Genomic DNA, 57,113 nt, shown 5'->3' with positions numbered 1-57,113 from the left:
CCGAGCGGGTCACCATGCTGCTGCACAAGCCGGCCGGCGTCGCCGCCGAGACGCTGTGCGCGCTGGTCAGCAGCGCCACCCGCAGCGAGCTCGATGCCAGCGACATCCGCCCGCTGCAGCGTCATTTCCACGGGCTGCAGCTGGCGGCATCGCTGCCGGCCGCCGACAGTGGCCTGGTGGTGGTCAGCCAGGACCCGGCCACCCTCGCCCACCTGCAGCGCAACCTGGGCCGCACCGAGCAGGAGTACCTGGTGGAAGTGGCCGACGGTGGCCCGGAGCGCGGCCCCTGGCTGATGGCCCGGCTGCAGCACGAATCCGGCGGCGCCAAGGTCAGCTGGCAGAACGAGCAGCGCCTGCGTTTTGCCGGCAAGGGCCTGACCGCCAAGGGCCTGCGGACGGCGGTCGGCAACGCCGGCCTGCAGGTTGCCGCGGTTCGCCGCCTGCGTATCGGCCGCGTGGCCCTGGGGCCGCTGCCGCCGGCGCAGTGGCGTTACCTGGGCAGTGACGAGCGGTTCTGAGCCTGCGGGGTCAGAGCCCGTGCCGCAGGCACGGGCTCTGACCCCATCCAACATTCCGGGGTCAGAGCCCTTGCCTGCTGCAAGGGATCCGACCCCGCTTTGCCGGCAGAAGCCATCCACGCATGGCGTGGATCTACCATGGGGGCATGAACCTGACCCTGCCGCCCTGGCGACGCGTACTGCGTGTCGTCGCACTCATCATCGCCGCCCTGCTGGTGCTGGTGCTGTCCGGCCTGCTGCTGGCCGACCACCTGACGCCGCAGGCGCGGGGGCCTGTCTCGCACGTGCTGCCGCTGCAGCCGGCGCAGACCGCCATCGATCGCCAGCTGGTGCCCGAACAGGACGCGCGCCCCGGCCAATCGGGCGTGGCGTTCCTCAGCGATGGCATGGATGCATTCGCCGCGCGCGCGAAGATCACCGAACAGGCCGGGCGCAGCCTGGACCTGCAGTACTACATCTGGCACGACGACCTGGTGGGCCACCTGATGGCCAAGGCGCTGTACGACGCGGCCGAACGCGGCGTGCGCGTGCGCATCCTGCTGGATGACATGAATGCCAAGGACAAGGACGCGCTGATGATGGCGCTCGATGCGCACCCCAACATCGAGATCCGCCTGTACAACCCGTTCCGCAACCGCAGCGGCATCGCGCGTACGCTGGAAATGATCCAGCGCGCCTTCAGCGTCAACCACCGCATGCACAACAAGAGCTGGATCGCCGACGGCCGCGTGGCGATCGTCGGCGGCCGCAACATCGGCGAGGAATATTTCAGCGCGCGCAACGACGTGAACTTCCAGGACCTGGACCTGGTCGTGGCCGGGCCTGCGGTGGAACAGGCCAACCGCATCTTCGACGACTACTGGAACAGCGCGGCGGCCATTCCCATCGGCGCGCTGGCCAGCTACACCGATGCACAGCTGCGCGTCCTGCTGCGCCAGTCCGACCGCGATGCACTGCACGCCCGGGCGCAACCCTACCTGCAGCGCGTCAAGGCGTCGCGTGCGCAGCGCCAGCCGGGCCCGGACCCGCTGCACTGGAGCGCGAGCGTGCGCATCCTGTCCGACCCGCCGATGAAGCATCGCGACGATGCGCGCGATGGCTGGCTGGTCAGCGCACTGGTCGAGGAGCTGCAGTCCACCCGCCATGCCGCGCTGCTGGTATCGCCCTACTTCGTACCCGGTCGCGATGGCCTGCAGGGCCTGTCGGCAATGGCCGCGCGCGGTGCCCAGGTGGGCGTGGTGACCAATTCGCTGGCCGCCACCGACGTGGCGGCGGTACACGGCGGCTACATGGGCTATCGGGCACCGCTGCTGAAGGCCGGCGTGCAGCTGTACGAACTGAAGGCGCACGGCGAGCCGGGCGAATCCAGCCTGTTCGGCAGCAGTGGTGCCAGCCTGCACACCAAGGCCTTCGTCATCGACGACCGCCGCGGCTTCGTCGGTTCATTCAACCTCGACCCTCGTTCGGCCTACCTCAACACCGAAATGGGCGTGCTGTTCGATGACCCGGTGCTGGGTGCGCGGCTGCGCGAGGAATACCTGCGCCTGGCCGACCCGCTGCACAGCTGGTGGCTGGCGCTCGGGCCGGACGATGACCTGCGCTGGCTGGAGCGGCAGCCACCGCCGCACTGGGTGGGCCGCGAGCCCGGCAGCACCCTGGGCGCGCGCCTGACCGCCCGCGTGATCAGCTGGTTGCCGGTGGAATCGCAGCTGTAGCGCTCATGCCCCGGCCTCGCCGTGCGCGTCATGCATGGCCTCATCGAGGGTTTCCACGTTGCGTCCGTGCAGGCGCCGCCAGATCCAGCGCAGGGCGTGCGGCGGTGCCGAAGGCAGCTGCTCCAGCAGCGCCAGCATGCGCGCCTGGGGGCCGTGGCCGTGCCGGCACAGCAGGCTGGCGGCAGCCGCCGCGCTGCCCAGGCGCAGGCTGTCGGCCAGCGGGCCTTGGGCATCGGCCGCCAGCGCCTGGTGCACCGGTTCGGGCAGGTCCCAGGCCGCGGCCACGCGCTGGGCCAGCGGCAGCGACCAGCGCTGCAGCAGGTCCAGCACCACCGCCGGTGCAACCGTCTCGCCACGTGCCTGCGCTTCCTGCAGCAGCTGGCGCATCACCAGGGCCGCGCCCAGGCCCTGCACCAGCCCCAGCCACTGCGCTGCGAAGGCATCGCCGAAGGTGACCGTGCGCGCATGGTCGGCGGCCGCGCGCGAGGCCAGCAGCGCGTGCTCCCAGATGATCGCGCTGAACTGCGGGAACACCTCGCACTGCACCTGCATGACTGGCTGCACCAGCACGGCACTGATGATCTGCCGCACGCCCTCGGTGCCGACCAGGGTCACCGCCCGTTGCAGGCTGTCCACCGGCCGTTCGTGCACTTTGTAGGCCGGGCTGTTGGCGATGCGCAGCAGGTTGCCGGTCAGCACCGGGTCCTGGCCGATGATCGCCGCCATCACCCGGGCCGAGGCCACCTCGTCGTTGACGGTCTGGATCAGCTGCGGCAACAGCTGCGGGCGCCGCGGCAGCTGCCGGGTCGCCCAGTCGCGGTCCTGCAGGGCACGGTCCACCGCGTCGGCCAGCGCCGAGGGCTGCCCTTCAGGCAGCTCGCCCACCAGGTGCGGGTACAGCGCCAGCGCATGCAGGCCGCGCTGCAGGTGGGCGGCAATCTCCGCCGGCTGCAGCGCCTCACCCTGCAGGCTTGCCGCGGCGGCGGCCACGGCCTGCCGTGGTGCCGTGGCCAGCCGCACCGGGTCCGTGCCAGCCCGCCGGGACACCCATTCCACCAGCGTTTGCCACCAGGCCGGCCTCATCCGGGTCGGCCCTGTCGTTGCACTGCTGCTGCCACTGACTGCCCCTGCGCGTTCTTCACATCGGCCACCTGCCGTCGACGCTGCATCGGCCGCACTTTCATCTTCTTTAACCCGGACCGCTCGGATCTGCACGGCAGATGCCGGGGGAATGGACTAGAATGGCGCCGCGCGACCCGTCCCCCAGCCATGACGACGTCGCTTTTTTTGTTTTGGGACCCTACCGTTCATTGGCAGTTCGCTGCAGTTCGCCGCTGATCGCGCCATCGGAGACGCCATGCTATTCGAAACCCTCGCCACCACCGGCCACGAACAGGTTGTGTTCTGCCACAACCAGGATGCCGGCCTGAAGGCGATCATCGCCATCCACAACACCACCCTGGGCCCGGCCCTGGGCGGCGTGCGCATGCGCCCCTACGCCAGCACCGACGAGGCGCTGGCCGACGTGCTGCGGCTGAGCCGGACGATGACCTACAAGAATGCACTGGCCGGCCTCAACGTCGGTGGCGGCAAGGCCGTCATCATCGGTGACCCGAAGGTGGACAAGACCGAGGTGCTGTTCCGCGCCTTCGGCCGCTACGTCGATTCGCTGGGCGGTCGCTACATCACCGCCGAGGACGTTGGCACCGACGTCAACGACATGGAGAACATCTACCTGGAAAGCCAGTTCGTGACCGGCGTGCACCAGGTCCACGGCGGCTCGGGCGACCCCGCCCCGTTCACCGCCTATGGCGCGCTGCAGGCGCTGATGGCGTCACTGCGCTTCAAGTTCGGCCACGAGGAAGTGGGCAAGACCAGCATCGCCGTGCAGGGCCTGGGCCACATCGGCATGGAACTGGTGAAGCTGCTGCGCGACCGCGGTGCCAAGCTGTACGTGACCGACCTGGACAGCAGCCTGGTCGATCGCGCGGTCAGCGATTTCGGCGCCGAGGCGGTCAAGCCGGACGAGATCCACGAGGTCAACGCCGACGTGTTCGCACCGTGCGCGCTGGAAAGCGCCATCAACGCCGACACCTTGCCGCGCATCAAGGCCAAGATCATCTGCGGCACCGCCAACAACCAGCTCTCCAGCCTGGAGATCGGCGATGAACTGCATGCGCGCGGCATCCTCTACGCGCCGGACTATGCGGTCAATGCCGGCGGCGTGATGAACGTTTCGCTGGAGATCGACGGTTACAACCGCGAACGCGCGATGCGCCTGATCCGCAGCATCTACCACAACCTCACCCGCATCTTCGAGCTGTCGCAGCGCGAGAACATCGCACCGCAGCGCGCCGCCGACCGCATCGCCGAAGCGCGCATCCTGTCGATCGGCAAGCTGAAGATGCCGCTGGGCCGCAGCACTCCGCGCCTGGGCAACCTGCGCGGCGGTTGATACGCCCGGTGACAGGAACAGGGAATGCCGGCCAGCGGCCGGCACTACCTGCATTTCCTGATCAGAAAGCGGCGCTGTAGCGCAGCGCCACCTGGCGCAGATCGCCGCGCGGACCGAAGCGCTGGTCGTAGCCGAACGCCAGCCGCGTGTTGCGGCTCAACCACGATTCCACCGACACGCCGAACAGGCCACCGGAACGGGTCGGCTGCAGGCCGGCCATCGGTGCCCACGCATCGACGCCGACAAAGCTCGCGTCCGCATCCAGGCCCTGGCTGGACAGCAGCTGCTGCCACTCGGCATAACCGCGCAGCGACCAGCCACGCCATTGCCGTTCGGCGCGCACGCCGGCCAGTGCCTGGCTGCGGCTGCTGATACCGCCCTGCGTGCGCAGGCCGAAGCCCAGCCCGCCCTGTTCGCTGAAGCGATCGTTGTCCACGCGCGCGTAGTCGGCGCCCACGTAGGGTGTCAGCGCGGCGCGGGCCGAGCCGAAGCGGTAACCGGTCTCCACGCTGGCCATGCTGAAGCTGCCGCCATAGCGCGCATTGACGCCGTACTGGCCGGCCCCCAGCAGCAGCTGGCGGTCGATCTGGCGGGTGAACTGGCCGGCGCCGACCTGCCCCAGTGCGTAGGCGCCGCCACTGCTCCAGCCGGCGTACAGCTGCGCCTGCGATTGCCGGTCACGCCCGCGATCACCGCCCCAGCTGCTGTTGCTGTAGCTGCGCAGTTCACCGAAGGCAAAGCCCAGCACGCCGTTGCCGCCCATCGCCACGTCCTGGCCCATCATCCAGCCACGGGTGTCGGTGCCACTGGCCGAGAAGCTGCCCTGGCCGGCATCGCCCAGCGCGTTCTGCCACGAACCGCCCAGCCGCGGCGCAGCCTGCACCTGGCCGAAGCGGGCTGACAACGCGCGACGGCCCAGGTCGATGCTGTCGAAGGTGGCCGCCGCGGCCAGCGCATGCGCCTTGCCGGACAGGCTGTCCAGGCTGGCCTGCAGGGCCTGGTTGCCTTCCACGCGCTGCAGCGCGGCGGCACCGTCGGCGAAGGAGGACGAGCCGGCGCCGAGATCAAGGCGTTCGAACGCCGACTCCACGCGCAGTGCCGACGCCAGCGCCGCATCCGACGCGCGCGCCAGGCTGGCGGCCTGGGTCACATTGATGCGGTCGGTGACCAGCACCACGTTGTCGCTGCCGTAATTCAGCGAGCTCTGCAGCAGGGTGCCCTGCGGCAGGCTGTTGCTGACCCCGTCGAACCTGCCGGTGACGCCCTGGCCGGCATGCAGCACGGTCTGGGTGCGGCCATCGGCGGCCACGTAGCCGCTGATGATGCTGGCCACGTGCACGTCACCGCCCTGCAGGGTGGCCGTGCCGGTGATCTCCAGCGGGTTGGAACCCAGCGAGATGCTCAGCCGCGCGCCCGCGCGATGCAGGTAATTGCCCTCGATGGTGGCCGTGGTGTTGGCGTTGCGCAGGATGACGGTGGCGCCGTTGTCGACGTTGCCCTTGATCCGGCTGGTGCCGGTCATGAACTGCAGCGCGGCGGCCTCGGGAACCCCGGCCTGCGGCACCACGACCACGTTGGAGGTGATCGACGCACCGTCGCGCAGCGCCAGCGTGCCCTGCTCGATGCGGGTATCGCCGGTGTAGGTATTGGTGCCCGACAGGCCCAGCGCGCCGACGCCCTGCTTGACCAGCCCGCCGCTGCCGCTGATGTCGTTGCTCCAGACCGAATCAAGGCCGGTCTGCGAGACGTTGACCGTGGCATTGCCCCAGTCGAACTTCGCCGGGCCGTTGATGGCCTTGGCGATGTTCAGCAGGCCATAGCCGAAGACGCTGTCCACGCCGGGCGCACCGAGGTCGGTGGCGGTACCCAGCAGGGTCTGCCGCACCAGGTCGTTGCTGAAGTACGGGTATTTCTGCCACACCAGCGCTGCCGCACCGGATACCAGCGGCGCGGCGAACGAAGTGCCGTAGTTCCACAGCAGCGTGGAGCCGGTCGGGTACTCCGGATTGACGAAGATCGCCGCGCCCGGTGCGGCCAGGCAGTAGCTGGCGGCCACGCCGCAGGCATTGGCATAGCTGGCGCGCTTGCTGGGATCGGTGGAATCGACGGCGGTCACCGCCAGCCAGCCGCGCTCCAGGTCGGCCGCCGGGCGCGAGTTGCCCGGGCCCGCCTGGCTGGGCAGCGCCGCCATGTCGGACGGATCAGCCTTGGCTTCATTGCCGGTGGCAAACACCACCAGGCCGTTGTTGTTGATGATGAAGGGACGGTACTCGGCGGCGATGGGGGCGGTGGCGGCGGCATTGGTCCAGTACAACCCGCCCCACGAATTGTTCATGACCTTCACGCCCTGGTTGATCAGGTCCTGGTGGACCCCGGCCAGTCCAAGCGCACCATCAACCTCGTTGCCATTGCCCGTGCCATCGTCGGTGGGACGCGTGTCGGAAATGATCCGGGCCGAGACGATCTGCGCATTCGGCGCGATGCCACCGGGCCACGAACCGAACGCCTTGCCCGCCGCCAGCTCGGCAACCGCCGTACCGTGGCCGACCACGTCATCGTTGTTGAGGTTGTTGCTGCGCGGGTCGACGTAGCTGTAGTTGGCCAGCACCCGTCCGCTCAGGGTGGGATGGTTGCGCTGCACGCCCGAATCGACGATGCCGATGCGCACGCCGCTGCCGTCCAGCCCCGCGCTGCGGGCCGCGTCGGCCTGGGTGATGGACAGGTGCGCGTTGATGGCCGGTTCGGCCGGCGTGGCCGGTGGCGGTGTCGTCGGCGGTGTCGTCGGTGGCGTGGTGGGGGGCGTGGTCGGTGGAGGATCGACGCGCACGTTGCCGCCGCCACCTCCGCCGCCACATGCCGTCAACGCCACCACCAGTGCCGATCCCAGGATCGACCTTGCCATCGTCGTGCGTTCCATCGATTCCATCCCATGAACGTTGGCCTGCTACCGTCCCTGCAGGCATCAAGGGCTGCCCAGCGGCAGCCATCGCCGACCCTCTATACTTGGGCCGACCCCCACGCAGTCTGCCGGGAAACAGCGCTGCATCCAACAGCCGCCGTCTCCTTTCCGAACATTGCTCACGCATCAACGAGATTGCCATGTCCAACATCGTCATCGCCGCCGCCAAGCGCACCGCCATCGGCTCCTTCCTCGGCCAGTTCAACGGCGTGCCCACCCCGACCCTCGGCGCGGCTGCCATCGCCGCCGCCCTTGAGCAGTCCGGGGTTCCGGCCAGCGACGTTTCCGAAGTCCTGATGGGCTGCGTGCTGCCGGCCAACCTCGGCCAGGCGCCGGCCCGCCAGGCCGCCATCGCTGCGGGCATCCCGCTGTCGGCCGGTGCCACCACGCTGAACAAGGTCTGCGGCTCGGGCATGAAGACCATCATGCTCGGCCATGACCTGATCAAGGCCGGGTCGGCCAAGGTGGTGGTGGCAGGCGGCATGGAGTCGATGTCCAACGCCCCGCACATGCTGCCCAATTCACGCACCGGCAACCGCTTCGGCAACTTCCAGGCGGTGGACCACATGGCCCACGATGGCCTGGTCAACGCCTACGACGGCAAGGCCATGGGTGAGTTCGCCGAATGCGCAGTGGACAAGTACCAGTTCACCCGCGAGGAACAGGACGCCTACGCCATCGAATCGGTGCGCCGTGCCCAGGCCGCACAGGCCAATGGTGCCTTCGCCGGCGAGATCGTCGCGGTGAAGGTCGCCACCCGCAAGGGTGAGGTCGAGTTCGCCACCGACGAGCAGCCGGGCCGTTCGGACATCGCCAAGATCCCGACCCTGCGCCCCGCATTCAAGAAGGACGGCAGCGTCACCGCCGCCAGCTCCTCCAGCATTTCCGACGGCGCCGCCGCCGTGGTCCTGCTGGCCGAGGAAGACGCCGCTGCGCGCGGCATCACCCCGCTGGCGCGCATCGTCGGCCATGCCACCCATTCGCAGGAACCGGAGTGGTTCACCACCGCCCCGATCGGCGCGATCCACAGCCTGCTGCAGAAGACCGGCTGGACGCTCGACCAGGTGGACCTGTTCGAGATCAACGAAGCCTTCGCCGTTGTCGCCATGGCGCCGATGCGTGAACTGGGCATCCCGCATGCGAAGATCAACGTGAATGGCGGTGCCTGCGCACTGGGCCATCCGATCGGTGCCTCCGGTGCGCGTCTGGTGGTGACCCTGGTCAACGCCTTGCGCACGCACGGCGGCAAGCGCGGCATTGCCACGCTCTGCATCGGTGGCGGCGAAGCAACGGCTATCGCCATCGAATTGATCTGAAAGGGATTAACGCTGATTTCGCAAAAATGAATGCGGGATCGCTTGACAGCCAAACGTGGCTTGTCATCATGTTGTCGGCGCGCAGTTGCGCGTTGCCTAATTCAACGACGAGGATTCACACAATGAGCATCAACAAGCTGCTGGTCGCTATGTCCCTGGCCCTGGCCCTGGCCGCCTGCTCGAAGCAGGAAGCTGCCCAGGACGCCGCTGCTTCGGCCAACGAAGCCGCCACCGAAGCCCAGGCTGCTGCCGACCAGGCCGCCGCTGCTGGCGCCCAGACCGCCGACGCTGCCCAGCAGGCCGCTGACACCGCCGCCACCGCTGCCGACGCTTCGACCGACGCTGCTGCCCAGGCTGGCGCTGCTGCCACCGACGCTGCTGCCGGCGCTGCTGCCGACGCTGCCAAGGCTGCCGAAGGCACCGCCGAGCAGGCCAAGGACGCTGCTGAAGAAGCCAAGAAGTAATAACTTCTTTCTTCACGCTGTTCTGGAAAAGCCGCTGGTTCGCCAGCGGCTTTTTCTTTGCCTGCTGCAGTGCTGCACGCACCACCACCGGGCCTTCACGAAGGCATGAATAGGCTGGCGTCCCCATCCATTGCAGCACTGGAGCCCGCCATGAAGACCCGTCCGCTGACCACCACCCTGCTGGCCGCCTCCCTGCTGCTGGCACTGGCCGCCTGCAAGGGCCCCGAGGCCGAGCAGGCCAGGCAGGACGCCGCACAGGCTGCCGACAGCGCCGGCGCCGCCGCACGCGAAGCCGTGGACAAGGCCGCCGCCGCGACCCGCGACGCCGCCGACAAGACGGCCGAAGCGTCCGAGCACGCCGCCGCCGACACCCAACAGGCGCTGGACAATGCCGCCGACGCCACCGCCAACGCTGCCGACCAGGCCAAGGCCGCTGCCACCGATGCCGCCGCCCACGCCAGCGATGCCACCGCCACGGCCGCGCAGAAGGTCGCCGACAAGGCCAGCGACGTCGCCGCCGACGCCCGGGCCAACGCCGCCAAGGAAGAAGCCAAGCACTGACGTGCCGCAGCGCTCGCCGGGCATGGCCCGGCGCTACCGAGCGCTACCGCCAGCCGAGCATGGGCTCGGCTCTACAGGAAAAGCCGCGGCACTGCCGCGGCTTTTCTGCTTTCTGCTTTTCAGTCGATTCCGTGGTGGACGCGCGCGCGATGTGTCAGCGGGCGGGGCGTGTGGGTTCGCGGGACCGCAGGCGCCATGGATGGCGCCTACGAGCCCCCATGGATGGGTTCACGGCGTGTCCCGCGAACCCACACGCCCCGCCCGCCCCCACGAACCCCGCCGCACGTCCACCGCGAGGGGCTCCGCCGTTGGCCACCTACTGCGGCAATGCCCGCGCCATCATCGCGCCCACATCCACCCCGCCCGGCAGCGTCCCGAACACCAGCCCATGCTCGCCCTGCAGCCGGCTGCGCACGAACACCCCGGCCATCGGGCTGCGCGCCCGCAGCAGCAGCGCCGCCTGCAGCAGCAGCACCGTGCGCTCGCAGAACAGCCGCGCCTGCGATTCATCCGGCGCCGGTGCCGACGCCCAGCGCTGCAGCGCGGCCGCATAACCTGTGTCGCGATCGGCCACCGCTTCCAGCTCCGCGCGCAGCGCCCGCATCGCGTCCGGCTCGCGCCCCAGCGCGCGCAGCACGTCCAGGCACTGCACGTTGCCGCTGCCTTCCCAGATCGAATTCAGCGGCGCCTGCCGGTACAGCCGTGGCAGCATCGACTCTTCCACATAGCCGGCACCGCCCAGGCATTCCTGCGCCTCGTTGACGAACGCAGCCGCGCGCTTGCACACCCAGTATTTGCCGAGCGCCGTGCCCAGCCGGGCCAGCGCGGCCTCCTGCGGATCGCTGCCAGCACGATCGACTGCGCGTGCGATACGCATCGCCAGCACCGTGGCCGCCTCCGATTCCAGCGCCAGGTCGGCCAGTACGTTGCCCATCAGCGCGTGCTCCACCAGCGGCTTGCCGAAGGTGCGCCGGTGGCGTGCATGGTGCAGGGCCTGCGCCAACGCCATGCGCATTTCCGCGGCTGCGCCCAGCATGCAGTCCAGCCGGGTCATCATCACCATGCCGATGATGGTGGCCACGCCCCTGCCCTCCTCGCCCACGCGCCAGGCCTGCGCGCCACAGAACTCCACCTCGCTGGACGCATTGGACCAGTCACCCAGCTTGTCCTTCAGGCGCATCAGGTGGAAGGCGTTGCGATCACCATCGGCCAACCGCCGCGGCATCAGCAGGCAGGTCAGCCCACCCGGCGCCTGCGCCAGCACCAGGAAGCCATCGGACATCGGCGCCGAGAAGAACCACTTGTGGCCGACCAGGCGGTAGCGCTCACCGTCGATGGGCTCGGCGCGCGTGCTGTTGGCGCGCACGTCCGAGCCGCCCTGTTTCTCGGTCATGCCCATGCCCAGGGTGATGCCGGCCTTGTCGGCCACCGGGACGTCGCGCGCGTCGTAGACCGGTGAGGCCGCCTTGCGCGCCCATTCGGCCAGGTGCGGCTGCGACTGCAGTACCGCCACCGCGGCGTGGGTCATGGTCAGCGGGCAGCTGGTGCCCGCTTCGGCCTGGTGGTGCAGGTAGCTCAACGCCGCCCGCGCGACGTGCGCGCCGGGCTGCGGCTCGTGCCATGACAGTCCGGCCACGCCATGCTGCTTGGCGGCGTGCATCAGCTGGTGGTACGCCGGGTGGAACTCCACCGTGTCGATGCGATGGCCCTGCGCATCGTGCGTGCGCAGCCGTGGCCGGTCACGGTTGGCATCAAAGCCCAGCTGGTAGAGCTGGTTGCCCGCCAGCGCGCCGTATACACCCAGACGTGGCACGAACGCGGCACCGCCTTCGCGCTGCACCGCCTCGGCCAGGGCCACGTCGTCGGTCCATAGATGGCGGCCCGCAAACGGCGGCGGCTGGTTGAGCACCATATGGGTTTCAAAGGGCGCGCTGCTGCTGAAGCTCGGTCCGTTCATCGGTTCCATCCTGCCGGCGAGAGGGCTGCGCGCCGATTGTGCAGCATCGCCCGGCAACCCCGCGTTCAGGCCGGTTCTCGCCCCGTGCACGAGCATCGCGCGACAGTGCAGGCATGGCAGTCAACGACGATCTGGTGGTGCTTCGCCCCGAAGGGCTTTACTGCGCCGCGGGCGATTTCCACATCGACCCGTGGCGGCCGGTGCCGCGCGCGGTCATCACCCACGGCCATGGCGACCACGCGCGGCCCGGCATGGGCGAGTACCACTGCAGCCCGGGCAGTGCGCCGATCCTGCGCTGGCGGCTGGGCGACGTGCCGCTGCAGGTGCACGCCGAAGGCCAGCCGTTCACGCTGGGCCAGGTGCAGGTCTCGCTGCATCCGGCCGGCCACGTGCTGGGTTCTTCGCAGGTGCGCATCGACGATGGCCGCCAGGTCTGGGTCGCATCGGGTGACTACAAGCGCCAGCCCGACCCCACCTGTGCGCCGTTCGAGGTGGTGCCCTGCGATACGTTCATCACCGAAGCGACCTTCGCCCTGCCGATCTACCGCTGGCCCGATACCACCGAGGTGGCCGCCGAGATCGTGGCGTGGCGCCGCGAATGCGGGCAACGCGGTGAAGCCGCCGTGCTGCTCTGCTATTCGCTGGGCAAGGCGCAGCGGGTGCTGGGCGAACTGCTCGCGCTGGATGACACGCCCGCCTGGCTGCACGGTGCGGTTGCCAATGGCGTGGCGGTGTACCGCGAGGCGGGCATCCCCATGCTGGAAACACTGACGGTGGCCGAGCAGGGCCGCCAGCCGGATGCCGCCGGCAAACTGATCATCGCCCCGCCGTCGGCCGCCGGCACGCCCTGGCTGCGCCGCTTCGGCCGCCACCAGCTCGGTTTCGCCTCGGGCTGGATGCAGCTGCGCGGCAACCGCCGGCGGCGCAACGTCGATCGCGGTTTCGTGGTGTCCGACCACGCCGACTGGCCCGCCCTGCTGCAGACCATCGAACAGACCGGCGCGACCCGCGTGATCGCCACCCATGGCAACACCGATGCGCTGATTCCCTTCCTGCGCGAACGCGGCGTGGCCGCCGAGGCCTTCCGTACCGATTTCGGGAGCGAGGAATGAAGGCCTTCGCCGCGCTCTACCAGCGGCTGGACCGCAGCACGGCCACGCTGGACAAGCGTGCGGCGCTGGTCGACTACTTCGCCCACGCCAACGCGCACGATGCGGCCTGGGCGCTGTACCTGCTCAGTGGCGGCAAGGTCGGTGGCGCACGCAGGAAGATCGCTGCCAGTGGCGAACTGCGCGCGTGGGTGAGCGAGGAATCGGGGCTGCCGCCATGGCTGGTCGAGGACAGCTACGCGCAGGTGGGCGACCTCGCCGAAACGCTGACCCTGCTGCTGGATGATCCCGCGCAGCGCGCCCCCGACCGTCCGCTGGCCGACTGGATCGAACAGCATCTGTTGGCCGTGGCCAACCAGCCCGAGGACGTGCGTCGCGCCGCCGTGGTGGCCGGCTGGCGGCAGCTGCCCGCCCGCGAGCGCCTGGTGTTCAACAAGCTGCTGACCGGCGCGCTGCGCGTGGGCGTATCGCAGCGGCTGGTGCAGCAGGCCCTGGCCGAATGGTCGGGGCTGGACATCGCCCGCATCGCCCAGCGCATGCTCGGTGAGTGGGTGCCCTCGCCCGGCCTGCTGGCGCAGCTGCTGTCGCCGGATGAGTTGCCGCTGGACCGCCAGCAGCCCTATCCGTTCTTCCTGGCGTCACCGCTGGAAGGCGAACCGGGCGAACGCCTGGGCGCGATCGAGGACTGGCTGCTGGAATGGAAGTGGGATGGCATCCGCCTGCAGCTGCTGCGCCGCCAGGGCGAAGTGGCGCTGTGGTCGCGCGGCGAGGAGCGGCTGGATGGGCGCTTCCCCGAGATCGAACAGGCTGCAGCGGCGCTCCCCGATGGCTGCGTGATCGATGGTGAGCTGCTGGCGTGGGATGAGGCCGACGATGCGCCGCGCGCATTCACCGCGCTGCAGACGCGCATCCAGCGCCGCAAGCCCGGTGCGGCAACGCTGCGCAACACGCCGGTGCGCGTGCTCGCCTACGACCTGCTGGAACGCGATGGCCAGGATCTGCGCGAACAGCCGCTACAGCAGCGGCGCGCACAGCTGGCCGAACTGGTTGGCGCGCTCGGCGATGCACGCATCCAGCTGTCGCCCGACGTGCACGCCGACGACTGGACGCACGCCGCGCAGCTGCGCGAAGCATCGCGCGAACGCGGTGTCGAAGGGCTGATGCTCAAGCGCCGGGATTCGATCTACCAGGCCGGGCGCCGCCGCGGCGACTGGTGGAAGTGGAAGGTCGAGCCGCTGACCATCGATGCCGTGCTGCTGTACGCGCAGGCCGGCCACGGGCGGCGCAGCACGCTGTATACCGATTACACCTTCGGCGTCTGGGACGGCGACACCCTGGTACCAGTGGCCAAGGCTTACTCCGGGCTGGACGACAAGGAGATCCTGGCGCTGGACCGCTGGATCCGTGCCAATACCCGCGAGCGCTTCGGGCCGGTGCGCAGCGTGCGCGGTGAGCAGGTATTCGAGCTTGGCTTCGAGGCGGTCAACCGCAGCACGCGGCACAAGTCCGGCATTGCCGTGCGCTTCCCGCGCATCCTGCGCTGGCGCCACGACAAGCCGGCCAGCGAAGCCGACCAGCTGGCGACCCTGCAGGCACTGGCGCGATGAAGCGTGGTGACGCGCTGCAGCGGCTGCAGGCCTGGTTCGAACACCGTGGCTGGAAGCCGCTGCCGTTCCAGCGCGCGATGTGGCGCCATTACCTGGCGGGCAGCTCGGGCCTGCTGCACACCCCCACCGGCAGCGGCAAGACCCTGGCGATGTTCGGTGGCCCGCTGCTGCAGGCCATGATCGATCCGCCGCCTGCGCCGCCGCGGGCAAACGCCGTGCGCCCGCTGCAGGTGCTGTGGGTGACGCCGCTGCGGGCGCTGGCCAGCGACACCGCCCGCGCCCTGCAGGCGCCCATCGAGGGCCTCGGGCTGGGCTGGAAGGTCGGCCTGCGCAGTGGCGATGCCAGCAGCCGCGACCGCCGCCTCGCCCGCGAAGGCCGCATCGACGTGCTGGTCACCACGCCCGAATCGCTGGCCCTGCTGCTCAGTTACCCCGACACCCTGGAACGCATGCGCCAGCTGCGCTGCGTGGTGGTGGACGAGTGGCACGAACTGATGGGCAACAAGCGCGGCGTGCTGCTGCAGTTGAACCTGGCGCTGCTGCGCGAGACCGCGCCGGCACTGCAGCTGTGGGGCCTGTCGGCAACGCTGGGCAACCTGCAGCAGGCACGCGATGTGCTGCTGCCGGGGATGCCCGACGCGGTGCAGGTGGAAGGTGCACGGCAGCGACCGGTGGCGATCAGCAGCCTGCTGCCTTCCAGCGGCGAACGCTTCCCGTGGGCCGGGCACCTCGGCCTGGGCCAGTTGTCGCGCGTGCTCGATGCGCTGATGACCGCGCGCAGCAGCCTGCTGTTCACCAACACGCGCGCACAGGCCGAGCTGTGGCACCAGGCGCTTGCCGCGGTATGGCCGGAAGATGCGCAGACACTGGCCCTGCACCACGGCTCGCTCGATCCCACCCTGCGCCAGCAGGTGGAAGACGGCCTGCGTGCCGGCACCCTGCGCTGCGTGGTGGCCACGTCCAGCCTGGACCTGGGCGTGGATTTCCCCGAAGTGGACCAGGTGCTGCAGCTGGGCAGCCCCAAGGGCGTGGCCCGCCTGCGCCAGCGCGCAGGACGCGCACGGCATCGGCCCGGCGCGAGCGGCAGCGTGCTGTGCGTACCCACCCACGCGCTGGAGCTGGCCGAATACGCAGCCGTGCGCCGGGCACTGCGCGAGGGCATCACCGAACCGCGCACGCCGCCCAGGCTGTCGCTGGATGTGCTGGCCCAACACGCGGTCAGCCGCGCACTGGCGGGCGGCTTCCAGGCCGATGCCCTGCTCGCGCAGGTGCGCCGCACGGATGCCTTCGCCACGCTGCAGGACGCGCAGTGGCAGGCCGTGCTCGAGTTCATCGTGCAGGGCGGGCGCGCCCTCGCGCAGTACCCCGAGTACCGCAAGGTGGTGCTCGACGACGATGGCCGGTACCGCATGCATGATCGCCGCCAGGCACTGCGCCACCGCCTGTCGATCGGCACCATCAGCAGCGATGGCAGCGTGCGCGTGCAGTTCCTGCGTGGCGGCGGGCTCGGCGCGGTGGAAGAGCAGTTCGCCAGCCGCTTGCGCCGCGGCGACCGCTTCCAGTTTGCCGGACGCCTGCTGGAGCTGGTTCAACTGCGCGACATGACCGCGTACGTGCGCCTGGCGCGTGGCAGCGGCAGTGGCGTAGTGCCGCGCTGGCAGGGCGGCCAGCTGCCACTGTCGATGGCGCTGGGCCGCGAGCTGGAGGCAGTGTTGTCCGGTGCCGACAACAGTGCCGAGGCGCGCTGGCTGGCGCCGCTGCTTGGCCTGCAGGATGACCTGTCGGAACGACCGGCGCCGTGGCGGCTGCTGCTGGAAGATGTGCGCCGTCGCGAAGGCCAGTTCCTGTTCGTCTACCCCTTCGCCGGCCGCCACGTGCACGAGGCGCTGGCGGCGTTGCTGTCGCTGCGCTGCACGCGCCGGCAACGCAACAGCATCGGCTATGCCGTCAACGACCATGGCCTGGTGCTGGCACCGGCGGAAACCATCGACCTCGATGCAGCGGCATGGCAGGCGCTGTTCGATCCGGCCGACCTGCTCGACGATCTGCGCGCAGCAGTGAACCTGGGCGAGCTGGCACGACGGCAGTTCCGCGGCATCGCCCGCGTGGCCGGCCTGCTGGTGCCGAGCCTGCCCGGCGGCGTGCCGCGTTCGCTGCGCCAGCTGCAGGCCTCGGCGGGCCTGCTCTACGACGTGCTGCGCGAACATGACCCCGGCCACCTGCTGCTGGCCCAGGCCGAACAGGAAGTCCTCACCGATGCACTCGACCTGCCCGGCCTGCAGCAGGCGTTGCAGCGCATTGCCACGCAGGCAGTGTCACTGCAGCGGCCGCCCACGCTGACACCGCTGGGCTTTCCGCTGTGGGCCGAGCGCCTGCGCGGGCAGTTCAGCAACGAGGACTGGCGCACGCGCGTGCAGCGCGCGGCACAGCAGCTGGAGCGCCGCCATGGCCACTGAACTGCCGGTGCAGCTGGGCGGTGAGCCGATGTGCCTGCTCGGCCCGCGCGCGTTGTGGTGGCCGGCACGGCAGGCGTTGCTGATCGCCGACCTGCACCTGGGCAAGGCCGACGTGTTCCGGCGCGCCGGCATTGCCCTGCCCAGCGGCGGCACCGAAGACGACCTGCAGCGCCTGCAGGCCCTGGTACAGCAGCAGGCGTGCCGCGAACTGTGGATCCTCGGCGACATCCTGCACGGGCCGGCGCACCGCGCGGCATGGCACCGGCAATGGCTGGGCTGGCGCGAGCAGCACGCCACGCTGGAGGTACACGTGGTGCGCGGCAACCATGACCGCCAACTGCCACACGCGGCGCTGCAGGTGCAGATCCACGATGACCTGCGGCTGGGACCGTTCCTGCTCTGTCACGAGCCGCGGCAGGATGCGCAGGCCCACGTGATTGCCGGCCACGTGCATCCACAGGTGGCCCTGCCCGCGCTGCGGCGGCGCTTTCCTGCCTTCTGGCTGCGGCAGGCACAGACGGTGCTGCCGGCGTTCTCGGCATTCACCGCCGGCGTGGTGCCAGCGCGGCAACGCGGCGAACAGTGGATCGCCTGCGTGGAAGACCAACTGGTCCCGCTGCCCGTGCGTTGATGACGGGCGGGTGCAACGGCGCTCCGGTCAGGCCGGTCGCGCGAGCAGTTCCGGCATCACCCGGAAATCGGCGCTGCGCTCGCTGCTGCGGCGTGGCAAGGCCTGGATGGCGAGCAGCATTTCCCGCGCGCAGGTACGGATGCGCGCGTGGTGCGCCGGTGCCGAATGGCTGATCAGGCTGCCCACATGGAACTCGAACACATCTTCCAGGACGTCGGGCTGGTCCTCGTGCAGCATCTGCAGCAGGCCCCTCAGCTTGCAGATTTCCGATTCCAGCTCATCGACCGCGAACAACATGGCATCCTCCTCGAATACTGCGGCGCATCCGGGCCGCAACAGGCCGCGACGGCGGTGCCGCCCGGCCACGCGCGATGTTCGATCACGGAAAGGAAAACGGGCGACGCGCCAATGGCGTGCTCCCCTCTTCTCGCATATCCGGGGTGAGGTGTTCGTTAAATGCCGTGACGGCGCGGTTCACGCACGCAGCGGAATCGCGCCCACCGGCGGGCTCGCCGGCGCCTGTGAAAGCGCCTCGATGAAGGCCGGATCCAGCGCCATCGCACCAAACCAGCCGTGCTGGGTGCCGCTGAGCACGCGCAGCATGTGGCCGCGTCCACCGGGCATGCGACCCATCGGCCCGAGCAGCACGTCGCGCGCCCTGGCCCATGCATCGCGCTCGGACTGGAACAACGGCGTCAGCCAGCGGCTCCAGCGCTGGTAGACCGCCACGTGCGCGCGGCGCTGCGCCTGGTAGGCCTGCAGCGCGGACGCGCCGCTACCGTGCGTGCGCAGCGCATCGCGCAGGGCCAGCGCATCCAGCAGCGCCATGTTCACGCCCTGCCCCAGCTGCGGGCTCATGGCATGCGCGGCATCGCCGGCCAGCACCAGCCGGTCCTGGTGCCAGCGCTTCATCACCGCATCGCGGTAGACCGCCCGCGCCAGCTGGCCCGGCTCCTGCAGGTGGGCGAAGCGCGCACTGGCCTGCGGCCACAGCGCATGCAGTTCCTCCAGCCAAGGGGCCATGCCATCGGCCTGCCAGCGCTCGAAGTCAGCTCGCGGCAGGCTCCAGAAGAAACTCAGGCGCGGCGTGCCGTCACCCGGGCGGGTGCCAACCGGCAGCAGGCCGATCATCTTGCGCGCGGCCACGTAGCGCTGGCGAAGCTCGTTCGCATGCGGCCAATCTTCCGCGGGCAGCAGGCACCACAGCGCGCCCCACGGGTAGACCCGGTCCAGGCCGATGCCTTCCTCGACGCCGCCGCGCAGCGTGGACGCAGCACCATCGGCGGCCACCACCAGATCGAACGGCCCGTGCTGGCGCCCCTCGCTGTCACGCAGCCGCCCCTGCACGGCATCCACCGAAACAATGGTGGTGCCGACATGCAGCTGGCCTTCGCCGGCGCGGGCCTGGTCCAGCAGCGAGAACAGCGCCCCGCGCTGCATGCCCAGGCCATGCAGGCGCGCATCCAGCCCGGCATAGCCCATGTCCATCACCGCGCGCTCGCACGGCGTATCGCCATACAGCCGGTGCACCGGTGCCGCATGCGCGCGCACCTCGTCCAGCAGGCCCATCTGCCACAGCACCTGCAGGCCGCTGGGTTGCAGCAGGAAGCCGGCCCCCACCGGGCCGGGCGTCGGCACCCGTTCGAAGATCTCCACCTCGTGGCCATCGCGGGTGAGCAGGATGGCCAATGCCTGGCCGGCGGTGCCGTAGCCGATCACGGCGATGCGCAGTCGTTCCGTCATGCCCGCATTGTGCCCGCCAGCCGATGCCGTGCGCAAAAAAAAACCCCGCCGTAGCGGGGTTTTCAACGCACTGTCGAGTGGATCACTCGGCCGGCGTGATGTTCGAAGCCTGGGCACCCTTCGGGCCCTGGGTCACGTCATAGGTGACACGCTGGCCTTCCTGCAGGCTGCGGAAGCCCTTGGAGTTGATGGCGGAGAAGTGCGCGAACACGTCGGCGCTGCCATCCTCCGGCGAGATGAAGCCAAATCCCTTGGCGTCGTTGAACCACTTGACGGTACCGTTCGGCATGTTAATGCGAGACCTTTGCAATGAATGGGTGGTGTACGCTGAACCCGCGTACCGGCTGAGTATGCAAAGCTTGCCCGAGGATGACAATCACCCCCGCGCCAATTCGCCGACCAGTTCCGGAAGTCCGTTGCTGGCGGCCTGCACGTTGGCCAGCACTTCGGCCATGGTGATCTCCTCGCCGTCGCCACAGCCTGCGGCCCAGTTCGCCACGATCGCCAGGCAGGCGTAATCCAGCCCCAGCTCCCGTGCCAGCGCGGCTTCCGGCATGCCGGTCATGCCCACCAGGTCGCAGCCGTCGCGGCGCATGCGGGCGATTTCGGCGATGGTTTCCAGCCGCGGGCCCTGGGTGGCGCCATAGCAGCCGCCGTCGTGCACCTTCACGCCGGTCACCTTCGCCGCCGCCAGGATCTTGCTGCGCAGCATCGGCGTGTAGGGGTGGCCGAAGTCCACATGCACCACGTCGGTGCCCTCTTCCTCGCAGATGGTGCTGATCCGGCCCCAGGTGTAGTCGATGATCTGGTCCGGGCAGGCCAGCACGCGCGGGCCGAAATCGTCACCGATGCCGCCGACCGTGTTCAGCGCCAGCACCCGCTGCGCACCGATCTGCTGCAGCGCGGCCAGGTTGGCGCGGTAGTTGATCTTGTGCGGCGGCAGCGAATGGCCCTCGCCATGGCGCGCCAGGAAGGCCACGCGGTTGCCCAGCAGCGTGCCCACGCGCACCGGGCCGGACGGACGGCCGAAACGGGTTTCGACCTCGTGCGTCTGCACGTCGTCGAGCTTGGCCAGGTTGTACACACCGGTGCCGCCAATCACGGCCAGGGCGATCTGTTGCATGCAATGCACTCCAGGAAAAGACAAACGCCGGCACCCGAAGATGCCGGCGCGGGACAGGACAGGACAAGGACAGGCCGCGAACGGCCAGCCCTTATTCCTTCATCGCGTAGATGGCCGGCACGCAGCGCAGGGTTTCGTTGACGTCCATGCCGAAGCCGAAGACATAACGGTCCGGCAGTTCGATGCCCGCGTAGTCAGCGGTGACGTCCGGCAGGCCACGGTCGTGCTTCTTCACCGTCATCGCGGCGATGCGCACGTCGGTGGCGCCCTGTTCCAGGCACCAGGTGCGCACGCCCTGCAGGGTGTAGCCCTCGTCGAGGATGTCATCGACCAGCAGCACGCGGCGGCCGAACAGCGCGGTGGCCGGCTTGTGCTTCCAGACCAGGTCGCCGCCGGTGGTTTCACCGCGGTAGCGGGTGGCATGCAGGTAATCAAACTGCACGTCCTGGCCGCGCGCGCCCAGTTCCAGCGCCAGCTGGCCGGCGAACGGCAGCGCACCGTGCATGATGGACAGGAACAGCGGGACCTCGCCCTCGTAGTCGCGTGCGATCGCGTCGGCGATGCTGGCGATGGCCTTGTCGATGGTGGGACGGTCGACCAGCAGGTCGGCCTGGGCCAGGGCCTGGGAAATGGTGAGGTTCGGCATCAGACGGTTCTTCCAAGGGTGTGGAGCAAACGGGATTGGGTGTCGCCATGGCGGGCATCGGCCAGCAGGCCATCCCAGCCAAGCGCGCCGCGGCCCAGCAGGCCCAGCAGCGCGGCGGTATTGAGTGAACGCCCCTGCACGGCCTGCAGGGCTTCGTCGACCAGCTCGGGGTGGCAGACCAGCACCACATCGCAGCCAGCATCCAGGTGCGCGTGCACGCGCGCCGGCACGCCACCGGCGCTGTGCGAAGCGGCCATGCCGATGTCGTCGGAGAACACCACGCCACGGAAGCCGAGCTCGCCGCGCAGGATGTCCTGGATCCAGCGCGGCGAATAGCCGGCCGGTTCTGCTGCGACCTGCGGGTAGATCACGTGCGCCATCATCACCGCGTCGGCACCGGCGGCAATGCCGGCACTGAACGGGACCAGGTCCTGCGCGCGCAGCTCATCCAGCCCGCGCGGGTCGATGGCGGTATCGACGTGGGTGTCTTCCAGCACGGTGCCGTGGCCGGGGAAATGCTTGAGGGTGGCGCCCATGCCGGCCGCGTGCATGCCACGCACGTAGGCCGCGGTGAACGCGGCCACCACCTGCGGGTCTTCGCTGAAGGCGCGGTTGCCGATGGCACGGTTGCCACGGCCGAGGTCGACCACCGGGGCGAAACTGAGGTCCAGGCCGCTGGCGCGCACTTCGCTGGCCATCAGCCAGCCGTGCTGTTCGGCCAGGGCCAGCGCCTGCTGCGGATCGCTGGCGTACTGCGCGCCGATGTCCTGCAGCGGCGGCAGGTCGCTGTAACCCTCGCGGAAGCGCTGTACGCGGCCGCCTTCCTGGTCCACGCAGATCAGCTGCGGGCGCGGGGCGGCCGCGCGGATGGCCGCGCTCAGATCGGTCACCTGCTGGCGCGAGGCGAAGTTGCGCTTGAACAGCACCACCCCGGCCACCGCATCGTGCTGCAGCCACTCGCGTTCCTGGGCGGTCAGTTCAGTGCCGGCAACGCCGATCAGCAGCATGGTCGATCTCCACTACGGGCGCCCGCATGGCGCAGTGCCGCATTGTCGCAGAACCAGCCGACAGGCGCAGTGTTCAGACGGAAACGCAGCATGGGGTCAGAGCCCCTTTGGGGATCTGACCCCGGGGTCGTGACCCCGGGGTCGGATCCCCGCAGGGGCTCCGACCCCAGTCCGCTCAGACGGCGCAGCCGTCCGGGCCGCAGGCTTCGTCACCGGCCGCGGCAGCGGGCGCACCCTGCTCGGCGGCGATCTGGCGCAGCGCGTTGGCGAACGCTTCGGGCGGCTGCGCACCGGAAATGGCCCAGCGGCCGTCGATGACGAAGGTCGGCACCGAGGAAATGCCCAGTGCGTGCGCCTGGGCCAGCTTGGCCTCGACCTCGGCCAGGCCACGGTCGGAGGCCAGCATCTCGGCGATTTCGGCGCCGTCGAGGCCGCCGGCTACGCCGGCCTTCACCAGCACGGCGGTGTCGGCCAGGTTCTGGCCATGTTCGAAGTGTGCGCGGAACAGGGCCTCGCCCACCGCGTCCTGCACGCCCTGTTCGCCGGCCAGCCACAGCACCCGGTGCGCCGGCAGCGTGGTCACCCGCACCTGGCCCTGGCTGAAGTCCATTGGCAGGCCTTCGGCGCGCGCGGTGGTCTGGGTCTGGCCCAGGATCTGCTCGGTGCGCTCGGCACCGCCGAACTTGGCGGCGTAGGCCTGGCGCAGCGGCACCGGGGTGTCCCCGGCATCCGGATCCAGCTGGAACGGCTGCCACTGGATGTCGAGTTCAGGCGCATCGGCGCCCAGCAACTGCACACCCTGCTCGAATCGATGCTTGCCGATCCAGCACCAGGGGCAGACCACGTCGGAGTAGATATCGATCTTCATGCAGGTGACATGGGGACCGCTGCGGACGAAAAAAGGGGGTTCACCACTGTGAATAGGGGTGACTGGCCAAGGCGACGTTGTAGTAGCGGGTGTCGTCGGTCACTTCGGCACCGGCCCAGTCCGGCAGGTCGATGGCCTGGTCGGCGCTGTCCAGCTCGACTTCGGCCACCACCAGCCCGGCGTTGTCGCCGAGGAACTCGTCCACTTCCCAGGTCAGGCCGGCGTGCTCGACCAGGTGCCGGCGCTTGTCGACCAGCCCGCCCACGCACAGCGCCAGCAGCGCCCGCGCATCCTCCACCGGAATCGGATAATCGAACTCCTGGCGGGTGTGGCCGACCGTGCGCGACTTCAGGTTCAGCGCGGCGTGGTCGCCTTCGATGCGCACCCGCACCGAGGCGTTCTGGGTGCCGCGGTCAAGCGAGCCCATGTCGTTGATGTAACCCTGCGCCATCGGGATCACCCGGTGCGCGGCGGCACGCCAACCGTCGTGGGTGACGAGGAATTTGCGTTCGATTTCAATGCCCATGCGGCCATTATGCGCGATGCCTGTGACCAGGCCGGTACCGGCCGCGGTGCGGCCACCTACAATGGCACTCCCTCCTGCATGGATGCCGGTCGATGCGCCGTCTGTTGCTGCTGCTGTTGTGCTGCCCACCCGCGCTGGTTCTGGCCGCCTCCGCGCCCGACCTGCAACAGGTGCAGGCCGCATTGGCTTCGGAGATGGAAGCCGGACTGCAGGGCCGGAGCACGGGCAGCCAGATCGCCGCCGCGATGTTCGCACCGCGCTTGAACGCGCTGCCCTGGTGCGTCCCGGCCGGGGACGGCGCAGTCGACTGCAGCGTGGGCTACGAGCGTGGCATGGACCAGCGCCATCGGATGATGCGGCTGTCGCCGCAGGGCGATGGCTGGCGGCTGCAGTCAACGCGCCTGCAGGCACCGCAGCCGCCGCTGGCAGAACTGGCCCCGCAGCTGCAGGCCCGCATCGAGGAAGCGATCGCGACCGGGGCCGATGCCTCGGAACGCGAAGCGCTGCGCGCCGATTTCGATGGCATGCGCCTGGCCGGCGTGGACGGCTGCGACCTGGCCCAGGCCAGCGGCCAGCTGCAGTGCGACCTGCTGCTGGCCTTCGACAGTGGCCATGATGGGCAGATGACGCTGGGCCTGCAGCGGATCGGCGACCAGTGGCGCCTGGACCCGCTGCCGGCCGGGTGACTCAGCGCTTCTCGAACACCGCAATGCTTTCCACGTGCGCGGTGTGCGGGAACATGTCCATGGCACCAGCGCTGACCAGGGTGAAGCCCTGTTCGTTGACCAGGTAGCCGGCATCGCGGGCCAGCGAACCCGGGTGGCAGCTGACGTAGACGATGCGCTTGAACTGCTTCAACGGCAGCTGCTGCAGCACTTCAATCGCACCCGAACGCGGCGGGTCCAGCAGCAGCTTGTCGAAGCCCTGGCGCATCCACGCGGTGCTGCGCTGATCCTGGGTCAGGTCGGCGCTGAAGAACTGGGCGTTGGCCAGGCCGTTGCGCTCCGCGTTTTCACGGGCACGCGCGACCAGGCCGGCATCGCCTTCCACGCCCACCACTTCGCGCACGCGGCGGGCCAGCGGCAGGGTGAAGTTGCCCAGGCCGCAGAACAGGTCCAGTACGCGCTCGTCCTCGCCCGGCTCCAGCAGGTCCAGGGCGTGGGCGATCATCTTCTCGTTGAGCTTGGCGTTGACCTGGATGAAGTCCAGCGGGCGGAACGCCAGCTCGACATTCCACGGCGCCAGCCGGAACGACAGCGGCACGCCCTGCCCGTCCAGCGGCTGCACGGTGTCCACGCCGCCGGACTGCAGGTAGATCACGAAACCATGCTGCTGGCCGAAGGCGGCCCAGGCCTCACGGTCGGCCTCGCTGAGCGGCTGCAGGTGACGCACGGTCAGGACCACGGCCTGGTCGCCAGCGATGAACTCGATCTGCGGGATGTCGCGTTTGCCGTCCAGCGACTCGATGAAGGTCGACAGCGCCTCGACCTTGGTGCCGATTTCCGGGATCACGGTCAGGCACTGGCTGAGATCGGCCACGAAGCGCGGATCCTGCTCGCGGAAGCCGACCAGGGTCTTGTCCTTCTTTTCCACGCGGCGCACCGAGAACCGGCCCTTGCGGCGGTAGCCCCAGCTTTCGCCGACCAGCGGCGGCAGCACGGCGCCCGGCTTCACGTGGCCGATGCGCTCGAGGTTGTCCATCAGCACGCGCTGCTTTGCGACGATCTGCTGGTCTTCGTCCAGATGCTGCAGCACGCAGCCGGCGCAGGTGCCGAAGTGCGGGCACTTGGGGGTTACCCGCTGCGGCGAGGGCTGCAGCACCTCGACGGTGCGCGCCTCGTCGAAATGACGGCTGCGGGCGGTCTGTTCAGCCATCACCACTTCGCCCGGCAGGGCGCCACTGACGAAGGTGACCTTGCCGCCCTCGCCTTCACGGCGGGCGACGCCACGACCATCATGGCTGAGGTCGAGGATCTCGGTCTGGAACGGAGTACGGTCGATGCGGGAGCGGGATCGGGCCACGTGGCAACAGGCTGCGGGCAAAAATGGGTGCGTATTGTCGCAGATCCGGGACGCGGGGGCCCGATGGCCGCTTGCGCCCGCCGCTCCCGTGATTGATGATGGACGCAGCTGACATGGAGGCAGCCCTGATGCAGATGACCCCGCGGGCCAGTCGGCCACGCTTCCTGCTTGTCGAGGATGACATCATCAGCCGCGGTTTTTTCAAGGCGGCGTTGGAAACGTTACCAGCGGATGTGGACACCGCTGACTCACTTGCAAGTGCATTGGCGCGCGCCGAACCCGGTGCCCATGACCTGTGGCTGATCGACGTCAACCTGCCCGACGGCAATGGTGCGCAGCTGCTGCATGAACTGCGCCGCTCGCATCCGGACACGCCTGCCCTGGCCCACACCGCCGACGGCGATGTGAGCATCCACGCGCGCCTGCGCGAGGCCGGCTTCAGCGACACCCTGGTCAAGCCGCTGGGCCGCGACCAGCTGCTGAAGGCGGTGCGTCGCGCACTGGTCAACAGCCCCGCGGGCGCGACCCCGCCGCCGGCAGCGATCGAGCTGGTGGTCGAGGACTGGGACGAGACGGCCGCCCTGGCGGCGCTGAATGGCCAGCGCAATCACCTGATCGCCCTGCGCGAGCTGTTCCTGGCGGAACTGCCGGGGGTGCGCGATGCGGTGGAACAGGCGGTGGACCAGCACGACGCGTCAAGCCTGCGCAACCAGTTGCATCGCCTGCAGGCCAGCTGTGGGTTTGTGGGTGCGGCGCGGTTGGCGCGGGCGGTGCGGCAGCTGCATCACGCGCCGGAGTCGGGGCCGGCGCAGGCCGGGTTCCGGGCAGCGGTGGCAGCTCTCCTGCACTGAGGGTGTCCGGCAGGGCTGCGCCCTGCACCTGCTCAATGCAACGGCAACGGCCAAGGCCAGAGCGACAGCGGGCATTCCGTGGGATGGCGGGGCACTGTGGGTTTGCGGGGACGCCGTGAACCCATCCATGGGGGCTTGGTCGCCGCATCCATGCGGCTCACACCCCGCAAACCCACAGTGCCCCGCCTTCGACAGTTGGCCGGTGGCCAGTAGATCCACGCCATGCGTGGATGACTCTCAATCGGAATCGAATATTTCGAATTGAAATCGAAACGCATCCACGCATGGCGTGGATCTACCTTGCCGACCAACAGCAGCGGGAATCGACACCCACCAGAGCAGAACGCCGTTCCGACAGACCGCGGGAAACTGTCGAAGGCGGGGTGGGTCCGGTTGAGGGGGTGTGAGCGGCATGGATGCCGCGACCAAGCCCCCATGGATGGGTTTACGGCGTCCCCCTCAACCGGACCCACCCCGCCTACCCACAGGAAGCCAGCTTTTGAAGTTGCCGTTGATTGAAGCAGGTGCAGGGCTGCAAGCCCTGCCGAACACCCCTCCCCCTTACCTCCGGGGAGTGAGCTGCTCCAGGAGTTCCCAGGATTTGAGGCCCTTGGCCCCCAGGTGATGGGACAGCACCCGCCGCATCGGCAGCCGCAGGCTGGCCAGGTCTGCCGCATCCGGCTCGTCGTCCGCCGCCAGCGCCAGCAGCGCCGAGCCCGTCGCCGCCGCCTGGCGTTCACCGCCACGCTCGCTCAGCAACCGTTGCGGCCCCTCCTGCGGGTCAAGTTCGTAACGTGCCGCCGGGTCCACCGGCTGGCCGTCACTGGCCGTGTCCAGTTCGAACCCCAGCCCCAGCGCCGCCAGCAGCTCACGCTCGAAACGGCGCAGCGTCCACGCCAGCCCCGCCCCCACCGCCAGGCGCGCACGCGCCTCGCCATAGGCCAGGTACAGCTCTGGCAGCGGGTCCTGGCGGGGAGCCAGGCGCAGGGTCAGTTCACTCAGGTAGAAACCGGCCAGCATTGCCTGGCCAACCAGGCGCGGGGCCGCATCCAGCGCCTCGGCGCCGCGCAGCTGGGCCAGTTCACCACGCTGCAGGGCGCTGAAACGTATCCACTGCAGCGGTTGCAGGGCCGCACGCAGCACCTGGCCCTTGGCCGTGGACACTCCGCGCGCCAGCACGCCGATGCGGCCGTGCTGCGCGCTCAGTACCTCCACCAGCAGGCTGGTCTCACGGTAGGCCCGTGCATGCAGCACGAACCCGGTGTCGTCCTCGATCAGCATCGAAGCGACCGCCGCGGCTTATTCGTAGCCGAAGGCCTTCAGTGCGGCCTCGTCATCGGACCAGCCTTCACGCACGCGCACCCAGGTTTCCAGGAACACCTTGGCCCCGAACAGACGTTCCATCTGCAGGCGGGATTTGGCGCCGATCTCCTTCAGGCGAGCGCCGCCCTTGCCGATCACGATGGCCTTCTGGCCTTCGCGCTCGACCCAGATGACCGCGCCGATGCGCAGCAGGTTGCCGTCTTCGGTGAAGCGCTCGATCTCCACCGTGGTGGCGTACGGCAGCTCTTCGCCAAGCTGGCGCATCAGCTGTTCACGCACCAGCTCGCCGGCCAGGAAGCGCTGGCTGCGGTCGGTGATCTCGTCTTCGCCGAACATCGGCGGCGCTTCCGGCAGCAGGGCCAGCACGTCGCGGACCAGGGCTTCCAGGCCGTTGCGCTTCTGCGCGGAAATCGGGTGCACGGCCGAGAAATCGCGGCCTTCGGTCACCTGCTGCAGGAACGGCAGCAGCGCGCCCTTGTCCTTCATGCGGTCGATCTTGTTGACCACCAGCACCACCGGGATGCCGGCATCGCGCAGCACGTTGAAGGCCAGGCTGTCTTCCTCGTCCCAGCGACCGGCTTCGATCACCAGCAGGCCGGCGTCGACGCCTTCCAGCGAGCCGCGCGCTGCACGGTTCATCACCCGGTTCATCGCCCGCTTCTGCACCTTGTGCAGGCCGGGGGTGTCGACCAGCACCAGCTGGCCTTCCGGGTAGGTGGCGATGCCCAGCAGGCGATGGCGCGTGGTCTGCGGGCGGTTGGAGACGATGCTGACCTTGGCGCCGACCAGGGCATTGGTCAGGGTCGACTTGCCCACGTTCGGGCGGCCGATGACGGCCACGCTGCCGCAATGATGGGGAGTTTGTTCGCTCACTTGGAATCCAGTTGTTCTAGGACGGCAGCAGCCGCTTGTTGTTCGGCAAGCCGGCGCGAGGGGCCTTCGCCCTCGGTGCTGGCGGCAGGGTCCGCGACGTTGCAGCGTACCCGGAAGTGCTTGGCGTGGTCGTCACCGGATTCTGACACCAGTTCGTACTGCGGCAACGCCTTCTGTCGGGCCTGCAGCCATTCCTGCAGGCGGGTCTTGGGGTCTTTCTCGGGCCGGCCGGTGGCCGGCAGGGCCTCCATCGAGGCGGCAAACCAGGGCAGCACGACGGCCCGGCAGGCCTCGAAGCCGACATCCAGGTAGATCGCGGCCACGACCGCCTCCAGGGCGTCGGCCAGGATCGAATCGCGGCGGTGGCCGCCGGACTTCAGTTCACCCGGGCCCAGGGTCAGGCGTTCGCCCAGCTCGAGGGTGCGGGCGATCACCGCCAGGGCGCCTTCACGCACCAGCTCGGCGCGGGCGCGGGTCATGGCCCCCTCGTCGGCCTTGGGCCAGCGCTGGTACAGCGCCTCGGCGACCATCATGTTGACGATGCTGTCGCCGAGGAATTCCAGGCGCTCGTTATGCGGCGCACCGGCACTGCGATGGGTCAGCGCCTGCTTGAGCAGGGCTGGATCGCTGAAAACGTGACCGATCAGGTCACCACGTTGGATGAATTTACTGGGCACCGCTACGAACGAGGTCCTGGGATGATTCGAATTTGCCAACCACATCGAGGTTGCCCACCAGCGGCTGGCGCACTTCGTAGTTGACGTTGAGGGTCCAGCCGTTGTCACGACGGTTGAACTTGACGTTGTTCGGCTTCACGTTTTCCGAGTAGTTGATGTACAGGCGCCTGAAGAACAGATCCTGGATCTGCGCCGGGGCCATGGAGCCCACTTCCGGTTCCTTGGCCAGGCTCTTCATCGCCGAGCGCACGGCGTAGTACTCCTGGTACATCGGGAACAGCTTCATGCCGATGTAGAGGAAGAAACCCACCACGATCAGGACCACCAGGAAGGAGGTCAGGGTCATGCCGCGCTGCGTGTTCATCGTCTTCATTGCGTTCTCCCCAGATACGCGTGGATGTGAAGTCAGTTGATGCCCGAGCCGATGCGCGACGGCTGGAAGCCATCCTTGCAGAACCAGCCCTGGCAGTTCAGCCAGATCAGGAACGCGCGGCCGCGCAGGTTTTCTTCCGGCAGCAGGCCCCAGAAACGGCCGTCATCGCTGTTGTCGCGATTGTCGCCCATCACCAGGTACTTGCCCGCCGGCACGGTCCACTGTCCCTGGCCGCGAGGATAATCGGTCTCCAGCACGGTGTGGGTGCGGCCCGGCAGGTGCTCGACCAGCAGGTTGGCGCCCTCGCCCTGGCCCTTGTCGCCGGCGTAGATGCCCTTGTTGTCGTACTTCAGCGGCTCGCCATTGAGGATGACGCCGTCGCCTTCGAAGACCACGGTGTCACCCGGCACGCCGATGACGCGCTTGATGAAGTTCTCGCCCTTGGCCGGATCGTTGTCGCCGTGGCCGGGGAAGTGGAACACCACCACGTCACCCCGCGACGGCTCGCCCAGCGGGACGAACCTGGTGTTGGAGATCGGCAGGCGCAGGCCGTAGGAGAACTTGTTGACCAGGATGAAATCGCCGATCAGCAGGTTCGGCATCATCGAGCTGGACGGGATCTTGTACGGCTCGGCGATGAAGCTGCGCACGATCAGCACGACCACCAGCACCGGGAAGAACGCCCGCGAGTAGTCCACCAGCACCGGCTCGGTATCGAGCAGGCCCGCGCGCTGCGCCCGGCGCTTGGCCAGGTACAGCTTGTCGGCCAGCAGGATCAGGCCCGAGGCCAGGGTCAGTACGACCAGGAGGATCTCAAACAATTTCATTCAGGGTCCTTTGCAACGTCACCGGACGAACGGCCCCGAAGGGCCGCTGCGGGCTTACTTGTTGTCCATCTGCAGCACGGCCAGGAAGGCTTCCTGCGGGATTTCCACGCGGCCGACCTGCTTCATGCGCTTCTTGCCTTCCTTCTGCTTTTCCAGAAGCTTCTTCTTGCGCGAAACGTCGCCACCATAGCACTTGGCCAGCACGTTCTTGCGCATGGCCTTGACCGTGGTGCGGGCGATGATCTGCGAGCCGACGGCGGCCTGGATGGCCACGTCGAACTGCTGGCGCGGGATCAGGTCCTTCATCTTGTCGCACAGCTCGCGGCCGCGGCGGTCGGCATGGCTGCGGTGCACGATCAGCGACAGTGCATCGACCTTGTCACCATTGATCAGCACGTCCACGCGCACGAACGGGCCGGCATCGAAACGCACGAAGTGGTAATCGAGCGAGGCGTAGCCACGGCTGACCGACTTCAGCTTGTCGAAGAAGTCCAGCACCACTTCAGCCATCGGCAGCTCGTAGCTGATCTGCACCTGGCTGCCCAGGTAGTTGATGCCGAGCTGGCTGCCGCGCTTTTCTTCGCACAGCTTGATGATGTTGCCGATGTACTCCTCGGGAGTGAGCACGTTGGCGCGGATGATCGGCTCGCGGATCTCTTCGACATGGTTGACCGGCGGCAGCTTGGCCGGGTTGTCCATGTTGACGATGGTGCCGTCGGTCTTAAGGACTTCATAGATCACCGTCGGTGCGGTGCTGATCAGGTCCAGGTTGTATTCGCGCTCCAGGCGCTCCTGCACGATTTCCATGTGCAGCATGCCGAGGAAGCCGCAGCGGAAGCCGAAGCCCATCGCTTCGGAGCTTTCCGGCTCGAAGCGCAGCGCGGCGTCGTTCAGGCGCAGCTTGTCCAGTGCCTCGCGCAGGTCCGGGTAGTCCTCGGCGTCGACCGGGAACAGGCCGGCGAACACGCGCGGCTGCATCTCCTGGAAGCCCGGCAGCGGCTTGGCAGCCGGATCGGCGGCCAGGGTCAGCGTATCGCCGACCGGCGCACCGTGGACGTCCTTGATGCTGGCGGTGACCCAGCCCACTTCACCGGCACGCAGCGCCGGCAGCACCTTGCGCTTGGGCGTGAACACGCCGACGTTGTCGACCTGGTGGGTGCGGCCGGTGGACATCACCTGCAGCTTGTCGCCGGGCTTGATCTGGCCCTGCATGACACGCACCAGCGACACCACGCCGAGGTAGTTGTCGAACCAGGAGTCGATGATCAGCGCCTGCAGCTTGTCGGTATCGCGCGGCACCGGGGCCGGGATGCGATGGACGATGGCTTCCAGCACGTCCTGCACGTTCAGGCCGGTCTTGGCGCTGACCGGCACGGCGTCGGCGGCGTCGATGCCGATGACGGCCTCGATCTCGGCCTTGGCGCGCTCGATGTCGGCGGTGGGCAGGTCGATCTTGTTGATCACCGGCACCACTTCCAGGCCCTGCTCGACGGCGGTGTAGCAGTTGGCCACCGACTGCGCTTCCACGCCCTGGGCGGCATCGACCACCAGCAGCGCGCCTTCGCAGGCGGCCAGCGAGCGGCTGACTTCATAGGAGAAGTCGACGTGGCCGGGGGTGTCGATGAAGTTCAGGTGGTAGGTCTGGCCGTCCTTCGCTACATACGGCAGCGAGACCGACTGGGCCTTGATGGTGATGCCACGCTCGCGCTCGATCGGGTTCGAATCGAGCACCTGCGCTTCCATCTCGCGGGCCTGCAGGCCGCCGCAAAGCTGGATGATGCGGTCGGCAAGCGTGGACTTGCCGTGGTCGACGTGGGCAATGATGGAGAAGTTGCGGATGTTCCGCATCGAATCAGAAGACATAGGTGGCGGCGGCGCGCGGCGTCGTCAGGGTAACGGTCGATTATCGCATGCCCGGGCCCCTGCCGCGAAAGCAGCCTGATCGGACCGGGCCCGGAATGGCCAAAGCCCCGCCGGGGCGGGGCTTCGGGGGAGTACCAGGGCCGCCCGGGGGCGGCCGTGAAGGCCTTACTGGCCGGCCTTGACCGCCACGAAGGCGCTGTTGCCGCTGCTGGCACGGACCAGCAGCAGGACCACGTCGCCCTTCTTGTAGCCGGACAGCGCGCGGTTGAGCGCATCGACACTGCCGACCGGGGTGTTGCCGACGCGCAGGACGACCATGCCCGGGGCCAGGCCGGCGTCACGGGCGCCTTCGCCCTTGACCCCGGTGATGCGCACGCCCTCGCCCGAATCCAGGCCCAGCTGCTTGCGCTGCACCGCGTTGAGCTCGGTCACGTCCAGGCCCAGCAGGGCATTGGCACCGGACTGCGGCGCGGCATCGGCATTGGCGGCGGACGGGCCGCGGGCGCTGTCCTGGCCGTCATCGGTCAGGGCGGTCAGGGTGGCGCTGAGCTCACGCGGCTTGCCATCGCGGTACACGACCAGGGTGACCTTGCTGCCCGGGGCCATCGCGCCGATCAGCGGCGGCAGGTCGGACCAGGTGTTGACCGTGCTGCCGTTGACCGAGCGGATGACATCGCCCAGCTGCACGCCCGCCTTGGCCGCGGCACTGCCGGGCACGATCTGGTTGACCAGCGCGCCACGGCTGTCCGGCAGGCCCAGGCCCTGCGCCTTCAGCGAATCGATCGGTTCGACCACCGCGCCCAGCTGGCCACGGGTGACCTTGCCACTCTTCTTGATCTGCTCGACCGCGCTCATCGCCAGGTCGATCGGGATCGCGAAGCTGATGCCCATGTAGCCGCCGGAGGCGGAGAAGATCTGCGAATTGATGCCAACGACTTCCCCGCGGGTGTTCAGCAGCGGGCCACCGGAGTTGCCCTGGTTGATCGCCACGTCGGTCTGGATGAAGGGCACATAGCGCTGGTCCGGCCCGCCGGTGCTGCGGCCGACGGCGCTGACCACGCCGGCGGTGACCGAATGGTCGAGGCCGAACGGCGAGCCGATCGCGACAACCCACTGGCCCGGCTTGAGGGTGTTCGAATCGCCCACGCGCACGGTCGGCAGGTTCTTGCCGTCGATCTTGAGCAGGGCAACGTCGTACTGCTGGTCGCTGCCGACCACCTTGGCAGTGAACTCGCGGCTGTCGCCCAGCTTCACCTTCACTTCGCTGGCGTCTGCCACCACGTGGTAGTTGGTCAGCACGTAGCCGTCGGGCGAGATGATGAAGCCCGAGCCCATGCCACGCCCCTTGATGCTGGGACCGCCATCCTGGCCACCCGGCCCCTGCCCCGGCATCGGGAAATCAGGGCCGAAGAAGCGGCGGAAGAACTCAGGCATGTCGTCGTCGCCCATCGGGCCGCGCGAGGCCTGGCGGTTGTTGCGGACGATGGTGACATCGACGTTGACCACGCCGGGGCCGACCTGTTCGACCAGGTTGGTGAAATCAGGCAGGCCGCTGACCAGCGGCTGCGCCGGGGCACGCGGTGCGGCGGCGGCGGCCGGGGCCGCCGGCGGTGCGGTCGGCGCGGCGGGCTGGGCACAGGCCACCAGCGGCAGGGTCAGGGCGAGCAGGCCCATGGCCTGCGTGCGGAGTCGGTGAGTCATCGGACGGCAACCTCCGGATCGGATGGAGAGGGGGAAGGAGGGCCCCGCCAGTGGCGGGGCATGGGCCCGCACGCGTCAGTCGCGCGGGCGCTGCGGCGCCGGCAGTTCTTCCTGCAGGCGCGGTTCGAACGGGTAGAACGCGGCGCCACCGGACGAGGTCGGGAAGCTGGCGTTGAGCGCACCGCCGCCGGCCGGGGCCAGGCTGGACTTCGGCCAGGGCCGGGCCTGCAGGCTGCCGACATCACCGAAGGGCAGGTGGCGGGTGCTGCTGGCCGGGACGCTGGGGCTCAGCGCCGGCTGCGCAGTGGCCACTGCACGCTGCGGCGCGTCATCGCGCTGGGCCACGCGTGCGGCCTGCTGGCTGCGGGTGGCGCTGGCGCGGCGGGCGTCCTGGCGGCGGCTGGCGGCCATCGCTACGGCCGGTGCGGCGGCCACGGCCATCGCCGCGCTGTCGACCGAGGCCTCGGTCACGGCGGACGGGCCCGGCGCAGGTGCCAGTTCGGCCTGGCTGGCCACCACCTGCGGCGGCAGCGGCTCGCCAGGGCCGGCATCCTTCAGCTTCTCGCCGCCCATGAACAGGGCCACGGCGGCCACCGAGGCGGCCAGTGCGGCACCACCGCCCCAGGCACGCCAACCGGTGCGGCGCACCTGGCGCCGCGGCTCGGCCTGCGGTGCCGGTTCGGCGGCGATGGCGGCGGCCACGGCCGCGCTGAAACCGGCCGGGGCCAGCAGCGACGCCTGGCCACGCATCACGTCGCCGAGCAGCTGCCAGCGTTCCTGGCTGCCGGACAGCTCGGGATCGTGTTCCATGCGGCGCAGCAGGAAGCGCGCCTCATCGGCACCGAGCTCGCCATCGACCAGGGCCGACAGCTGTTCGCGGTGGCGCTGGTCCAGGCGCTGCCCGGCGGGAGATTGGTGGTTCTGCGATTCGTTCAGGGGACTGTGGGTCATACGCGGCTCTTCTCACGGGTGGCGCTGCCGATGTCCAGCAGCGGCCGGAGTTCGGTGTCGATCGCCTCGCGCGCCCGGAAGATCCGGGACCGCACGGTGCCGATCGGGCACCCCATCTTCTGCGCGATTTCCTCGTAACTCAGGCCTTCCACCTCGCGCAGGGTGATCGCCGACCGGAGTTCTTCCGGCAGCGCGTTGACGGCCTTCATCACCGTCTGTTCAAGCTCCTGGCGCATCAACTCGCGTTCGGGCGTGTCGGTGTCGCGCAGGCGTGTTCCGGTATCGAACTGCTCGGCGTCGCCGATGTCGATGTCATCGGTCGGCGGGCGTCGATTGTGTGAAGCCAGGTAGTTTTTGGCGGTGTTCACGGCGATCCGATGCAACCAGGTGGAGAACTGGGCATCGCCACGGAAACTTCCGATCGCGCGGTAGGCGCGGATGAAAGTGTCCTGGGCGACGTCCTGACATTCGCTCCAGTCGGCGATGTAGCGACCGACCAGACCGACGACCCGGTGCTGGTACTTGCGTACCAGGACATCGAAGGCCGCGCTCTCGCCGCGCTGCACGCGCCGGACCAGTTCCAGATCCAGCTCCTGTGGTGTTTCAACATCGGCCATGAGGGGCCGCACTCCTGTCAGCCCAACCGACGTCGGGCAATGAGACTGCCAATCCCGGGAAAAGTTCAGTCGCCGATCACCTGGCGCCGCACCAGCTTTTAACCACCGTTCCGCTAGCGTCCCGGTCCGGGGCCATGGATCCGGGGTCGCCACACCCCAGCTATTGGGATTTGACGCGGGGGAAACAACCTCTGGATCATAGCCGCTTCTCCATACACAACCGGATGGAACGTCCATGCTCTCAGGCTTCGATGGTCTCCGCTTCAGCCACTGGCACCCCGAGATCCGCGATGACGGCGTGGTCGTGCTGTCTTTGGATCGTCAGGACAGCAGTGTCAACGCGATGTCGCAGGACGTGCTGCTGGAGCTGGGCGACCTGCTCGAGCGCATCGCCCTGGACCCGCCCAAGGGCGTGGTCATCCAGTCGCTGAAGAAGGCCGGCTTTATCGCCGGGGCGGACCTGAAGGAGTTCCAGGAGTTCGACCGCCGCGGCACCGTGAACGACGCGATCCGCCGCGGCCAGTCCACCTACCAGAAGCTGGCCGAGCTGCCCTGCCCCACCGTGGCGGCCATCCACGGCCACAGCCTGGGCGGCGGCACCGAGCTGGCGCTGGCCTGCCGCTACCGCGTGGCCTCCAACGACAGCAGCACCCGCATCGGCCTGCCGGAAACCCAGCTGGGCATCTTCCCGGGCTGGGGCGGCAGCGCGCGCCTGCCGCAGCTGGTGGGCGCCCCGGCGGCGATGGACATGATGCTGACCGGCCGCACCCTGTCGGCCTCGGCCGCCCGTGGCATCGGCCTGGTGGACAAGGTGGTGGCGCCGGCAGTGGTACTCGATACCGCCGTGGCCCTGGCCCTGTCCGGTACCACCCGCCCGTTCAAGCAGCGCGCCACCGCCTGGGCGACCAACACCTGGCTGGCACGCAAGCTGCTGGCCCCGCAGATGGTCAAGCAGGTCGCCCGCAAGGCCAAGAAGGACCAGTACCCGGCGCCGTACGCGCTGATCAGCACCTGGCAGCGCACCGCCGGCAAGCCGGTGCAGGCGCGCCTGGACGCCGAGCGCCGCGCGGTGGTGAAGCTGGCCAGCACGCCGACCGCGCGCAACCTGATCCGCATCTTCTTCCTGACCGAGCGCCTGAAGGGGCTGGGCAGCGGTGATGCCGGCATCCGCCACGTGCATGTGGTCGGCGCCGGCGTGATGGGCGGCGACATCGCCGCCTGGGCCGCGTACAAGGGCTTCGAGGTGACCCTGCAGGACCGCGAGCAGCGTTTCATCGACCCGGCCATGGAACGCGCGCAGGCGCTGTTCGCCAAGAAGGTTCGCGACGAGAGCAAGCGCCCGTCGGTGGCAGCGCGCCTGCGTGCCGACCTGGAAGGCAATGGCGTGGCCGAGGCCGACCTGGTCATCGAAGCGATCATCGAGAACCCGGAGGCCAAGCGTGCGCTGTACCAGACGCTGGAACCGAAGATGAAGCTGGACGCGCTGCTGACCACCAACACCTCGTCGATTCCGCTGGTGGAACTGCGCGACCACATCCAGCGCCCGGCGCAGTTCGCCGGCCTGCACTACTTCAACCCGGTGGCGCAGATGCCGCTGGTGGAAATCATCCACCACGACGGCATGGCGCCGGAGACCGAGCGCCGCCTGGCCGCGTTCTGCAAGGCGCTGGGCAAGTTCCCGGTGCCGGTGGCCGGCAGCCCCGGCTTCCTGGTCAACCGCGTGCTGTTCCCGTACATGCTGGAAGCCGCCACGGCGTACGCCGAGGGCATTCCGGGCCCGGTGATCGACAAGGCCGCGGTGAAGTTCGGCATGCCGATGGGCCCGATCGAGCTGATCGACACGGTGGGCCTGGACGTGGCCGCCGGCGTGGGCAAGGAGCTGGCACCGTTCCTGGGCCTGCAGGTGCCCGAGGCACTGGCGACGGTGGACCCGGCCAAGCGCGGCAAGAAGGATGGCCAGGGCATCTACACCTGGGAGAACGGCCGGGCGAAGAAGCCGGACGTGGCGCGTGACTACCAAGCCCCTGCGGACCTGGAAGACCGCCTGATCCTGCCGCTGCTGAACGAAGCGGTGGCCTGCCTGCACGAAGGCGTGGTGGCCGATGCGGACCTGCTGGATGCGGGCGTGATCTTCGGTACGGGGTTTGCCCCGTTCCGTGGGGGTCCGATCCAGCACATCCGCGCGGTGGGCGCCGATGCGATCGTCGAGCGGCTGAAGGCGCTGCAGCAGCGCCACGGCGACCGTTTCGCCCCGCGCCCGGGCTGGGACAACCCCGTCCTGCGCGAACCGGTGGTGTGAGTTGATCGGCCGGGCCTGCGGCCCGGCACCCGCGGTAGTGCCGGCCGCTGGCCGGCAACCCTGAAAGCCAGAGCCAGAGCCGGAGCTACAGCCGGCTCTGGCTTTTCTGTTTGTTGGGCGGGGCGGTGTGGGCTTGCAGGACACGCCGTAAACCCGTCCATGGGGGCTCGTAGGCGCCATCCATGGCGCCTGCGGTCCTGCAAGCCCACACCGCCCCACCCCCGACAGTTTCCCGGTGACGGTGAGTGAACTCCCATTGCGGTAGGTGTCGACCTTGGTCGACACGCGTGGTCCACGCTTGCGTGGATGCGAGCGAAGCGACCGGCGTTTGAATTTGATTTTCTTTTTTCTTTTCCGTGGCTGACGCGCACGGAAACTGTCGGGGGCCGGGCGGGTGGGTTGCGCAGGACCGTTGGCGCCATGGATGGCGCCATCGAGCCCCCATGGATGGGTTTACGGCGTGTCCTGCGCAGCCCACCCGCCCGGCCAGCCACAGCGCCAGTCGACCAACAGTCGACTCTACCGACCGACCAGCCACGAGGGGCTGCGCCGTTGGCTGGAACCCAGTCGAGCAAGCTCGACTCTACGGAACAGGCTGTTACCCGCATGGGGCATGTACCCATCACGACCGCATGCCATGCTGGCGCCCTTGATCCCTGCCAGCGAGAACGCCCGCATGACCACCATCATCGCCCCGCGCGTCCACGACATCGGCGGCCTGGAAGTGCGCCGCGCGGTGCCCACCCTGCAGGCCCGCAGCATCGGCTCGTTCGTGTTCGTCGACCAGATGGGCCCGGCCATCATGCACCCCGGCACCGCCATCGACGTGCGCCCGCACCCGCATATCGGCCTGGCCACCGTCACCTACCTGTGGTCCGGCGCCATCGGCCACCGCGATACGCTGGGCTCGGACCAGGTCATCCGCCCCGGCGACGTGAACTGGATGACCGCCGGCCGCGGCATCGCCCATTCCGAGCGCACCCCGCCGCCAGACCGCAGCCAGGACAACCCGATCCACGGCATGCAGACCTGGGTCGCGCTGCCGAAGTCGCACGAGGAAATCGAACCGGCGTTCTACCACCATGCCGCCGCCACCCTGCCCGAGCAGCGCCGCAACGGCGCGTGGCTGCGCGTCATCGCCGGCCGTGCCTACGGTGAGGAATCGCCGGTGAAGGTCTTCGCCGATACGCTCAACGTGGCCATCGACCTCGACCCGGATGCGGAGATCGACATCGACAACGGCCATCGCGAACGCGCGCTGTACATCCTCGAAGGCCAGGCGCAGCTGGATGGCGTGGATATTCCGGCCCAGCACCTGGTCATTCCCGAGGCCGGCGCTGTTGGCCGCCTGCGCGCGAAGACACCGGTGAAGGCGATGCTGTTCGGTGGCGAACCGCTCGATGGCCCGCGCCACCTGTGGTGGAACTTCGTGTCCAGTTCCAAGGAGCGCATCGAACAGGCCAAGCACGATTGGGAAGCCGGGCGCTTCGGCACCATCCCCGGCGATGACAAGGAATTCATTCCGCTGCCGCAGTATTGAGGCAGAAAGCAGTCGAGCAAGCTCGACGCTGCGGCAAGGCCTCGGCACGCCCCGCCGGGGCTCCACGCCGCGTATACGCGGCCATCACCTGCTGCGCACTCCAATGCGACCGCACGCATCCGCGCGCCTCATTGGAGAGCACGTCATGGGCATGGGCAAACGCTTGGCCGCCGAGTTCCTCGGCACGTTCTGGCTGGTCCTGGGGGGCTGTGGCAGCGCGGTGCTGGCCGCGAAATTCGGCGGCGACGGCAATCCGCTGGGCATCGGCTTCCTCGGCGTGGCACTGGCTTTCGGCCTGACGGTGGTGACCGGCGCCTACGCGTTCGGCCACGTGTCCGGCGCGCATTTCAATCCGGCGGTCAGCGTCGGGCTCTGGGCCGGCGGCCGCTTCCCGGCCCGCGACCTGCTGCCCTACGTCATCGCCCAGTGCGCCGGCGGCCTGCTGGCCGGCTTCATCCTCCTGCAGATCGCCTCCGGTGCGCCCGGCTTCGGCATTGACAGCAGCCAGGCCGGGGCATTCGCCAGCAATGGCTACGGCGCACTGTCGCCGGGTGGCTACAGCGTGGCCGCCGCCTTCCTGTGCGAGGTGGTGCTCACCGCCGTGTTCCTGGTGGTCATCATGGGGGCCACGCACGGCAAGGCACCGGCCGGCTTCGCGCCGCTGGCCATCGGCCTGGCCCTCACCCTGATCCACCTGATCAGCATCCCGGTCACCAATACGTCGGTGAACCCGGCCCGCTCCACGGCCGTGGCTTTCTTTGCCGGCAGCGGCGCGACCGGCCAGCTGTGGCTGTTCTGGGTGGCCCCGCTGCTGGGCGGCATGATCGGCGGGATGATCTACAAGTGGGTCGGCAGCGACCACTGAGCCCTGCCCTGGCCATCACGGCCGACACTCGGCCGTGATGGTTACGGTTGTAACCGCAATTTGTGCGATCGCTCACGTTCCGTTAAGGTCGGAATGACCGTCCGTACACATGCGGACGGCACGGCATCCGGGGATGGGATGCCACCGCCACCGGCGCGCCGGTGGAGCCTTACGACACGCCACCTTGGGGGATGCATGAAGTTCGTGCCTGTTGTGTTGTCGAGCCTGCTGTTCGTCGCGGCCCATGCCGCCGCACAGGCTCCGGTCGAGTGCCCGTCGCTGCCCGCCAGCAGTGGCCTGCAATGGCAGCAGCAGGCACAGCCCGATTTCGTGGTGTGCCGTGCGGCCACCGCCGAAGGCCGCGAAGTGCTGAGCCTGATGCTCAGCCAGCGCGACCCGGGCATTCCACTCAGCCGCTCGCTGCGCCAGGAAAAAGGCAGCTTCGGCGGTGAATCGATGTACTGGTACCAGCCCGACCTGGGCGGACAGCAGCCGCCCGGCTATGCCGAACGGCGCATCAGCGTGGTCAAGCTGGACAAGGGACGCTATGCGCAGATCGCGCTGTACCCGGACAGCAGCCAGGAACTGGGCAGCCTGCAGCAGCTGGCGCAGGGCATGAGCCTGACCCCGTCGGCCGTGGCCGACGGTCGCTGAGGGGTTGCGGGGATGACTGCCTGGCAGTGTCCCCGCACTTCAACATTGATCGGTAGCGCCGGGCCATGCCCGGCGAACCCGCGCTTGCGCGCGAAGCTGGGAAAGCCGCCGGGCATGGCCCGACGCTACCCCTCAGAAGCGGCCTTCCTGGAAATCCACGAAGGCCTGCATCAGCTCCTGCCGGGTGTTCATCACGAACGGGCCGTGGCGCATGACCGGCTCGCGCAGCGGGCGACCCGCCACCAGGATCAGCCGTGCGCCTTCGCTTCCGGCCGACAGGTGCAGCTGCTCGCCGCCGCCCAGCACCGCCAGTTCCTGGCGCGCCACGTCACGCGCGGCGTCCTGCTCGCCTACCGTCACCCCGCCCTCGAAAACATAAGCGAAGGCGTTGTGCCCTTCCGGCAGCGTGTAGGTCCAGGCGCGGTCGGCTTCCAGGCGGATGTCCAGGTACACCGGATCGGTGGCCGGCTGGGCGATCGGGCCGGCCGTGCCATCGACGGTACCGGCGATCACCTTCACCTCCACGCCCGCCGCCGGCTGCACCACCGGAATGCGCTCGGGCGCGAATTCCTGGTACTTGGGGTCGGTCATCTTGTCGCGCGCCGGCAGGTTGACCCACAGCTGGAAACCGCGCATCTGCCCGCTTTCCTGCTCCGGCATTTCCGAATGGACCAGGCCGCGGCCAGCGGTCATCCACTGCACGCTGCCCGGGGTCAGCAGGCCTTCGTTGCCGTGGTTGTCACGGTGGCGCATGCGCCCGTCGAGCATGTAGGTGACGGTCTCGAAGCCACGGTGCGGGTGTTCCGGGAAGCCGGCGATGTAGTCCTCGGCACGATCGGTGCCGAATTCATCCAGCAGCAGGAACGGATCCAGGTCGGGCAGCGACGGGCCGCCGATGACGCGGGTCAGGCGCACGCCGGCACCGTCGGAGGTGGGCATGCCACGGATGGTGCGCTGCACGCGCACCGGCTCGGGAAGGCTCATGGCGACTCCTGTTGGATGGATGCCGATGAAGATGGACGCCGCACGCCGCAACGCCAATGGGCGGCACCGCAACCGATTGTTCCACCACTGGTGTTCGCCGGGCGTCATGTCCGCCGCGCGACGGCGCCTGCGTTGTGTTCGACCAAAGTACTACCGCAGAAAAGTCCCGCACGCATTGACCGTGCACAGGTCACGCGGGACTCTTTGAACATCTTTCCGGGAGAGAGCACCTCATGAAAGGGTTTTCCAAAATAGGCTGGGCGGCCCTCGCCCTGCTTGGCGCATTCTGTCTGGGCACAGTGGCCCTGCGCCGCGGCGAGCACATCAACGCATTGTGGATCGTGGTCGCCGCGGTATCGCTGTATCTGGTGGCCTACCGCTTCTACAGCCTGTTCATCGCCGACAAGGTGATGCAGCTCGATCCGACCCGGGCCACCCCGGCGGTGATCAACAACGATGGCCTGGACTACGTCCCGACCAACAAGCACGTGCTGTTCGGCCACCACTTCGCCGCCATCGCCGGCGCCGGCCCGCTGGTCGGCCCGGTGCTGGCCGCGCAGATGGGCTACCTGCCCGGCCTGCTGTGGCTGGTGGTGGGCGTGGTGCTGGCCGGCGCGGTGCAGGACTTCGTGGTCCTGTTCCTGTCCAGCCGCCGCAACGGCCGTTCGCTGGGCGACCTGGTGCGTGAGGAAATGGGCCAGGTGCCCGGCACCATTGCGCTGTTCGGCGCCTTCCTGATCATGATCATCATCCTGGCGGTGCTGGCGATGGTGGTGGTCAAGGCACTGGCCGAAAGCCCCTGGGGCATGTTCACGGTGATCGCGACGATGCCCATCGCGATCCTGATGGGCGTGTACATGCGCTACATCCGCCCCGGCAAGATCGGCGAGATCTCGGTGGTCGGCCTGATCCTGCTGCTGGCCGCGATCTGGTTCGGCGGCAAGGTGGCGGCGGACCCGACCTGGGGCCCGGCCTTCACCTTCACCGGCACCCAGATCACCTGGATGCTGATCGGCTATGGTTTCGTCGCCTCGGTGCTGCCGGTGTGGCTGCTGCTGGCCCCGCGCGACTACCTGTCCACCTTCCTGAAGATCGGCACGATCATCGCGCTGGCGATCGGCATCCTGGTGGTCATGCCGGAACTGAAGATGCCGGCCCTGACCCAGTTCGCCGCCAGCGGCGACGGCCCGGTGTGGAAGGGCGGCATGTTCCCGTTCCTGTTCATCACCATTGCCTGCGGCGCGGTGTCCGGCTTCCACGCACTGATCTCCTCCGGCACCACGCCCAAGCTGCTCGCCAATGAAGCGCACATGCGCTACATCGGCTACGGCGGCATGCTGATGGAATCGTTCGTGGCAGTGATGGCGCTGGTGGCGGCCTCGATCATCGATCCGGGCATCTACTTCGCAATGAACAGCCCGGCGGCGGTGATCGGTGCCGATGCGGCCTCGGCGGCGCACTTCATCACCAACACCTGGGGCTTCACCATCAGCCCGGAACAGCTGACCGCCACGGCGGCAGCCATCGGTGAACCGACGATCCTGCATCGTGCCGGTGGCGCCCCCACGCTGGCGGTCGGTATCGCGCAGATCCTGCACGAGGCGATCCCCAGCAGCAGCGACGCGATGATGGCGTTCTGGTACCACTTCGCGATCCTGTTCGAAGCGCTGTTCATCCTGACCGCAGTCGATGCCGGTACCCGTGCCGGTCGCTTCATGCTGCAGGACCTGCTGGGCAACTTCATCCCGGCGCTGAAGAAGACCGAATCGTGGACGGCCAACATCATCGGCACCGCCGGCTGCGTGGCGCTGTGGGGCTACCTGCTCTACACCGGCGTGGTCGATCCGTTCGGCGGCATCCAGACGCTGTGGCCGCTGTTCGGCATCTCCAACCAGATGCTGGCCGGTATCGCGCTGATGCTGGGCACGGTGGTGCTGTTCAAGATGAAGCGTGACCGCTATGCGTGGGTGACCGCGCTGCCGGCGGTGTGGCTGCTGATCTGCACCACCTACGCGGGCTTCATCAAGATCTTCGACAGCAACCCGGCCCAGGGCTTCCTGGCGCAGGCGCACAAGTACCAGGCGGCCATCGCCAGCGACACCATCACCGCGCCGGCCAAGTCGGTGGCGCAGATGCAGCAGATCGTGGTCAACGCCTACGTCAACACGGGCCTGACCTCGCTGTTCCTGCTGGTGGTGGGTGCGGTGCTGGTGTATTCGATCAAGACCATCCTGGCGGCGCGCCGCAATCCGCAGCGCAGTGACCGCGAGACCCCGTACGTGGCACTGAAGCCGCACGAAATGGTGGATCTGTAATGAGCACGCAACTCGTTCCCGTCGGCCAGTACCAGGCGCACCGCCGCATCTGGCGGCGCCTGGTGCAGACCGCACGGCTGTGCTGTGGGATTCCTGATTACGACAACTACGTCCGGCACATGCTGGAGAAGCATCCGGACCAGGAGCCGATGGACTACAAGACGTTCTTCCGTGAGCGGCAGGAAGCGCGGTATGGCGGTCGCAACGGCGGTCGCTGCTGTTGAGCTTTGGAGGTGGGTGCCGGGCTTGCAGCCCGGCGCCTGCCGATTCAACAGCGACTGCAACTGCGACTGCAACTGCAACTGCAACTGCAAGAGCGTCGGCTCTGGGCTTCTGTTTGGTTGGCGGGGCGGTGTGGGCTTGCAGGACACGCCGTAAACCCTTCCATGGGGGCTCGATGGCGCCATCCATGGCGCCAACGGTCCTGCAAGCCCACACCGCCCCACCTCTGACAGATTGCCGGTCACGGCGAGACACATGCGGGGTCAGATCCGTTTTCCGAAGGAAAACGGATCTGACCCCATTTTGTTTATCGATATCTGACAGATGTGCCGACCAACGGTCGGCACCCACCAACAGCCGCGTGAACCTGTCGAAGGCGGGGCACTGTGGGTTTACGGGGTGTGAGCCGCATGGATGCGGGGTCAGATCCGTTTCCCGAAGGAAAACGGATCTGACCCCATTTTGTTTATCGATATCTGACACATGTGCCGACCAACGGTCGGCACCCACCAACAGCCGCGTGAACCTGTCGAAGGCGGGGCACTGTGGGTTTGCGGGGTGTGAGCCGCATGGATGCGGCGACCAAGCCCCCATGGATGGGTTTACGGCGTCCCCGCAAACCCACAGTGCCCCGCCATCCCACGGAATGCCGCTTTTGATTTTGAGGTTGCCGGCCAGCGGCCGGCACTACCGCAGGTGCAGGGCTGCAAGCCCTGCCGGCCTACTCCACCAGGGTGATGGGGGTGAGCGTGACCTTGGCGTTGTTGGCTGCCCCCATGCGATCGGTATAGGCCTGCCCGCGCTGCAGCAGGTAGAAGCTGTCCAGGTAGTCGATATCGTTGGCAAACCAGGACGTCGGCATGGCATTGAGGATGGCACCGGCGATGTCGGCGATGACCGCGTACTCCGGCGCGAACACGCCCAGCGCGGTCTTCACCCCGGTGGTCAACGCCACCAGCAGTTCCTGGTAGTTGGTATCGCCGTCATCCTCGAACAGCTGCACGTTGGCGGCGTTGAAACGGTAGTTGCCCCAGATCACCAGCGCCTGCTGCGGGGTGTAATCGGTGTTGTCGTAATCCAGATACGGCATGTCGACGGTGACCATTTCCGGCTCGGTCTTGTCGACCTACAGGCCGGAAACGACAGCAAACACCTCTGCCGCACCCAGTGCCCACGGCTCCTGGTCATCGGCCAGGCGGATGCGATCCAACCGGGTGATGTCCAACGACGCGCTGGCGCCATTGGCGGCGATGCTGATGCGCTCGGGGGACTGCAGGCCGCGTTCGCGCAGGCCGGCGTTGACCAGGGCCATGCCCTCGGCCACCGAGCGGCGGGTATCGACATCGACGATCAGCACGGGGAAGTCCGGCGCCTGCTTCGCATCCAGCAGGTGCGCGCGGCCCTGTGCGTCATAGGCGGTCAGCGTGGTCCAGTCGCGGTCATTGCCGCGTGGCAGGCTGGCCACCCACAGCTGGCGCGGCGCGATGGCATCCAGTGATGCGCCTTCGGGCACATAGGCGCGCAGTTGCAGCAGCGCAGGCCCCTGCTCCGACAGGCCCTTGCGCAACCGCAGCTGGCCATCCTGCCGGGCCACGCTGCTGCTGGCCAACGTCCGCGCCTGCGGATCGAAACGCGCCACCACCTGCTGCAGGGCGACGCCACGTTCCGGCGCCGCACGCAGGGCCGACCGCGCGGCGTCGGCAAAGCCCGGTTGTGCGATGAGCGCGGCGACGTCGCGCGCACTGGCATCGGTGATCGCCTGCACATCGGCAGGCCGCGCCTGCAGGGGTGCCTGCGCCAGCGCCGACGCACTACCCAGCATCAGCGCCAACAGCGCCGACGCACGAAACATCCATTGATTCGTCATGAATCCACCTGTCGGGAAGGCTGGCAGCCGCCAGCGGAGGCTGCGCCGCGAGCCCCCTGCTTCCCCACGCGACGCATGCCGCCACGCTACGTGCCCTGCCGCCGATAATCCGTTATCGGCCGCACAGTTCCGGCAGTGGCAGGCGCCGGATGCGTCACGCCCGGCAACGCGAGATCAGCCGTTGGCCATCCATTTCAGGATCAGCCCGGTGACATAGGCCAGGCCGGTACCGGTGGCGTACCCCACCGTGCCCAGCAGCACGCCCACCGGCGCCAGCGAGGGATGGAATGCCGCGGCCACCACCGGTGCCGACGCCGCCGCACCGATGTTGCCCTGCGACCCGATGGCGAAGAAGAACAGTGGCGCACGCAGCAGTTTGGCCACGATCCACAGCACCAGCACGTGGGTCGCCATCCAGATGGCGCCGAGCAGGAACAGCCACGGCCGGTCCAGGAGCGACAGCAGGTTCATCTGCATGCCGATGCAGGCGATCAGGAAATACAGGAACACGGTGCCCAGTCGCGAGGCACCGGCCGCTTCCAGCCGGCGCGCGCGGGTGAAGCTCAGGCCCAGTCCCATCGCCGTGGACAACAGGATGACCCAGACGAACTGGCTGTCCAGGCTGAACTGGCTGGCCCAGCTGATATTGGCCTTGAACCAGCCCGCCAGCGGCGCGGCGATGGCATGCGCCAGGCCGACACCACCGAGCGCCACGCCGACGATGATCATCAGGTCGGTCATGCTGGGAATGCGCGCGTTCTGCGCGTCATAGGCACTGATGCGCGCCTTCATTTCGTCGATGGCGCGGGTGTCGGCACCATTGCGCGTATCGATCTGCTGCGCGCGGTTGGCCAGGAACAGCAGGATGGCCATCCACAGGCTGGCGCAGGCCACGTCGACCACCGCGAACTGGCCGAAGGTGGTGGCATCGGTGCCGAACACCTCGCGCATGGCCACCATGTTGGCGCCGCCGCCGATCCAGCTGCCGGCCAGAGCGGCCATGCCCGCCCAGGTGTCGCCGGCCACCGTTTCCGGGTGGATCAGCTTCATCACTTGGAAGGAGACGATGGCGCCCAGCATGATGCCGGCGGTACCGGCGCAGAACACGGCCAGCAGCTTGGGGCCAAGCTTGGCGATGCCCTTCAGGTCGATCGACAGCGTCAGCAGGACCAGCGCCGCCGGCAGCAGCACGTCGCGGGCCACCGGGTTGTACAGCGCGGTGTTGTGGCCGTCGATGACACCGGCAGTGTTGTAGATGGCGGGAATGAAATAGCACAGCAGCAGGGCCGGCACCCAGGCGAAGATCTTCTTCAGCAGGGGGGTCGGGCCGCTGGCAGCCCAGAAGATCAGGGCAAGAGTGGCGGCAATCAGGCCGAGGCCAACGATGTCGTTGCTGATCAGGGCAGTAGCGGGTTCGGTCGGCATGGGATCCTCTGTCGATCGAAAGAGCGGAAAAAAACGCCGCAGGATGCGGCGTTGCCCGAGATTAACATTGCCTTCACGCCGGGTCATGCTGCGCTGCTTGCCGCAGCACAGCGACGTGCCCAGAATTGCCCCATCCCCCACGGCACATCGCCATCGGAGCCTGTCATGCAACTGGGTGCTTTCTCGGTCAGCCTGTCAGTGAAGGATCTGGCGGCATCGCGTACGTTCTACGAAGCCTTGGGCTTCGTGGTGAGCGGCGGTGATGCGGCACGCAACTGGCTGGTGCTGCGCAACGATGGCATCGTGATCGGCCTTTTCCAGGGCATGTTCGAGGGCAACCTGCTGACCTTCAACCCGGGCTGGGACCAGTACCGGCAGGAACTGGGCCAGTTCCAGGACGTGCGCGAACTGCAGGATGCGCTGGATGCACAGGGCATCGCGCTGACGACACGCACTGATCCCGATGGCCAGGGCACCGGCTACCTGCAGCTGGCCGATCCTGATGGCAATGTGATCCTGATCGACCAGCACGTGGAGCGCGCGAAGGCGCGGTGATTGCTCTGGTGGGCGTCGACCTTGGTCGACGGAAAACATGCCAGCCAAGGTTGGCATCTACCGGGGCGAGCGGTCAGCCCGGACGCGAGGCGCCGAAGTCGAGGGTGACCCGCGTGCCGCGCGGCTCGACCGGTTGCAGGTGCAGGGTCCAGCCCAGGTGTTCGCACAGGCGGGCGATCAGGTCCAGGCCGATGCCGCCGCGGTCGGCACGCTCGCCACGGGCCATGCGCGCGTGGATGGCAGCGATTTCCTCCGGCGCCATGCCGTGGCCCGGGTCCTGCAGGGTCAGCACTGCCTGCGGGCTCAGGCGCAGTTCGATGTGGCCACGGCCACTGTTCTCGATGGCGTTGCGCAGCAGGTTGCCGATCGCGGCCTGCACCACGGCCAGCGGCGCGACGATGTCCACCGGCGCGGACTGGATGCCGATGGTCAGGTCTTTGTCCCCCAGCAGGTGGCGATGGTCGGCGACGATCTCCGGCAGCAGCTGTTCCAGCGCGATGCGCTCGGCACGCGCGGCCAGCCGGGCCGGATCACGGGCCAGCACCAGCAGCAGCTCGATCAGCTGCTCCACCCCCTGCGCCGTACGCAGCACGCGCTGCATCTGCTGGCGTGCGCGCTCGGGCAGCCCCGGCTGTTCCAGCGCCAGTTCGGCCGCGCCGGTCATCACCGCGATGGGCGTGCGCAGCTCGTGGCTGGCCGTACTGATGAACACCCGCTCGCGCTCGACGAACTGCTCGTTGCGGTCGAGGTAGTCGTTGAGCGCGTCGGCGATCGTGTGCAGTTCGGAACTGCCGCGCGGGTCGACATCGATGCGCTGGCCCTGCTCGCCGGGCCGCAGCGCGCCGATGTGATGGGCCAGCAGGCTGAGCGGGCGCACCACCCGTTCCATGCCGAAGGACGCCATCAGCACGGTGACGAAGACCATGATGATGCCGGCCAGCATCACCCAGCGCGTGGCGAACTGCTCCAGGTCGTGGAAGTCGGAGATGTCCAGCGCCAGCGCCACGCGTCCCATCGATGCGGTGTCGCGCACCATCACCGCGGTCTCGCGCTCGCCGACCATCACCCCGTCGTGCAGGCCCGGATGCAGGCCGCGCAGGGTGGCCGGCATGTTGGTCTCGTCGAAGCGGTAGAGGCTGAGCGTGTCCGAATCCTGCCAGTGGTACTGCGGCTCGTGCTCGGTGTGCTCGACGATGCTGTCCAGTTCGGAATTGAGCAGCGCGCGCCACGCCGCATGCTCGGCGTGCTCGTGCACGTAGTTGCCGACGCTGAACACCGCCAGCGAGATCAGCGCCAGGTAGCCCAGCAGCCAGCCGATCACGCGCCGGTACAGCGGCCCCGGCTTACGCGCCTTCTTCATCGTTTCCATTGCCTGCACTGCCGCTGGCCGCCAACCGGTAGCCCACGCGCGGCAGGGTGTGGATCAGCTTGTCGTTGAAGGGGCCGTCCACGCTGCGGCGCAGCTCATAGACGTGCGAACGCAGCAGGTCGCCATCCGGCGGCTCGTCGCCCCACAGAGCGAACTCCAGCTGCTGGCGGGTGACCGCGCCGGGGCTGGCGCGCATCAGCACTTCCAGCAGCTTGCGGCAGGCCGGGTACAGGTGCAGCGCCTGGCCGCCACGCTGGGCCTCCAGGGTGGCCAGGTCCAGCACCAGGTCGGCCACCTGCAGGCGCTTGCGCGGGTTGCGTCCCTGCGCGCGCAGCAGCAGGGCCTCCAGCCGCACTTCCAGCTCGGGCAGGGCGAAGGGCTTGGTCAGGTAGTCATCGGCGCCGGCGCGGAACCCGGCAATCTTGTCCGGCAGCTCGTCGCGGGCGGTCAGCATGATCACCGGCACTTCCGAACCCTGGTCCGCGCGCAGGCGGCGCAGCACTTCCGGCCCTTCCATGCGTGGCAGCATCCAGTCCAGGATGACCGCGTCATAAGGGTGGCTGCCCGCCAGGTGCAGGCCGGTGATGCCATCGGGGGCCACGTCCAGCACGTGCCCGCGCGACTCGAAGTAGTCGAACAGGTTGGCCACCAACTGGCGGTTGTCCTCGATCACCAACAGGCGCATGCACGGAATGTCCACGGAAGTTCGTACCATGGTAGCGCTGCCCATGTCGGAATGCGGTCGCCCTGCGCCCACCTCCGACGCCTTTCCCACGCCTGCCCTTCCACAATGGCCGTTTTGCTCCCGGAGCCCGCCGTGCCCGTAGCCCTGTCCCGCCGCTGGTTCCTGCCCCTGTTGTGGCTGCTGATGATCGCCTCGCTGGGCGCCGGCATCGGCATGCGCCAGCCGCAGCCGCCGGACGAGCCGCGCTTCGTGCTGGCCGCGCGCACCATGGTGGAAAGCGGGGAATGGCTGCTGCCGCACCGTGGCAGCGAGCTCTACGCGGAAAAGCCGCCGGTGTTCATGTGGCTGCAGGCGGTGGCCCACCAGGTGGTCGGCAGCTGGCAGTGGTCCTTCCTGCTGCCCTCGTTGCTGGCCGCCCTGCTGAGCCTGTGGCTGGTCTCGGACCTGGCGCGACGGCTGTGGTCGCCACGGCATTCGCTGTACGCGATGGCCGCGCTGTTCTGCACGCTGCAGTTCGGGCTGATGGCCAAGCGCGCACAGATCGACATGGTGCTGGTGGGGATGACCACCGTGGCCCTCTGGGGCCTGCTGCGCCACCTGGCTGAGCGCCGCAACCTGCCGGCGCTGTGGCTGGCCGGCTTCGCTGCTGGCCTGGGTACGGTCACCAAGGGCGTGGGCTTCCTGCCGCTGCTGATGGTGCTGCCGTGGTTCGGCTGGTGGCTGTACCAGCGCCGCCGCGGGCAGGCCGTAGCGGGCCCGCACCCGGCCACCCTGCTGTGGCTGGTGCCGGCATTCCTGCTGGGCGTGGCGGTGTGGCTGGCGCCGCTGGGCTGGGCGCTGCTGCACGAGCCCAGTGCATCGCTGCAGTCCTACGCGCACGAACTGCTGTTCAAGCAGACCGGCACGCGCTACGCCAACGCCTGGCACCACCGCCAGCCCGTCTGGTACTACCTGCAGGTGATCCTGACGCTGTGGCTGCCCGGCAGCCTGCTGCTGCCGCTGCTGGCCAGGCCGTGGTGGCGCCGCCTGCGCCGTGCCGACCGCCGGCAGTGGCTGCTGCTGGGCTGGGCGCTGCTGGTGCTGCTGTTCTTCACCGCCAGCCCGGGCAAGCGCGAGGTGTACGTGCTGCCGATGCTGCCGGCGATGGCGCTGGCCGTGGCCCCGCTGTTGCCGGGCCTGCTGCGCCGCCTGTGCGTGCGCCGCTACCTGTTCGGCTACAGCCTGCTGCTGATGCTCGCCACCGGCACCCTGGGCGTGATGATGATGACCGACAGCCACTGGGCGCAGGCACAGCTGGCACGGCGGGCGATGCCCGATTCACTGCTGCCGGTGCTGGGCAACGGCCTGCTGGTCTTCGCCATTGCCGTGGCCACGCAGGCGGTGTGGCTGCGCGTGCGCCGTGCGGCCCTGCTGGTCCTGCTCACCCACGGCATGCTGTGGATGCTCTATGGGCTGGTGCTGATGCCGACGCTGGACCCCTACGCCTCCGCCTCGTCGCTGATGCATCGCGTTGGCAAGCGGATCGGACCCGATGCCGAACTGGCCCTGGTGGCCTGGCGCGAACAGAACCTGCTGCAGGCCGACCGGCCGGTGCGCGAGTTCGGCTTCAAGCGCCCCTGGGCCGAGCAGTGGCACGATGCCGGCCCGTGGCTGGCCGAGGCCCCGGAGAAGCGCTGGGTGCTGGTACTGGACAAGGCGATGAGCCCCTGCGTCGATCCGGCCCAGGTGGTCGACATCGGCATCGCCAACCGGAACCGCTGGCAACTGCTTCCGGGCAGCGCGTGGGACGCCCGCTGCCATGCCGAACGTGCCGGTGCATCGGAAGAAGAAGACTGAACCCTGGCTCGCGCCGGGATCGCATTAACCCGGCGCGAACGGATGTACGACCCTTCTCCGACATGAAGGTGACGAGCATGGCCGCGGATTCCTGCCATGGCCCCTTCCCGCATGCCCGCTCGTCCCCTTGTCCCGGCCTTTGCCTTCACGCCTTCGTGGCTCGCGTCGCGGTTCGCGCTGACGCATCTGCTGCTGCCCGTGGCCATCGGCCTTCCGCTGTTCACCCTGTTGATGGGCTTCGGCGGTGACCAGTGGGTGGCCGATCACCTGTTCCGGCTGGAAGGTGGCCACTGGGCGCTGCAGGATGCCTGGCTGACCCGTTCGGTCGTGCACAAGGGGGGCAAGTGGCTGAGCACCGCTGCAGCGCTGGTCGCGATCCTGCTGTGCTTCCACCACTGGCGCCGCGGCCGTGACCGCACCCTGCGCTGGGCGCTGCTCTATGTAGTGGCGGCCATGGCGCTGGGTACCGGCCTGATCTCGCTGCTGAAGGCGCTGGTGCCGATGGATTGCCCGTGGGACCTGCTGCGCTATGGCGGCCACGAGCCTTTCATCGGCCTGCTGGCCAGCCGCCCCGAGGGCATGGCCGCGCGCGCCTGTTTCCCGGCCGGCCATGCCAGCGCCGGTTACGCCTGGCTGTGCCTGTACTTCTTCGCCCTGCTCTGGCGCCCGGCCTGGCGCTGGGCCGGGCTGTGGATCGGCCTCGGCAGCGGCCTGGTGTTCGGCATCAGCCAGCAGCTGCGCGGCGCCCACTTCCTTTCGCATGACGTTGCCACGGCGTTGCTATGTTGGCTGCTGTCGCTGGGCCTGTTCCTGATCACGGAGCGGCTGCTGGCCCGGCGCACGCAGGAACGTCCGACCCGCCAGGAGGCACGTGCATGAATGCATCGGTCCAACGTTCGTTCCGCCTGCCGGCGCTGGCCAGCCTTCGCCGCTGGCGCCCGCAGGTGTCCACTGAAGCGCTGATCGTGCTGACCAGCCTGTTCTTCGCCGTCGCCGGCAATGGCCTGTTCTGGCACAGCGCCATGGCCAGCCATCCCGGCAGCCTGCGCTACGCGCTGTCGCTGTTCCTGCTGCTGCTGGGCGCGCATGGCGTGCTGCTGGGCATCCTGGTGTGGCGCTGGAATGCCAAGGTGGTGACCAGCGTGCTGCTGCTGGTGACCGCCTTCGCCGCGCACTACATGAGCCAGTACCACATCTACCTGGATGCGGACATGCTGCGCAACGTGCTGGCCACCGACCCGAAGGAAAGCCGCGAGCTCATGACGGTGTCGCTGGTGTGGCCGGTACTGCTGCTGGCGGTACTGCCCATGGCGCTGCTGTGGCGGGTGGAGCTGCGCCGCCGCAGCTGGGGCCGTGCCCTGCTGTGGCGCGCCGGCTTCCTGCTGGTGGCGGCGGTCACCGCCGTGGGTGGCGCGCTGATCTCGTTCCAGGATGTCTCGGCGCTGATGCGCAACCAGCGCGAAGTGCGCTACCTGGCCACCCCGGCCAACGTGCTGCTGGGCATGCCGCGCGCACTGCGCGGCGACAACCCGGTGCAGCGCGCGCCGAAACTGCCGATCGGCACCGACGCCAAGGCCACCCCGCGCGCGCCGGCCAGCAAGCCGCGGCTGCTGGTGATCGTGATGGGCGAAACCGTGCGTGCGCAGGACTGGGGCCTCAACGGTGGGCGCAACACCACCCCGGAACTGGCACAGGCACCGGTGATCAACTTCCCGGACATGCATTCGTGCGGCACCAGCACCGAAGTCTCGCTGCCGTGCCTGTTCTCGCCGTGGGGACGCCATGACTACGACGAAAAGAAGATCCGCGCCCACCAGTCGCTGCTGCACGTCCTGGACCGCGCCGGCATCGCGCCGCTGTGGCGTGACAACCAGTCCGGCTGCAAGGGCGTGTGCGAAGGCCTGGACTTCCAGTCACTGTCCGACGCGACCACGCCGGGCCTGTGTGCCGATGGCCGCTGCATGGACGAGATCCTGCTGCAGGACCTAGCCACGCAGGTGCGCGCCAAGCCCGGTGACCGCGTGGTGGTGCTGCACCAGCTGGGCAACCATGGCCCGGCCTACTTCGAGCGCTACCCGGCCGCCTTCGCCCGCTTCAAGCCGACCTGCGACACGCGTGACATCGGCCGTTGCACGCGTGAGGAAATCACCAACAGCTACGACAACGCCGTGCTCTACACCGACCACTTCCTGAGCAAGACGATCGGTACGCTGCAGGGCCTGCAGGACTACGACACGGCGATGATCTACCTGTCCGACCATGGTGAATCGCTGGGCGAGAAGGGCCTGTTCCTGCACGGCGTACCCTACGCGATCGCCCCGGCCGAGCAGACCCACGTGCCGATGACGATGTGGTTCTCGCCGGGCTTTGCCAGCAGCCGCGGGCTCGACCTGCAGTGCGTGCGCAAGCGTTCGGCGGCGTACACCGACCACGACAACCTGTTCCCGTCGGTGCTGGGGTTGATGCAGGTGAAGACGGCGCTGTACGAGCGTGACCGGGACCTGTTCGCCGGCTGCGAGAGCTGAGGGGTGTTGTTCTGGCAGGGCTTGCAGCCCTGCACCTGCTTCGAGCCAAGGCAACGTCAACTTCAAAAGCCGGCATTCCGAGGGTTGGCGGGGTGGGTCCGGTTGAGGGGGACGCTGCAAGTACGTCCATGTAAGCTCGGTCGCCGCATCCATGCGGCTCACGCCCCCTCAACCGGACCCACCCCGCCTTCGACAGACTTCCGCGATCTGTCGGAACGGCGTTCTGCTCTGGTGGGTGCCGACCGTTGGTCGGCACGGGGTCGGATATCGATGTTTGACGGGAAAATCGTGTCGACCAAGGTCGACACCTACCAACAGCCGCCGTTGCCAGTAGATCCACGCCATGCGTGGATGAATTCATTCGATATCTGACAGATGTGCCGACCCACGGTCGGCACCCACCAACAGCCGCGTGAACCTGTCGAAGGCGGGGCGGTGTCGGATTGCGGGGTGTCCGCGGCATGGATGCCGCGACCAAGCCTACAAGGACGTACTTGCGGCGTCCCCGCAATCCGACACCGCCCCGCCAACCCACGGATAGCCCGCTTTTGACGTTGACGTTGCCTTGGCCTCTGCAGGTGCAGGGCGCAGCCCTGCCGGACCCCACCAACCTTCCCCACTTGCGGTAGGCACGCGCGCCCACTAGCCTTCGGCCGTCGTTCACCACCCAAGGACCGCCCGTGACTCACCGCCATCTCCTGCTGGCCTCGGCTATCGCCGCCGCCACGCTGGCCCTGGTCGCCTGCAAGAAGGAACCTTCGCCCGGCACCGAGGCCGCCACCGCCAGCGCGCCCGCCGGCGAGACCGCCGACCAGTTCGTCGCCCGCATCAACGCCGAATTCAAGGCCGCCTACCCGGAGATGACCTCGGCACAGTGGCTGTCCTCCACCTACATCAACAGCGATTCCGAACGCATCGCCGCCAAGGCCAACGAGCGCTCGCTGACCCAGCTCAACAGCTGGATCGAGCAGGCCGGCAAGTTCGACGGCCAGCCGATGAGCGAGGACAGCAAGCGCGCCATCCACCTGCTGAAGCTGATGTCCTCGATGCCCGCACCGCGTGATGCGGCCAAGCTGGCCCAGCTGACCCAGATCGCCACCCGCATGGAAGGCAGCTACGGCGCGGGCAAGTACTGCACCGATGCCAACGATCCCAACTCCTGCCGCCAGCTCGGCGAGCTGGAACAGGTGCTGGCGCGCAGCCGCGACTACGACACGCAGCTCGACGCCTGGCAGGGCTGGCACAGCACCACCAAGAGCATGCGCGGCGACTACCAGCAGTTCGTCAGCCTGGTCAATGAAGGCGCCAAGGGCATGGGCTTCACCGATGCCGGGCAGATGTGGCGCAGCGGCTATGACATGCCGCCGGAGCAGATCGGGCCGGAAACCGACCGCCTGTGGGAGCAGGTCAAGCCGATGTACGAGCAGCTGCACTGCTATGCACGCGGCAAGCTGGACAAGACCTATGGCAAGGACAAGGCTGAAGTGGGCAACGGCCTGATTGCCGCGCACCTGCTGGGCAACATGTGGCAGCAGGACTGGTCCAACCTGTGGGACCAGCTGGAACCGTACCCCGGTGCCGGCAGCCTGGACATCACCGCAGCGCTGGAAAAGCAGTACCAGGCCAACCTGAGCGCGGCGCTGGCCAAGGCCGGCAAGGATGCCAACGTGGCGGCGCAGTACAAGGCGCAGCGCGAGGCCGAACTGCGCACCGCCAAGCAGATGACCGAGCGCGCGCAGGATTTCTACGTGTCGCTGGGCATGCCCTCGCTGCCGCAGACGTACTGGGAACGCACCCAGTTCATCAAGCCCGATGACCGCGACGTGGTCTGCCACGCCAGTGCCTGGGACATGAACATGGAAGGCGACGTGCGCACCAAGATGTGCATCAAGCCGAACGAAGAGAACTTCACCACCATCTACCACGAGCTGGGCCACATCTATTACGACCTGGCCTACAACCCGCTGCCGCCGCTGTTCCAGGGCGGTGCCAACGATGGCTTCCACGAAGCGATCGGCGACACCATCGTGCTGGCGATGACGCCCAAGTACCTGAGCTCGATCGGCCTGGTGGACGCGCCGAGCGAAAGCCGCGAGGCGGTCATCAACAACCAGATGCGCATGGCCCTGTCCGGCGTGTCGTTCCTGCCGTTCGGCCTGATGATCGACCGCTGGCGCTGGGGCGTGTTCGATGGCTCGATCACCCCGGACAACTACAACAAGGCCTGGTGGGA

General features: G+C 68.4%; 48 protein-coding genes and 1 pseudogene (2 of these 49 only partly in view). 23 read left to right on the top strand and 26 right to left on the bottom strand.

The features are described 5' to 3' along the window. Both C1926_RS01720 and C1926_RS01715 read left to right on the top strand, forming a co-directional pair. Positions 1 to 518, top strand: partial view of an RNA pseudouridine synthase gene (locus tag C1926_RS01720; protein ID WP_079222724.1) — the 3' portion only. Its footprint begins 181 nt before the window's first position; only the last 518 of its 699 coding nucleotides appear in the window; the start codon falls outside the window, past its left edge; the stop codon is at positions 516 to 518. Positions 519 to 640: 122 nt separating this feature from the next. Then, positions 641 to 2,233, top strand: coding sequence for a phospholipase D family protein (locus C1926_RS01715; RefSeq protein WP_108758067.1), 1,593 nt, complete (start codon positions 641 to 643; stop codon positions 2,231 to 2,233). A gap of 3 nt (positions 2,234 to 2,236) precedes the next feature. Here C1926_RS01715 and C1926_RS01710 read toward each other — a convergent pair whose 3' ends face one another. After that, the gene (locus tag C1926_RS01710; protein WP_108758066.1) at positions 2,237 to 3,316 is read right to left on the bottom strand and encodes an HDOD domain-containing protein; all 1,080 of its coding nucleotides are present in this window, start codon (positions 3,314 to 3,316) and stop codon (positions 2,237 to 2,239) included. Between the two features lie 274 nt (positions 3,317 to 3,590). On the opposite strand from C1926_RS01710, the gene C1926_RS01705 reads away from it, so the two are divergent. Further along, positions 3,591 to 4,688 (top strand): Glu/Leu/Phe/Val dehydrogenase dimerization domain-containing protein, encoded by a 1,098-nt coding sequence (locus C1926_RS01705; RefSeq protein ID WP_079222727.1) that lies wholly within the window; start codon positions 3,591 to 3,593, stop codon positions 4,686 to 4,688. 61 nt (positions 4,689 to 4,749) lie between these two features. Here C1926_RS01705 and C1926_RS01700 read toward each other — a convergent pair whose 3' ends face one another. After that, on the bottom strand, positions 4,750 to 7,605 hold the full coding sequence (locus C1926_RS01700) for an autotransporter serine protease (RefSeq protein ID WP_108760607.1): 2,856 nt from the start codon (positions 7,603 to 7,605) through the stop codon (positions 4,750 to 4,752). 182 nt (positions 7,606 to 7,787) lie between these two features. Here C1926_RS01700 and C1926_RS01695 point away from each other — a divergent pair, with 182 nt between their 5' ends. The 3 genes from C1926_RS01695 to C1926_RS01685 all read left to right on the top strand — a co-directional run bounded on the left by C1926_RS01695 (position 7,788) and on the right by C1926_RS01685 (position 9,988). Then, positions 7,788 to 8,963 (top strand): thiolase family protein, encoded by a 1,176-nt coding sequence (locus C1926_RS01695; protein ID WP_108747147.1) that lies wholly within the window; start codon positions 7,788 to 7,790, stop codon positions 8,961 to 8,963. 122 nt (positions 8,964 to 9,085) lie between these two features. Continuing rightward, positions 9,086 to 9,427, top strand: a complete 342-nt coding sequence (locus C1926_RS01690; RefSeq protein ID WP_079222730.1) for a hypothetical protein — start codon at positions 9,086 to 9,088, stop codon at positions 9,425 to 9,427. A gap of 150 nt (positions 9,428 to 9,577) precedes the next feature. After that, complete coding sequence (locus C1926_RS01685) at positions 9,578 to 9,988, top strand: hypothetical protein (protein WP_079222731.1); 411 nt, start codon at positions 9,578 to 9,580, stop codon at positions 9,986 to 9,988. A 316-nt stretch (positions 9,989 to 10,304) separates the two neighbouring features. Here C1926_RS01685 and C1926_RS01680 read toward each other — a convergent pair whose 3' ends face one another. Continuing rightward, positions 10,305 to 11,945, bottom strand: a complete 1,641-nt coding sequence (locus tag C1926_RS01680; protein WP_108758065.1) for an acyl-CoA dehydrogenase family protein — start codon at positions 11,943 to 11,945, stop codon at positions 10,305 to 10,307. A gap of 113 nt (positions 11,946 to 12,058) precedes the next feature. Here C1926_RS01680 and C1926_RS01675 point away from each other — a divergent pair, with 113 nt between their 5' ends. From C1926_RS01675 to pdeM, 4 genes are read left to right on the top strand one after another with little or no spacing between them, the layout of a single operon-like run. After that, positions 12,059 to 13,057, top strand: coding sequence for a ligase-associated DNA damage response exonuclease (locus C1926_RS01675; protein ID WP_079222733.1), 999 nt, complete (start codon positions 12,059 to 12,061; stop codon positions 13,055 to 13,057). Continuing rightward, a complete protein-coding gene (locus C1926_RS01670) occupies positions 13,054 to 14,661 on the top strand; it encodes an ATP-dependent DNA ligase (protein ID WP_108758064.1) in 1,608 nt (535 codons plus the stop codon). The genes C1926_RS01675 and C1926_RS01670 overlap by 4 nt, the downstream gene beginning before the upstream one ends. Next, complete coding sequence (locus tag C1926_RS01665) at positions 14,658 to 17,117, top strand: ligase-associated DNA damage response DEXH box helicase (RefSeq protein WP_108758063.1); 2,460 nt, start codon at positions 14,658 to 14,660, stop codon at positions 17,115 to 17,117. The genes C1926_RS01670 and C1926_RS01665 overlap by 4 nt, the downstream gene beginning before the upstream one ends. Continuing rightward, positions 17,107 to 17,748, top strand: a complete 642-nt coding sequence (pdeM, locus tag C1926_RS01660) for a ligase-associated DNA damage response endonuclease PdeM (RefSeq protein WP_108758062.1) — start codon at positions 17,107 to 17,109, stop codon at positions 17,746 to 17,748. The genes C1926_RS01665 and pdeM overlap by 11 nt, the downstream gene beginning before the upstream one ends. A 27-nt stretch (positions 17,749 to 17,775) precedes the next feature. Here the strand turns inward: pdeM and C1926_RS01655 are convergent, their stop codons facing one another. The 8 genes from C1926_RS01655 to C1926_RS01620 all read right to left on the bottom strand — a co-directional run bounded on the left by C1926_RS01655 (position 17,776) and on the right by C1926_RS01620 (position 23,661). Continuing rightward, positions 17,776 to 18,045, bottom strand: coding sequence for a hypothetical protein (locus C1926_RS01655; protein WP_108758061.1), 270 nt, complete (start codon positions 18,043 to 18,045; stop codon positions 17,776 to 17,778). Positions 18,046 to 18,222: 177 nt separating this feature from the next. Then, positions 18,223 to 19,491: an NAD(P)/FAD-dependent oxidoreductase gene (locus tag C1926_RS01650; protein ID WP_108758060.1), complete on the bottom strand. Its 1,269-nt coding sequence runs from the start codon at positions 19,489 to 19,491 to the stop codon at positions 18,223 to 18,225. 82 nt (positions 19,492 to 19,573) lie between these two features. Continuing rightward, a complete protein-coding gene (locus tag C1926_RS01645) occupies positions 19,574 to 19,780 on the bottom strand; it encodes a cold-shock protein (protein WP_005410590.1) in 207 nt (68 codons plus the stop codon). An 87-nt stretch (positions 19,781 to 19,867) separates the two neighbouring features. Next, positions 19,868 to 20,614 carry an S-methyl-5'-thioinosine phosphorylase gene (locus C1926_RS01640; protein WP_079222739.1) on the bottom strand — a complete coding sequence of 249 codons (747 nt, stop codon included), beginning with the start codon at positions 20,612 to 20,614 and terminating at the stop codon, positions 19,868 to 19,870. A 91-nt stretch (positions 20,615 to 20,705) separates the two neighbouring features. Further along, complete coding sequence (locus tag C1926_RS01635) at positions 20,706 to 21,260, bottom strand: hypoxanthine-guanine phosphoribosyltransferase (RefSeq protein WP_079222740.1); 555 nt, start codon at positions 21,258 to 21,260, stop codon at positions 20,706 to 20,708. Then, positions 21,260 to 22,267, bottom strand: a complete 1,008-nt coding sequence (gene nagZ, locus C1926_RS01630) for a beta-N-acetylhexosaminidase (protein ID WP_079222741.1) — start codon at positions 22,265 to 22,267, stop codon at positions 21,260 to 21,262. The genes C1926_RS01635 and nagZ overlap by 1 nt, the downstream gene beginning before the upstream one ends. A 175-nt stretch (positions 22,268 to 22,442) precedes the next feature. Next, entirely contained in the window at positions 22,443 to 23,135 is a 693-nt protein-coding gene (locus tag C1926_RS01625) for a DsbA family oxidoreductase (RefSeq protein WP_108758059.1), read from the bottom strand. A gap of 40 nt (positions 23,136 to 23,175) precedes the next feature. Further along, positions 23,176 to 23,661 (bottom strand): CYTH domain-containing protein, encoded by a 486-nt coding sequence (locus C1926_RS01620; RefSeq protein ID WP_108758058.1) that lies wholly within the window; start codon positions 23,659 to 23,661, stop codon positions 23,176 to 23,178. Positions 23,662 to 23,753: 92 nt separating this feature from the next. Between C1926_RS01620 and C1926_RS01615 the strand changes: the two genes are divergently transcribed. Beyond that, positions 23,754 to 24,347, top strand: coding sequence for a hypothetical protein (locus C1926_RS01615; protein WP_108758057.1), 594 nt, complete (start codon positions 23,754 to 23,756; stop codon positions 24,345 to 24,347). Between the two features lies 1 nt (position 24,348). Here the strand turns inward: C1926_RS01615 and rlmD are convergent, their stop codons facing one another. Beyond that, complete coding sequence (gene rlmD / locus C1926_RS01610) at positions 24,349 to 25,683, bottom strand: 23S rRNA (uracil(1939)-C(5))-methyltransferase RlmD (RefSeq protein WP_108758056.1); 1,335 nt, start codon at positions 25,681 to 25,683, stop codon at positions 24,349 to 24,351. A gap of 128 nt (positions 25,684 to 25,811) precedes the next feature. Between rlmD and C1926_RS01605 the strand changes: the two genes are divergently transcribed. After that, entirely contained in the window at positions 25,812 to 26,534 is a 723-nt protein-coding gene (locus tag C1926_RS01605; RefSeq protein ID WP_079225332.1) for a response regulator, read from the top strand. Positions 26,535 to 27,095: 561 nt separating this feature from the next. Here C1926_RS01605 and recO read toward each other — a convergent pair. The 9 genes from recO to rpoE form a co-directional block, all read right to left on the bottom strand. After that, positions 27,096 to 27,815: a DNA repair protein RecO gene (recO, locus tag C1926_RS01590; RefSeq protein WP_079222746.1), complete on the bottom strand. Its 720-nt coding sequence runs from the start codon at positions 27,813 to 27,815 to the stop codon at positions 27,096 to 27,098. 18 nt (positions 27,816 to 27,833) lie between these two features. After that, on the bottom strand, positions 27,834 to 28,730 hold the full coding sequence (era, locus tag C1926_RS01585) for a GTPase Era (protein WP_079222747.1): 897 nt from the start codon (positions 28,728 to 28,730) through the stop codon (positions 27,834 to 27,836). Beyond that, the gene (gene rnc / locus C1926_RS01580; RefSeq protein ID WP_079222748.1) at positions 28,727 to 29,407 is read right to left on the bottom strand and encodes a ribonuclease III; all 681 of its coding nucleotides are present in this window, start codon (positions 29,405 to 29,407) and stop codon (positions 28,727 to 28,729) included. Before rnc ends, era begins: the two co-directional genes overlap by 4 nt. After that, the gene (locus C1926_RS01575; protein WP_108758055.1) at positions 29,397 to 29,780 is read right to left on the bottom strand and encodes a DUF4845 domain-containing protein; all 384 of its coding nucleotides are present in this window, start codon (positions 29,778 to 29,780) and stop codon (positions 29,397 to 29,399) included. The genes rnc and C1926_RS01575 overlap by 11 nt, the downstream gene beginning before the upstream one ends. Before the next feature lie 32 nt (positions 29,781 to 29,812). Further along, the gene (gene lepB, locus C1926_RS01570; RefSeq protein ID WP_108758054.1) at positions 29,813 to 30,607 is read right to left on the bottom strand and encodes a signal peptidase I; all 795 of its coding nucleotides are present in this window, start codon (positions 30,605 to 30,607) and stop codon (positions 29,813 to 29,815) included. A gap of 54 nt (positions 30,608 to 30,661) precedes the next feature. Further along, entirely contained in the window at positions 30,662 to 32,455 is a 1,794-nt protein-coding gene (gene lepA / locus C1926_RS01565) for a translation elongation factor 4 (protein WP_174214114.1), read from the bottom strand. 180 nt (positions 32,456 to 32,635) lie between these two features. Then, positions 32,636 to 34,171, bottom strand: a complete 1,536-nt coding sequence (locus tag C1926_RS01560) for a DegQ family serine endoprotease (protein ID WP_108758052.1) — start codon at positions 34,169 to 34,171, stop codon at positions 32,636 to 32,638. Between the two features lie 75 nt (positions 34,172 to 34,246). Further along, a complete protein-coding gene (locus tag C1926_RS01555) occupies positions 34,247 to 35,122 on the bottom strand; it encodes a sigma-E factor negative regulatory protein (RefSeq protein ID WP_108758051.1) in 876 nt (291 codons plus the stop codon). Continuing rightward, positions 35,119 to 35,739, bottom strand: coding sequence for an RNA polymerase sigma factor RpoE (gene rpoE, locus C1926_RS01550; RefSeq protein ID WP_079222753.1), 621 nt, complete (start codon positions 35,737 to 35,739; stop codon positions 35,119 to 35,121). Before rpoE ends, C1926_RS01555 begins: the two co-directional genes overlap by 4 nt. A 235-nt stretch (positions 35,740 to 35,974) precedes the next feature. Here rpoE and C1926_RS01545 point away from each other — a divergent pair, with 235 nt between their 5' ends. From C1926_RS01545 to C1926_RS01530, 4 genes are all read left to right on the top strand, one after another. Next, positions 35,975 to 38,038 carry a 3-hydroxyacyl-CoA dehydrogenase NAD-binding domain-containing protein gene (locus tag C1926_RS01545; protein ID WP_108758050.1) on the top strand — a complete coding sequence of 688 codons (2,064 nt, stop codon included), beginning with the start codon at positions 35,975 to 35,977 and terminating at the stop codon, positions 38,036 to 38,038. 676 nt (positions 38,039 to 38,714) lie between these two features. Further along, positions 38,715 to 39,578, top strand: a complete 864-nt coding sequence (locus C1926_RS01540; RefSeq protein ID WP_108760605.1) for a pirin family protein — start codon at positions 38,715 to 38,717, stop codon at positions 39,576 to 39,578. Between the two features lie 145 nt (positions 39,579 to 39,723). Further along, positions 39,724 to 40,443 (top strand): aquaporin Z, encoded by a 720-nt coding sequence (gene aqpZ / locus C1926_RS01535; protein ID WP_079222755.1) that lies wholly within the window; start codon positions 39,724 to 39,726, stop codon positions 40,441 to 40,443. A gap of 195 nt (positions 40,444 to 40,638) precedes the next feature. Next, positions 40,639 to 41,097 carry a hypothetical protein gene (locus C1926_RS01530; protein WP_079222756.1) on the top strand — a complete coding sequence of 153 codons (459 nt, stop codon included), beginning with the start codon at positions 40,639 to 40,641 and terminating at the stop codon, positions 41,095 to 41,097. Between the two features lie 132 nt (positions 41,098 to 41,229). Here the strand turns inward: C1926_RS01530 and C1926_RS01525 are convergent, their stop codons facing one another. Further along, positions 41,230 to 42,081, bottom strand: coding sequence for a pirin family protein (locus C1926_RS01525; protein WP_108758049.1), 852 nt, complete (start codon positions 42,079 to 42,081; stop codon positions 41,230 to 41,232). A 233-nt stretch (positions 42,082 to 42,314) separates the two neighbouring features. On the opposite strand from C1926_RS01525, the gene C1926_RS01515 reads away from it, so the two are divergent. Both C1926_RS01515 and C1926_RS01510 read left to right on the top strand, forming a co-directional pair. Next, positions 42,315 to 44,396, top strand: a complete 2,082-nt coding sequence (locus tag C1926_RS01515) for a carbon starvation CstA family protein (RefSeq protein WP_108758047.1) — start codon at positions 42,315 to 42,317, stop codon at positions 44,394 to 44,396. Continuing rightward, on the top strand, positions 44,396 to 44,620 hold the full coding sequence (locus C1926_RS01510) for a CstA-like transporter-associated (seleno)protein (protein WP_049467479.1): 225 nt from the start codon (positions 44,396 to 44,398) through the stop codon (positions 44,618 to 44,620). The genes C1926_RS01515 and C1926_RS01510 overlap by 1 nt, the downstream gene beginning before the upstream one ends. Positions 44,621 to 45,339: 719 nt before the next feature. Here the strand turns inward: C1926_RS01510 and C1926_RS21750 are convergent. Continuing rightward, positions 45,340 to 46,440, bottom strand: a pseudogene (locus C1926_RS21750) (DUF3103 family protein). Between the two features lie 219 nt (positions 46,441 to 46,659). After that, positions 46,660 to 47,910, bottom strand: coding sequence for a DUF819 family protein (locus C1926_RS01495; protein ID WP_108758044.1), 1,251 nt, complete (start codon positions 47,908 to 47,910; stop codon positions 46,660 to 46,662). A gap of 165 nt (positions 47,911 to 48,075) precedes the next feature. On the opposite strand from C1926_RS01495, the gene C1926_RS01490 reads away from it, so the two are divergent. Further along, the gene (locus tag C1926_RS01490; protein ID WP_108758043.1) at positions 48,076 to 48,465 is read left to right on the top strand and encodes a VOC family protein; all 390 of its coding nucleotides are present in this window, start codon (positions 48,076 to 48,078) and stop codon (positions 48,463 to 48,465) included. A 73-nt stretch (positions 48,466 to 48,538) separates the two neighbouring features. Here the strand turns inward: C1926_RS01490 and C1926_RS01485 are convergent, their stop codons facing one another. Both C1926_RS01485 and C1926_RS01480 read right to left on the bottom strand, forming a co-directional pair. Beyond that, the gene (locus C1926_RS01485) at positions 48,539 to 49,825 is read right to left on the bottom strand and encodes a HAMP domain-containing sensor histidine kinase (protein WP_108758042.1); all 1,287 of its coding nucleotides are present in this window, start codon (positions 49,823 to 49,825) and stop codon (positions 48,539 to 48,541) included. Beyond that, a complete protein-coding gene (locus tag C1926_RS01480; RefSeq protein WP_108747167.1) occupies positions 49,809 to 50,519 on the bottom strand; it encodes a response regulator transcription factor in 711 nt (236 codons plus the stop codon). The genes C1926_RS01485 and C1926_RS01480 overlap by 17 nt, the downstream gene beginning before the upstream one ends. A 114-nt stretch (positions 50,520 to 50,633) precedes the next feature. Here C1926_RS01480 and C1926_RS01475 point away from each other — a divergent pair, with 114 nt between their 5' ends. From C1926_RS01475 to C1926_RS01455, 4 genes are all read left to right on the top strand, one after another. Continuing rightward, complete coding sequence (locus C1926_RS01475; protein WP_254057398.1) at positions 50,634 to 52,355, top strand: glycosyltransferase family 39 protein; 1,722 nt, start codon at positions 50,634 to 50,636, stop codon at positions 52,353 to 52,355. 111 nt (positions 52,356 to 52,466) lie between these two features. Further along, positions 52,467 to 53,234, top strand: coding sequence for a phosphatase PAP2 family protein (locus C1926_RS01470; RefSeq protein WP_108747863.1), 768 nt, complete (start codon positions 52,467 to 52,469; stop codon positions 53,232 to 53,234). Continuing rightward, on the top strand, positions 53,231 to 54,880 hold the full coding sequence (locus C1926_RS01465; RefSeq protein WP_108758040.1) for a phosphoethanolamine--lipid A transferase: 1,650 nt from the start codon (positions 53,231 to 53,233) through the stop codon (positions 54,878 to 54,880). Before C1926_RS01470 ends, C1926_RS01465 begins: the two co-directional genes overlap by 4 nt. A 680-nt stretch (positions 54,881 to 55,560) precedes the next feature. Continuing rightward, positions 55,561 to 57,113 carry the 5' portion of a M2 family metallopeptidase gene (locus C1926_RS01455; protein ID WP_108758039.1) on the top strand. 412 nt of this gene lie beyond the right edge of the window, so 1,553 of the gene's 1,965 nt are visible here — the first part of the coding sequence; its start codon is at positions 55,561 to 55,563; the stop codon falls past the right edge of the window.

This window comes from Stenotrophomonas sp. ZAC14A_NAIMI4_1 (assembly GCF_003086915.1).
Classification (GTDB): Bacteria; Pseudomonadota; Gammaproteobacteria; order Xanthomonadales; family Xanthomonadaceae; genus Stenotrophomonas.
The sequence above is the reverse complement of the archived record's forward strand: the minus strand, read 5'-3'. Positions and strand labels throughout refer to the sequence as shown.

Bases quoted from the DNA above. Each gene is read 5' to 3' on its own strand.
- C1926_RS01715 (WP_108758067.1), top strand. From the start codon at position 641: ATGGCGTGGATCTACCATGGGGGCATGAACCTGACCCTGCCGCCCTGG.
- C1926_RS01710 (WP_108758066.1), bottom strand. From the start codon at position 3,316: ATGAGGCCGGCCTGGTGGCAAACGCTGGTGGAATGGGTGTCCCGGCGG.
- C1926_RS01705 (WP_079222727.1), top strand. From the start codon at position 3,591: ATGCTATTCGAAACCCTCGCCACCACCGGCCACGAACAGGTTGTGTTC.
- C1926_RS01700 (WP_108760607.1), bottom strand. From the start codon at position 7,605: ATGGAACGCACGACGATGGCAAGGTCGATCCTGGGATCGGCACTGGTG.
- C1926_RS01695 (WP_108747147.1), top strand. From the start codon at position 7,788: ATGTCCAACATCGTCATCGCCGCCGCCAAGCGCACCGCCATCGGCTCC.
- C1926_RS01690 (WP_079222730.1), top strand. From the start codon at position 9,086: ATGAGCATCAACAAGCTGCTGGTCGCTATGTCCCTGGCCCTGGCCCTG.
- C1926_RS01685 (WP_079222731.1), top strand. From the start codon at position 9,578: ATGAAGACCCGTCCGCTGACCACCACCCTGCTGGCCGCCTCCCTGCTG.
- C1926_RS01680 (WP_108758065.1), bottom strand. From the start codon at position 11,945: ATGAACGGACCGAGCTTCAGCAGCAGCGCGCCCTTTGAAACCCATATG.
- C1926_RS01675 (WP_079222733.1), top strand. From the start codon at position 12,059: ATGGCAGTCAACGACGATCTGGTGGTGCTTCGCCCCGAAGGGCTTTAC.
- C1926_RS01670 (WP_108758064.1), top strand. From the start codon at position 13,054: ATGAAGGCCTTCGCCGCGCTCTACCAGCGGCTGGACCGCAGCACGGCC.
- C1926_RS01665 (WP_108758063.1), top strand. From the start codon at position 14,658: ATGAAGCGTGGTGACGCGCTGCAGCGGCTGCAGGCCTGGTTCGAACAC.
- pdeM (WP_108758062.1), top strand. From the start codon at position 17,107: ATGGCCACTGAACTGCCGGTGCAGCTGGGCGGTGAGCCGATGTGCCTG.
- C1926_RS01655 (WP_108758061.1), bottom strand. From the start codon at position 18,045: ATGTTGTTCGCGGTCGATGAGCTGGAATCGGAAATCTGCAAGCTGAGG.
- C1926_RS01650 (WP_108758060.1), bottom strand. From the start codon at position 19,491: ATGACGGAACGACTGCGCATCGCCGTGATCGGCTACGGCACCGCCGGC.
- C1926_RS01645 (WP_005410590.1), bottom strand. From the start codon at position 19,780: ATGCCGAACGGTACCGTCAAGTGGTTCAACGACGCCAAGGGATTTGGC.
- C1926_RS01640 (WP_079222739.1), bottom strand. From the start codon at position 20,614: ATGCAACAGATCGCCCTGGCCGTGATTGGCGGCACCGGTGTGTACAAC.
- C1926_RS01635 (WP_079222740.1), bottom strand. From the start codon at position 21,260: ATGCCGAACCTCACCATTTCCCAGGCCCTGGCCCAGGCCGACCTGCTG.
- nagZ (WP_079222741.1), bottom strand. From the start codon at position 22,267: ATGCTGCTGATCGGCGTTGCCGGCACTGAACTGACCGCCCAGGAACGC.
- C1926_RS01625 (WP_108758059.1), bottom strand. From the start codon at position 23,135: ATGAAGATCGATATCTACTCCGACGTGGTCTGCCCCTGGTGCTGGATC.
- C1926_RS01620 (WP_108758058.1), bottom strand. From the start codon at position 23,661: ATGGGCATTGAAATCGAACGCAAATTCCTCGTCACCCACGACGGTTGG.
- C1926_RS01615 (WP_108758057.1), top strand. From the start codon at position 23,754: ATGCGCCGTCTGTTGCTGCTGCTGTTGTGCTGCCCACCCGCGCTGGTT.
- C1926_RS01605 (WP_079225332.1), top strand. From the start codon at position 25,812: ATGCAGATGACCCCGCGGGCCAGTCGGCCACGCTTCCTGCTTGTCGAG.
- recO (WP_079222746.1), bottom strand. From the start codon at position 27,815: ATGCTGATCGAGGACGACACCGGGTTCGTGCTGCATGCACGGGCCTAC.
- C1926_RS01575 (WP_108758055.1), bottom strand. From the start codon at position 29,780: ATGAAGACGATGAACACGCAGCGCGGCATGACCCTGACCTCCTTCCTG.
- lepB (WP_108758054.1), bottom strand. From the start codon at position 30,607: ATGAAATTGTTTGAGATCCTCCTGGTCGTACTGACCCTGGCCTCGGGC.
- lepA (WP_174214114.1), bottom strand. From the start codon at position 32,455: ATGCGGAACATCCGCAACTTCTCCATCATTGCCCACGTCGACCACGGC.
- C1926_RS01560 (WP_108758052.1), bottom strand. From the start codon at position 34,171: ATGACTCACCGACTCCGCACGCAGGCCATGGGCCTGCTCGCCCTGACC.
- C1926_RS01555 (WP_108758051.1), bottom strand. From the start codon at position 35,122: ATGACCCACAGTCCCCTGAACGAATCGCAGAACCACCAATCTCCCGCC.
- rpoE (WP_079222753.1), bottom strand. From the start codon at position 35,739: ATGGCCGATGTTGAAACACCACAGGAGCTGGATCTGGAACTGGTCCGG.
- C1926_RS01545 (WP_108758050.1), top strand. From the start codon at position 35,975: ATGCTCTCAGGCTTCGATGGTCTCCGCTTCAGCCACTGGCACCCCGAG.
- C1926_RS01540 (WP_108760605.1), top strand. From the start codon at position 38,715: ATGACCACCATCATCGCCCCGCGCGTCCACGACATCGGCGGCCTGGAA.
- aqpZ (WP_079222755.1), top strand. From the start codon at position 39,724: ATGGGCATGGGCAAACGCTTGGCCGCCGAGTTCCTCGGCACGTTCTGG.
- C1926_RS01530 (WP_079222756.1), top strand. From the start codon at position 40,639: ATGAAGTTCGTGCCTGTTGTGTTGTCGAGCCTGCTGTTCGTCGCGGCC.
- C1926_RS01525 (WP_108758049.1), bottom strand. From the start codon at position 42,081: ATGAGCCTTCCCGAGCCGGTGCGCGTGCAGCGCACCATCCGTGGCATG.
- C1926_RS01515 (WP_108758047.1), top strand. From the start codon at position 42,315: ATGAAAGGGTTTTCCAAAATAGGCTGGGCGGCCCTCGCCCTGCTTGGC.
- C1926_RS01510 (WP_049467479.1), top strand. From the start codon at position 44,396: ATGAGCACGCAACTCGTTCCCGTCGGCCAGTACCAGGCGCACCGCCGC.
- C1926_RS01495 (WP_108758044.1), bottom strand. From the start codon at position 47,910: ATGCCGACCGAACCCGCTACTGCCCTGATCAGCAACGACATCGTTGGC.
- C1926_RS01490 (WP_108758043.1), top strand. From the start codon at position 48,076: ATGCAACTGGGTGCTTTCTCGGTCAGCCTGTCAGTGAAGGATCTGGCG.
- C1926_RS01485 (WP_108758042.1), bottom strand. From the start codon at position 49,825: ATGAAGAAGGCGCGTAAGCCGGGGCCGCTGTACCGGCGCGTGATCGGC.
- C1926_RS01480 (WP_108747167.1), bottom strand. From the start codon at position 50,519: ATGCGCCTGTTGGTGATCGAGGACAACCGCCAGTTGGTGGCCAACCTG.
- C1926_RS01470 (WP_108747863.1), top strand. From the start codon at position 52,467: ATGCCCGCTCGTCCCCTTGTCCCGGCCTTTGCCTTCACGCCTTCGTGG.
- C1926_RS01465 (WP_108758040.1), top strand. From the start codon at position 53,231: ATGAATGCATCGGTCCAACGTTCGTTCCGCCTGCCGGCGCTGGCCAGC.